Annotated in this window: 43 protein-coding genes, 3 tRNA genes and 1 pseudogene; 20 read left to right on the top strand and 27 right to left on the bottom strand. The window is 70.4% G+C overall.

Annotated elements, in window-relative coordinates:
* Positions 1–538 precede the first annotated feature (538 nt).
* The 9 genes and pseudogenes from G447_RS12730 to glf form a co-directional block, all read right to left on the bottom strand.
* The gene (locus G447_RS12730; RefSeq protein ID WP_243442376.1) at positions 539–685 is read right to left on the bottom strand and encodes a hypothetical protein; all 147 of its coding nucleotides are present in this window, start codon (positions 683–685) and stop codon (positions 539–541) included.
* Between the two features lie 27 nt (positions 686–712).
* Positions 713–1,207: pseudogene (locus G447_RS12800) on the bottom strand (DUF4853 domain-containing protein); the annotation flags it as partial.
* A 35-nt stretch (positions 1,208–1,242) separates the two neighbouring features.
* On the bottom strand, positions 1,243–2,976 hold the full coding sequence (locus G447_RS0110650; protein WP_026431036.1) for an alpha/beta hydrolase: 1,734 nt from the start codon (positions 2,974–2,976) through the stop codon (positions 1,243–1,245).
* Positions 2,976–3,287, bottom strand: a complete 312-nt coding sequence (locus tag G447_RS0110645) for a hypothetical protein (protein ID WP_026431035.1) — start codon at positions 3,285–3,287, stop codon at positions 2,976–2,978. Before G447_RS0110645 ends, G447_RS0110650 begins: the two co-directional genes overlap by 1 nt.
* A gap of 190 nt (positions 3,288–3,477) precedes the next feature.
* Positions 3,478–4,230: an HAD-IIB family hydrolase gene (locus tag G447_RS0110640; protein WP_005870181.1), complete on the bottom strand. Its 753-nt coding sequence runs from the start codon at positions 4,228–4,230 to the stop codon at positions 3,478–3,480.
* A gap of 31 nt (positions 4,231–4,261) precedes the next feature.
* Positions 4,262–4,426 carry a methionine/alanine import family NSS transporter small subunit gene (locus G447_RS12170; protein ID WP_005870167.1) on the bottom strand — a complete coding sequence of 55 codons (165 nt, stop codon included), beginning with the start codon at positions 4,424–4,426 and terminating at the stop codon, positions 4,262–4,264.
* The gene (locus G447_RS0110630) at positions 4,423–6,132 is read right to left on the bottom strand and encodes a sodium-dependent transporter (RefSeq protein WP_026431034.1); all 1,710 of its coding nucleotides are present in this window, start codon (positions 6,130–6,132) and stop codon (positions 4,423–4,425) included. Before G447_RS0110630 ends, G447_RS12170 begins: the two co-directional genes overlap by 4 nt.
* Before the next feature lie 223 nt (positions 6,133–6,355).
* Complete coding sequence (locus tag G447_RS0110625) at positions 6,356–7,285, bottom strand: AEC family transporter (protein WP_026431033.1); 930 nt, start codon at positions 7,283–7,285, stop codon at positions 6,356–6,358.
* A gap of 40 nt (positions 7,286–7,325) precedes the next feature.
* Positions 7,326–8,465, bottom strand: coding sequence for a UDP-galactopyranose mutase (gene glf / locus G447_RS0110620; RefSeq protein WP_026431032.1), 1,140 nt, complete (start codon positions 8,463–8,465; stop codon positions 7,326–7,328).
* A gap of 153 nt (positions 8,466–8,618) precedes the next feature.
* Between glf and G447_RS0110615 the strand changes: the two genes are divergently transcribed.
* Positions 8,619–9,332, top strand: a complete 714-nt coding sequence (locus G447_RS0110615; protein ID WP_005870184.1) for a LytR/AlgR family response regulator transcription factor — start codon at positions 8,619–8,621, stop codon at positions 9,330–9,332.
* Between the two features lies 1 nt (position 9,333).
* Positions 9,334–10,689, top strand: a complete 1,356-nt coding sequence (locus G447_RS0110610) for an ATP-binding protein (protein WP_026431031.1) — start codon at positions 9,334–9,336, stop codon at positions 10,687–10,689.
* Between the two features lie 197 nt (positions 10,690–10,886).
* Here G447_RS0110610 and G447_RS0110605 read toward each other — a convergent pair whose 3' ends face one another.
* The 3 genes from G447_RS0110605 to G447_RS0110595 form a co-directional block, all read right to left on the bottom strand.
* Positions 10,887–11,897 carry a glycosyltransferase family 2 protein gene (locus G447_RS0110605; RefSeq protein ID WP_026431030.1) on the bottom strand — a complete coding sequence of 337 codons (1,011 nt, stop codon included), beginning with the start codon at positions 11,895–11,897 and terminating at the stop codon, positions 10,887–10,889.
* Positions 11,898–11,933: 36 nt separating this feature from the next.
* Complete coding sequence (locus G447_RS0110600) at positions 11,934–12,557, bottom strand: hypothetical protein (protein ID WP_026431029.1); 624 nt, start codon at positions 12,555–12,557, stop codon at positions 11,934–11,936.
* Between the two features lie 215 nt (positions 12,558–12,772).
* Complete coding sequence (locus tag G447_RS0110595; RefSeq protein ID WP_026431028.1) at positions 12,773–15,202, bottom strand: glycoside hydrolase family 3 C-terminal domain-containing protein; 2,430 nt, start codon at positions 15,200–15,202, stop codon at positions 12,773–12,775.
* A 215-nt stretch (positions 15,203–15,417) separates the two neighbouring features.
* Between G447_RS0110595 and G447_RS0110590 the strand changes: the two genes are divergently transcribed.
* Positions 15,418–15,648 (top strand): PTS sugar transporter subunit IIB, encoded by a 231-nt coding sequence (locus G447_RS0110590; RefSeq protein WP_005872160.1) that lies wholly within the window; start codon positions 15,418–15,420, stop codon positions 15,646–15,648.
* Positions 15,645–16,103: a PTS sugar transporter subunit IIA gene (locus G447_RS0110585; protein WP_005872148.1), complete on the top strand. Its 459-nt coding sequence runs from the start codon at positions 15,645–15,647 to the stop codon at positions 16,101–16,103. The genes G447_RS0110590 and G447_RS0110585 overlap by 4 nt, the downstream gene beginning before the upstream one ends.
* 182 nt (positions 16,104–16,285) lie before the next feature.
* On the opposite strand, the gene malQ is transcribed toward G447_RS0110585, so the two are convergent.
* The 3 genes from malQ to ettA form a co-directional block, all read right to left on the bottom strand.
* Entirely contained in the window at positions 16,286–18,436 is a 2,151-nt protein-coding gene (malQ, locus tag G447_RS0110580; protein ID WP_026431027.1) for a 4-alpha-glucanotransferase, read from the bottom strand.
* 44 nt (positions 18,437–18,480) lie between these two features.
* Positions 18,481–18,765, bottom strand: a complete 285-nt coding sequence (locus G447_RS0110575) for a PTS sugar transporter subunit IIB (RefSeq protein WP_005872156.1) — start codon at positions 18,763–18,765, stop codon at positions 18,481–18,483.
* Positions 18,766–19,099: 334 nt separating this feature from the next.
* A complete protein-coding gene (gene ettA / locus G447_RS0110570) occupies positions 19,100–20,782 on the bottom strand; it encodes an energy-dependent translational throttle protein EttA (RefSeq protein WP_005869005.1) in 1,683 nt (560 codons plus the stop codon).
* Between the two features lie 326 nt (positions 20,783–21,108).
* Here ettA and G447_RS0110565 point away from each other — a divergent pair, with 326 nt between their 5' ends.
* From G447_RS0110565 to G447_RS0110545, 5 genes are read left to right on the top strand one after another with little or no spacing between them, the layout of a single operon-like run.
* Positions 21,109–21,969, top strand: a complete 861-nt coding sequence (locus G447_RS0110565; protein ID WP_026431026.1) for a biotin--[acetyl-CoA-carboxylase] ligase — start codon at positions 21,109–21,111, stop codon at positions 21,967–21,969.
* 27 nt (positions 21,970–21,996) lie between these two features.
* Positions 21,997–23,787 (top strand): acetyl/propionyl/methylcrotonyl-CoA carboxylase subunit alpha, encoded by a 1,791-nt coding sequence (locus G447_RS0110560; protein ID WP_026431025.1) that lies wholly within the window; start codon positions 21,997–21,999, stop codon positions 23,785–23,787.
* Positions 23,784–25,340, top strand: a complete 1,557-nt coding sequence (locus G447_RS0110555; protein WP_005869008.1) for an acyl-CoA carboxylase subunit beta — start codon at positions 23,784–23,786, stop codon at positions 25,338–25,340. Before G447_RS0110560 ends, G447_RS0110555 begins: the two co-directional genes overlap by 4 nt.
* Positions 25,341–25,386: 46 nt before the next feature.
* Positions 25,387–34,656 carry a type I polyketide synthase gene (locus G447_RS0110550; protein ID WP_207382548.1) on the top strand — a complete coding sequence of 3,090 codons (9,270 nt, stop codon included), beginning with the start codon at positions 25,387–25,389 and terminating at the stop codon, positions 34,654–34,656.
* A gap of 7 nt (positions 34,657–34,663) precedes the next feature.
* Positions 34,664–35,101 carry a holo-ACP synthase gene (locus tag G447_RS0110545; protein ID WP_005869033.1) on the top strand — a complete coding sequence of 146 codons (438 nt, stop codon included), beginning with the start codon at positions 34,664–34,666 and terminating at the stop codon, positions 35,099–35,101.
* A gap of 203 nt (positions 35,102–35,304) precedes the next feature.
* On the opposite strand, the gene G447_RS11815 is transcribed toward G447_RS0110545, so the two are convergent.
* Positions 35,305–36,204, bottom strand: a complete 900-nt coding sequence (locus tag G447_RS11815) for a single-stranded DNA-binding protein (RefSeq protein ID WP_051226324.1) — start codon at positions 36,202–36,204, stop codon at positions 35,305–35,307.
* 751 nt (positions 36,205–36,955) lie between these two features.
* Positions 36,956–37,579 carry an oligoribonuclease gene (gene orn, locus G447_RS0110535; protein ID WP_081697902.1) on the bottom strand — a complete coding sequence of 208 codons (624 nt, stop codon included), beginning with the start codon at positions 37,577–37,579 and terminating at the stop codon, positions 36,956–36,958.
* 97 nt (positions 37,580–37,676) lie between these two features.
* Between orn and ilvA the strand changes: the two genes are divergently transcribed.
* Positions 37,677–38,966 carry a threonine ammonia-lyase IlvA gene (ilvA, locus tag G447_RS0110530; RefSeq protein ID WP_026431022.1) on the top strand — a complete coding sequence of 430 codons (1,290 nt, stop codon included), beginning with the start codon at positions 37,677–37,679 and terminating at the stop codon, positions 38,964–38,966.
* 167 nt (positions 38,967–39,133) lie between these two features.
* Here ilvA and G447_RS0110525 read toward each other — a convergent pair whose 3' ends face one another.
* The 3 genes from G447_RS0110525 to G447_RS0110515 all read right to left on the bottom strand — a co-directional run bounded on the left by G447_RS0110525 (position 39,134) and on the right by G447_RS0110515 (position 40,587).
* Positions 39,134–39,568, bottom strand: coding sequence for a winged helix-turn-helix domain-containing protein (locus G447_RS0110525; protein WP_026431021.1), 435 nt, complete (start codon positions 39,566–39,568; stop codon positions 39,134–39,136).
* A gap of 472 nt (positions 39,569–40,040) precedes the next feature.
* Positions 40,041–40,379 (bottom strand): hypothetical protein, encoded by a 339-nt coding sequence (locus tag G447_RS0110520; RefSeq protein WP_026431020.1) that lies wholly within the window; start codon positions 40,377–40,379, stop codon positions 40,041–40,043.
* Between the two features lie 135 nt (positions 40,380–40,514).
* A tRNA-Arg gene (locus G447_RS0110515) sits at positions 40,515–40,587 on the bottom strand.
* A gap of 194 nt (positions 40,588–40,781) precedes the next feature.
* Here G447_RS0110515 and G447_RS11605 point away from each other — a divergent pair.
* The gene (locus G447_RS11605) at positions 40,782–41,144 is read left to right on the top strand and encodes a hypothetical protein (RefSeq protein WP_051226323.1); all 363 of its coding nucleotides are present in this window, start codon (positions 40,782–40,784) and stop codon (positions 41,142–41,144) included.
* The gene (locus G447_RS11810; RefSeq protein ID WP_051226322.1) at positions 41,108–41,659 is read left to right on the top strand and encodes a hypothetical protein; all 552 of its coding nucleotides are present in this window, start codon (positions 41,108–41,110) and stop codon (positions 41,657–41,659) included. Before G447_RS11605 ends, G447_RS11810 begins: the two co-directional genes overlap by 37 nt.
* Positions 41,660–41,819: 160 nt before the next feature.
* Here the strand turns inward: G447_RS11810 and rpmF are convergent, their stop codons facing one another.
* The gene (gene rpmF, locus G447_RS0110500) at positions 41,820–41,990 is read right to left on the bottom strand and encodes a 50S ribosomal protein L32 (RefSeq protein ID WP_026431019.1); all 171 of its coding nucleotides are present in this window, start codon (positions 41,988–41,990) and stop codon (positions 41,820–41,822) included.
* A 232-nt stretch (positions 41,991–42,222) separates the two neighbouring features.
* Between rpmF and G447_RS0110495 the strand changes: the two genes are divergently transcribed.
* The 4 genes from G447_RS0110495 to G447_RS0110480 all read left to right on the top strand — a co-directional run bounded on the left by G447_RS0110495 (position 42,223) and on the right by G447_RS0110480 (position 45,153).
* Complete coding sequence (locus G447_RS0110495) at positions 42,223–42,876, top strand: IMPACT family protein (protein WP_026431018.1); 654 nt, start codon at positions 42,223–42,225, stop codon at positions 42,874–42,876.
* Between the two features lie 43 nt (positions 42,877–42,919).
* Positions 42,920–43,852 carry a cysteine synthase A gene (cysK, locus tag G447_RS0110490; RefSeq protein WP_026431017.1) on the top strand — a complete coding sequence of 311 codons (933 nt, stop codon included), beginning with the start codon at positions 42,920–42,922 and terminating at the stop codon, positions 43,850–43,852.
* Positions 43,853–43,934: 82 nt separating this feature from the next.
* Positions 43,935–44,576, top strand: coding sequence for a serine O-acetyltransferase (cysE, locus tag G447_RS0110485; RefSeq protein ID WP_026431016.1), 642 nt, complete (start codon positions 43,935–43,937; stop codon positions 44,574–44,576).
* A gap of 85 nt (positions 44,577–44,661) precedes the next feature.
* Positions 44,662–45,153: a GNAT family N-acetyltransferase gene (locus G447_RS0110480; RefSeq protein WP_026431015.1), complete on the top strand. Its 492-nt coding sequence runs from the start codon at positions 44,662–44,664 to the stop codon at positions 45,151–45,153.
* Between the two features lie 356 nt (positions 45,154–45,509).
* Here G447_RS0110480 and G447_RS0110475 read toward each other — a convergent pair whose 3' ends face one another.
* The 3 genes from G447_RS0110475 to G447_RS0110465 all read right to left on the bottom strand — a co-directional run bounded on the left by G447_RS0110475 (position 45,510) and on the right by G447_RS0110465 (position 50,117).
* Positions 45,510–45,956: an SRPBCC family protein gene (locus G447_RS0110475; RefSeq protein WP_243442370.1), complete on the bottom strand. Its 447-nt coding sequence runs from the start codon at positions 45,954–45,956 to the stop codon at positions 45,510–45,512.
* Positions 45,957–46,139: 183 nt separating this feature from the next.
* The gene (locus G447_RS0110470; RefSeq protein WP_026431013.1) at positions 46,140–47,177 is read right to left on the bottom strand and encodes an Fpg/Nei family DNA glycosylase; all 1,038 of its coding nucleotides are present in this window, start codon (positions 47,175–47,177) and stop codon (positions 46,140–46,142) included.
* A gap of 6 nt (positions 47,178–47,183) precedes the next feature.
* Positions 47,184–50,117 carry a leucine--tRNA ligase gene (locus tag G447_RS0110465; RefSeq protein WP_026431012.1) on the bottom strand — a complete coding sequence of 978 codons (2,934 nt, stop codon included), beginning with the start codon at positions 50,115–50,117 and terminating at the stop codon, positions 47,184–47,186.
* A gap of 123 nt (positions 50,118–50,240) precedes the next feature.
* Between G447_RS0110465 and G447_RS0110460 the strand changes: the two genes are divergently transcribed.
* On the top strand, positions 50,241–50,687 hold the full coding sequence (locus G447_RS0110460) for an HIT family protein (protein ID WP_026431011.1): 447 nt from the start codon (positions 50,241–50,243) through the stop codon (positions 50,685–50,687).
* 18 nt (positions 50,688–50,705) lie between these two features.
* On the opposite strand, the gene G447_RS0110455 is transcribed toward G447_RS0110460, so the two are convergent.
* Positions 50,706–51,386 carry a metal-dependent transcriptional regulator gene (locus G447_RS0110455; protein ID WP_026431010.1) on the bottom strand — a complete coding sequence of 227 codons (681 nt, stop codon included), beginning with the start codon at positions 51,384–51,386 and terminating at the stop codon, positions 50,706–50,708.
* A 130-nt stretch (positions 51,387–51,516) separates the two neighbouring features.
* Between G447_RS0110455 and G447_RS0110450 the strand changes: the two genes are divergently transcribed.
* The 3 genes from G447_RS0110450 to G447_RS0110440 all read left to right on the top strand — a co-directional run bounded on the left by G447_RS0110450 (position 51,517) and on the right by G447_RS0110440 (position 52,513).
* Positions 51,517–51,592, top strand: a tRNA-Lys gene (locus G447_RS0110450).
* Between the two features lie 28 nt (positions 51,593–51,620).
* A tRNA-Lys gene (locus G447_RS0110445) sits at positions 51,621–51,693 on the top strand.
* A 190-nt stretch (positions 51,694–51,883) separates the two neighbouring features.
* The gene (locus G447_RS0110440) at positions 51,884–52,513 is read left to right on the top strand and encodes a hypothetical protein (RefSeq protein WP_243442369.1); all 630 of its coding nucleotides are present in this window, start codon (positions 51,884–51,886) and stop codon (positions 52,511–52,513) included.
* Between the two features lie 142 nt (positions 52,514–52,655).
* Here the strand turns inward: G447_RS0110440 and G447_RS0110435 are convergent, their stop codons facing one another.
* Both G447_RS0110435 and G447_RS0110430 read right to left on the bottom strand, forming a co-directional pair.
* Positions 52,656–54,347: a hypothetical protein gene (locus G447_RS0110435; RefSeq protein WP_026431008.1), complete on the bottom strand. Its 1,692-nt coding sequence runs from the start codon at positions 54,345–54,347 to the stop codon at positions 52,656–52,658.
* Positions 54,332–55,156, bottom strand: coding sequence for an ABC transporter ATP-binding protein (locus G447_RS0110430; protein ID WP_051226321.1), 825 nt, complete (start codon positions 55,154–55,156; stop codon positions 54,332–54,334). The genes G447_RS0110435 and G447_RS0110430 overlap by 16 nt, the downstream gene beginning before the upstream one ends.
* Positions 55,157–55,504: the final 348 nt, after the last annotated feature.

Below are 55,504 nucleotides of genomic sequence, written 5' to 3'. Positions count from 1 at the left end.
GTCCCCTTGTACGGCAGACCGGACAACTCCTGCGACGCTATCTCATCAATATCCGCATCAGTCACCGACACCACATACAGGATCTCACTGCGGAACGACCACCCCCGCTCCTCACCAGGACCCCAATCCCAACAATAACGGACGAGCCGAGGCGGTTGGAAACCGATGCTCCCACCCCCCTCCCCGCCAGAGCACGGACAAAACCCGCCAACACCGGCTCCTCCGACCGCAAATACTCCTCAATCGACACACGCTCGGCAAAAGACGTCTCCGCCTGCGGCAAACCCAACGCCTCCTGCGGGCTCTGCGACCGAGGAACCAACCCACACCCCGACACCAAAAACACCGCACACACAAGAACACCAGCGGCCCTGGCGAACACACGACTGGTCGTCATCTCAGACTTCCCCTTGCTGGAGCACCACGACGCGGGCGAAAACACAGCGGCTGGAGCGCGCGGCGCGGGCGGAAGCACGGCGGCCGGAAGTCGGCGCGGCGGCTAGCAACAGCCCACCGCACCCTCGTATCCAGCGCGCACTCACTGCTCATCCCCCGACTCATCGCCGGACCCGCCCGACTGACCCGAGTCGCCCCGGGACGGCGGGGGCGGATTCGGCTGCTTGGTGTCCTTGTCGAAGGCCGGGTAGACCACCAAATCGGAGAACACCTCCTCAGTCGTAGGCAACGTGTACTGACTAAGATCCCCCATCGACCCGTCCGAGGGACGACACCCCGACTCATACTGAACCGGAGACCTCTGATCGGGGAAATAGGTCACCTGGAGTTGCCCACCATTATCGGCATCTCCACTACTCAGAACGAAAGACCCGTCCTCCCGTGTCTTTCCCCGTGTCCCCTTGTACGGCAGACCGGACAACTCCTGCGACGCTATCTCATCAATATCCACATCCGTAACCGACACCACATACAGAGTCTCACTGCGGAACCGCCACCCGTACTCCTCCCCACGCCCCCGATCAGAACAAATCTGAAGCTGCCGCGCCGGTTGGAAACCAATCGTCCCACCGCCCCTCTCCGCCAGAGCACGGACGAAACCCGCCAGCACAGGCTCCTCCGACCGCAAATATTCCTCAATCGACTCACGCTGGGCGAAGGGCGTCTCCGCCTGCGGCAAACCCAACGCCTCCTGCGGAGTCTGCGACCGAGGAACCAACCCACACCCCGACGCCAACAGAACCCCACACACGAGAACACCAGCGGCCCTGGCGAACACACGGCCACTCACTTCGCGCCTCCCACGACCCGGCAGATGTCGTTGAACGCCTCGTTCTCCTCCCCCGGCTTGGGCGGGGCGAAGTAGGAGGAGTGATTCGCGATGCCCGACGGGTTGACGGACACGTACCCCTGCGCTCCTGTGGCGTCCCCCGACAGGTGCTGGATTCCCTCCAACTCCTGGGGATCCCTGGCGAAATCCGACCAATCCGGGCCCCTGCCCTGCACGGTGGAGTCCCCTTCAGGAACAGCGGAGACCCACACGTGGGAGGGATCAACCCCCAGCGCCCCCACCGAGTGCGCCCCACTGCCCGGGGAAGCCAGGTAGACGTGGTCGTCCACAACCCCCTCGCCCATCTGCCGCATCGCCAGCCCAGCAGTGGTGGACCCGTAGGAGTGGGACACACTGGTCAAATGCAACGAACCTCCCTGTTCATCGCGCCACGAGCGCACACCCGTGAGGAACCCCGCCAAACGGTCGGCCCCCGCATGCGCCTTGTCCGTACTGGCCACACTCGGATCGAAGGTCTTCGTGACGTCCGTCGGGGCGTCGTAGTTCAACCACGCCACCACAGCGACATCAGACTTTCCTATGCCGACCTTATCGACTGTGTTGTCGCGCATGCGATCGGCGACATCCACGTAGTTGTCCAACGAGTCGCGCACATTGGTGCCCATGCCCGGAGTGAAGTTCGCGACGTGCTGGGCGTGGTCCACATCCCCCACAGCCACAGCCGCCTTCACCTGCTCCCCCGACGTGTCCAAGGCGAGCAAGGACAAGGGCGTCCCATCCGACGCCTGCTTCGTGCGCAACTGCTCGTCGATCTTCTGCAAATCCTTCAGATCCCGCTCAGCGCGGTCCAGGGCAGCCCTTAAACCATACGCAGCCGTCCTCTGCCGGTCATTAGCCGCGCTGTTCATGGCTTCGTCATAGCGAGCTTTCGCCTCGTCGAACTTGGCCTGGGCCTGGTCGAGCAGGCCAGTACCCGGAACGTGGTTGCCGTCGGCGTCCTCGCGCCCGTACAGGGCGAGCCGGTTCGCCTTGTCCCGCGACGCCATGTCGATCCCGTCCAAGTTGCCGTACTTCAAAGGATCGCGCTCGATGCACGCCTGGCGCTCCTCATCGGTCAGGGCGGCCCACCACGCGCTCACCTCCGATGGGGACCACGACTCGTCCGCGTCGTTCGGCAAGCCCGGAGAGATCGATGCCCTGCCCTCAGCTCTGAAAAACGTGCCCATTGCCAGTCGTCGTAACCGCCTAGCGAACTCCGCGTCCACCTCGTCGGCGATGCGCAGAGCATCAGCAACGCATTCTTTCAGCTCCGCGTGCTTCGCCTCGGCGACCGCGTTGCCCTCGGTTTGAACGGAGAACGTCCAGGCACCTTCGTACTCGCGGGAAAAACTGTCAACGCTGCCATCGTCGTGAATGGGGTAGCCGATCTCCTCGGAGATCTCCAAAGCACTTTCCACTTTCGCCGTCACCCGGCGCACGCCATCCACGGCCTCGGCGCACGCCAGCATGTACTCGGCGAGGCAGTTCACCCCGTGATCCAAACAATTCTGCTGGCTCCCCAGCGCACCACGCATCGCGCTGACGGAATCGCCCTGGGACTGGATGTGGCGCTGGTGGTCCTCCAGCTCCGCGACCTGGGCGCGCGCTGTCCGCAACGCGTCCTCCGCCTCTTGCCTGGCGGCCTCGATATAGTCGGCGCGCCAGTTCAAGACTTCACTCCACGCGACCATCAGTCCACCCCCGCTGAGTGAGCGATGTTCTGGAACACCACAGTGTTGGCGTCCTCCGTGGCGGCCAACTGCGCGATCATATCCGCGAGGTTCACGCAGAAATCCGACAAACCGGAAACAACGCCGCCAACTCTTTTGTCAATGGCGTCCGCGGCCTGAACGCCCAGATCCGCGCTCTGCCCTCCGGGCATTCCCCCGTGGATATACGACCCGGCCTCCTCGACCACCACCGGTCCCAGGTCCTCGACCACATACCCCACGCGCTCATGGAGCGTCTCCAGATCGCCCGCAACAATATGGATGTCCGTCACCGCATTCTCCCTCCCCGCCGTCGGATGTTCCTCGCACCGCAGCGCCGCGTCGGAAGCCAGGACCCGGCATACTCCGGACCCGTCCCCGCGACGCCGTCAGGCACATGCCCACCGTATGCGGTCCACCGCGGATGGCGAACCCCGGTCCGCCCACCGGACACGGGCGACGGACACCCCGGCTTCCCCGGGCCTACCGGGCGGCGAGCTCTCCCACGATCTGGGCGATCGCCTCGGCGCACTCGTGCCAGTCCGCGACGGCGCGCGTCGGGTACCCGGCGGCTTCGACGGGGTAGTCGTTGCCCTCGGCGTCCAGCCGGTCCCCGATGAAGAGCATGTCCTGCGGGGCGATGCCCGTGGCCTCCACCAGTTTGCCCATGCCGTAGGCCTTGTCGATGCCCCGGGTCGTGATGTCGATCGAGGTCGAGCCGCCGCCCCGCACGTCCAGCTCGGGCACGTCGGGGGCCACGGCGTCGCGCAGCATCGCCTTCTTCGCGCCGTCGGGGTCCCACGCGCGCTTGGCGTCCAGGGGAGCCTCCTGCCCCAGGGCGGAGTAGGTGATCTGGGAGCCCCGGTCCTCGATGATGGGGCCCCACGTGTCCTCCTCCCACAGGCCCAGCTCTTTGGCGCGCCTCTCCAGGGAGGCGATCGCGCGGTCGCGCACCTGCGGGTCGAGGTCGTGGGCGTACTTCATGACCCACTGGCCGTCCTCGTAGCGGTAGTAGCGGGTGCCGCACGTGGGCATGAGGTGCAGGCGGGAGAGCTGGCGGTCCGTGGCGTGCAGTTGGGACAGGACCTGGGCGCGGAACTGCCCGATCTGCCCGCCGGAGATGATGCACACGGGCACGTGGTCGAGCAGGGACTGCAACCGCTGGTCCATGAGGGGGGGCAGCGGCGACTTCGAGGGCGCCAGCGTGTCGTCGAGGTCGAAGGCGACGAGTTTCATCGGGACTCCTTTGGGAAGCGGGCGCTCCGCCCTAGTCGGTTGCCGGATCGCCGGGGGCGCCGTCGTGGTGGCCGCTGGACTCCGCCGGATCCTCGGGCGGGACCGGAAGGACCTGGAGGAGCACGACGGAGGCGACCAGGCCGCCCCACACCAGCAGGATCGTCAGTACCATAATAAGGACAGCGATGGCGCTCATGCCCGGGCTCCTTCCCCGTCGGTCTCCCCGTCGCCGGGGCCGTCACAGCCGCCCGGTGCAGCACTGCCATCACAATCGCCCGGCGCCGCGTTCCCGTCTGCTTTCCCGCCTCCGGATTCCCCCGGAGCACGCGGCTCCCCCGACCCGTCCTGGACGGCGGCCCCCGCCTCGTCGGCGTCGATGATCGCGCGGATCGACCGCGCGGCGCGGCGGTGGCGCCACGGCAGTAGCGTGAAGGCCCCCGCGCCCACCACGGCGAGGGCGACGGACCCCCAGCCGAAGACCGCGACGAGGCCCGGGGCGTAGGAGCCGTAGCCCTCCTGGACCAGGGTCACGGCGGTGATCCCCATCATGACGAGGAGGACCAGGGGGACGACGACGCCCACCAGGGGCTCCCACGGGCGCGGCACCTTCACCGAGGACACGGAGTTGAGGTGGCGGCGCAGGCCCCGCAGACGCGGCGGTGCCACGGCGGCCAGGACGGCCACTAGGATCGCACTGGACACCACACCGATGTTGTTGATGAAGTTATCGACGATGTCGAGTGTGTTCAGGCCGGACCGGGTGCCGAAGAGCGCCACGGAGACGACGGTGGCGGGGACGCCGAAGACGAGGGCGGCGCGGGCCGGCGAGAGCCCGAACTTGTCCTGCAGGCCCCCCGAGACCACTTGCAGCAGGGACAGCAGCGAGGTCACCCCGGCCAGGGTCAGCGAAGCGAAGAAGAGGACGCCGAAGATCGCTCCCCCCGGCATCATCGAGATGATCTTCGGGAAGGTCACGAAGGACAGGATGGGGCCGGAGACGCCCTCCACGTCGCCCACGCCGACGCCCTGCTGGTGCGCCATGAAGCCGATGGCGGAGAACACCCCGATGCCCGCCAGGATCTCGAAGGACGAGTTGGCGAATCCCGCGACCAGGGCCGTGCCCGTCAGGTTGGACCTGCGCTTGAGGTACGAGGCGTAGGTCATCATGATGCCGAAGCCCACCGACAGCGAGAAGAAGATCTGCGCGAAGGCCGCCAACCACACCCGCGGGTTGGAAAGCGACTCCCAGTCCGGTGAGAAGAAGGCGTTCAGGCCCTCGACCGCGCCCGGCAGGAACAGGGCGCGCACGACCATGATGAGGAAGAGGACAACCAGCAGGGGCAGGAACACCTTGTTCGCCGCCTCGACGCCCCGGGCGATGCCGCGCCCGATGATCGCCAGGACCAGCACCCAGATGAGCACCAGGGGAACGGCGACCGCCGCGACGGGCTCCCAGGAGAACTGGTCGCCGGGCACCACCCTCAAGAACGTGTCCGTGAAGAAGGACGTGGGGTCCTCGCCCCAGCTCTGGTCCACGGAGTACACCATGTACTGGGCGCTCCAGGCGATGACGGCGCCGTAGTACACCAGGATGACGAAGCAGACGAAGGTCTGGAACCAGCCCAGCACCTCGCCCCCGGCCGCGAGCCTGCGCAGCGCCCACGACGGCGACCCCCGGAGCTTGTGCCCCATCGCGTAGTCGAGCCACAGCATGGGGATGCCGACGAGGACGAGGGCCACCAGGTAGGGCACCAGGAACGCTCCCCCGCCGTTGGCGTAGGCGGTGCCGGGGAAGCGCCAGATGTTGCCCAGTCCGATGGCGGAGCCGATCGCCGCCATCAGGAAGCCCGTCTGTCCGCTCCAGGACTCGCGTTTGGTGGTTCTGCGCGCAGTGGCCTCCATGGGGTTCCTGACTGTCGGTGTGTGAGGGATATGGGCCAGCGTAGGAGAGTCCCGCGCCGCAAGGGGAACGGGGTCCATATACCAGACGAATCAGCTGGTCGCGGGGCCGCCCGCGCCGTCGACAGGGCGTTGATGGGCGGTCCGCCCACGGTCAGCGCAGCAGGGCTGCCCGCACTGCCGAAAGGGCCGTGGATGGGCGCCACAGTCGGCGCGGCGGGGCCGCTCACACCGCCGACAGGGCGTGGAAGAGCGCGGCGACCCCGATGGTCACGGGCAGGGAGGCGAAAGTGGTGATGAGGACCGTCCCCTGCGCGATCTCCACGCCCCCGCCCGCCCGCGTGGCCGCGATGTAGGCGTTCTGGGCGGTGGGCAGCGTCGCCATGACCGTCACCGACATCAGGGCCTGGCCCCTCAGCCCGAGGGCCATGCCCGCTGAGAGGGCGACGAGCGGCTGGACCACCAGTTTCGTCAGCGATGCCAGAACCGCGCCCGCTCCCCCGCGCACCCGCGCGCCCCCGCCGCGCAGGGAGATGCCGAAGGCCAGCAGGATCATGGGCGGCGCCGCCTGGCCGAGCATCGAGGCCGTCACATCCACCAGGACCGGCATTGCCGCGCCCGTCGCGGAGAACACCAGGCCCGCCACTGCGGCGACCACCATCGGGTTGGTGACGACGAGGCGGGCCACGGCGCACGGCGACGGCGTCCGCCCGGCCGCGCTGACCTCGGCGAGCACGAAGAACATGGGGGTGAAGAACCCCAGTTGGAACACGATGACGGGCAGGACCGCGGAGGCGTCCCCCAGGACGTAGACCGCGACGGGGATGCCGATGTACGCCCCGTTGTTCAGCGACGCCGCCATGGCCCCCAGTGCCAGATCCGGCCCCCGCAGTCGCGGCCACGCCCTGGCCACGGCGACGAAGAAGAGGGCGGCGACCACCCCCGAGGCGGCGGCCACCAGCAGCGGGCGCCCGAAGACGGAGGACACGTCCGTGCCCGCCTCCGCGTGGAAGACCATCGCGGGCGACGCCACCCAGTAGGTGACCTGGGCGAGCGCGGTGGCGGCCTCCTGGCCGACGCGGTCGAAGCGCCTGGCCAGCCAGCCTATGCCGATGACCGCGCTGATCGCGCAGATCGACCAGATGATCGAAGCCACCGCTGTTCCCTGGCCTAGTGGGCCGCGCGCGGCACGGGCGTCACCGCCACTGCGCCACGACCTCGTCCGCGCGGTTCAGGGCGGAAGCGATCGCCATGTGCATGTCGAGGTACTTGTACGATCCCAGGCGCCCGCCGAAGAGTACCCGGTCCTCCCCCGCGGCCAGTTCCCGGTAGGCTTCCAGGACCTCCCGGTCCGCCGGGGACGCCACCGGGTAGTAGGGCTCGTCGCCGCGCGTGGCGAAACGCGAGTACTCCCGCATGATGACGGTGTTCGTCGCGCCGGGCCGCGCCCTTTCGGGGTGCAGGTGGGCGAACTCGTGGATCCGGGTGAAGGGGACCGACTCGTCCGAGTAGTTCATGACCGAGCAGCCCTGGTAGTCGGGGACGCCCACGACCTCGGTCTCGAAGTCGAGGGTGCGCCACGACAACTCCCCCGCCTCGTAGTCGAAGTAGCGGTCGATGGGGCCCGTGTACACGACGGGCACTTGGCCCACGGCCGCCTTCGAGCAGGGCTGGGACAGGTCGAAGAAGTCAGTGCCCGTGCGCACCGTGATGCGCGGGTGGTCCGCCATGTTCTCGAACCAGGCTCCGTAGCCGCCCACGGGCAGCCCCTCGTGGGCGTCCGCGAAGTACCGGTTCTCGTAGGTGAAGCGCACCGGCAGGCGCGTGATGATCGAGGGGTCCAGGTCGGTGGGGTCGGTCTGCCACTGCTTGGCCGTGTAACCCTTGATGAACGCCTCGTAAAGGGGACGCCCGATCAGGCTGATGGCCTTCTCCTCCAGGTTCGACGGCTCGCCGCCGGCCTCCCCCGCCTGCGAGGCGATGAGCTGGCGCGCCTCCTGGGGCCCCATGGCGCTGCCGAAGAACTGGTTGATCGTCCCCAGGTTGATGGGCAGCGGGTAGACGACGCCGCGGTGGTTCGCGTAGACGCGGTGCTGGTAGGAGTTGAAGGCCGTGAAGCGGTTGGCGTAGTCCCACACGCGCTCGTTCGAGGTGTGGAAGAGGTGGGTGCCGTAGCGGTGGACCTCGACGCCGGTGGCGGGGTCGATCGACGAGTACGCGTTGCCCCCGATGTGGTCACGGCGTTCGATGACGGTGACGTTCATGCCGAAGCGCTCCGCCGCCTCGCGGGCGACTGTCAGGCCGAAGAAGCCCGATCCAACAACGAGCAGATCCACGCCGCTCCCCTTTCCGGTTGCCTCCCCCAATCCTACTGGCCCCGCCCGCCCGCGCGCTGGCACATCCCATCCGCCCCCGCCAGGCGCGCCGGGCCCGTCCGACGGCGCTCGGATACCCTTGGGGTGGAAGGCAACGCGGAGAGGGGTTCTCCAATGGTACGGATCGCGGTCGTCGAGGACGAGGCCGCCTCGCGCGCCCTCCTGTCCGATTACATCAGGCGCTACGGCGACGAGCACGGCCTCCGCTTCGACGTGACCCACTTCGAGGACGGCGCAGCGCTCATCGGCGACTACAAGCCCGTGTACGACATCATCCTGATGGACATCCAGATGGAGCACGTGGACGGGATGAGCGCCGCCCGGGCGATCCGCGAGGTCGACCAGGAGGCCATCCTCGTTTTCATCACCTCCGCCCCGCAGTTCGCCATCAGCGGGTACCAGGTCGGCGCGCTGTCCTACCTCCTCAAGCCCCTCCCCTGGTTCGCCTTCTCCCAGGAACTCGACCGATGCCTCGAAGCGCTCGCGAAACGGCAGGGGGCCTCCGTGCTGCTCCAGTCCGGCGCGGCCACCCACCGCGTGCCCGTGGCGGACATCGTCTACGTCGAGTCCATCAAGCACCGCCTCACCGTCCACACCGCAGGCGGCGCCGCCATCTCCATGGTCTCCACCCTCAAGGCGATGGAGGCCCGGCTGGAGGGCATGGACTTCTTCCGCTCGAACTCGTGCTACCTGGTGTCCCTCAGGCATGTGCGCGGCGTCGCCGACCAGGAGTGCCTCATGACGAACGGGGACCGGTTGCGCGTCTCCCGCCCCCGCAAGAAGGCGTTCATGAGCGCGCTGGCCGCTTACGCCGGCGGGATCCGCTGAGATGTTCGAGTCGCTTCCCGACATCCCCCGCCTCTTCACAGCGCTGGCCGAGTGGGGCGCGTCCCTCGTCTACGTGAGTGCCGTCGCACGCGCCTGCTCCCACGCGCTCTCCCCCGCGCGCCCGGTCCCGCGCTGGCGCCTCGCGCTCGCCGGGGCGGGCGGACTGCCCGCCTTCGCCTTCACCCAGGAGCTCCTGGGCCGCGCCCCCCTGTCCCTGTGGGTGCCCGGCATGGTCCTCGCCTTCGCGCTGGTGTGGGGCACGATCAGGGTAGGCACCGCGATGGACTGGCGGTGGGTGACGCACACGAGCGCGCGCGCCTTCGTCGTCGCCGAGCTGGCCGCCTCCCTCGCGTGGCAGGTCGTCGTCTACTTCCACGCCGCCGCGCCGATATGGCGGCCCGAGACCCTCGGCGGCTTCACCGCCATCGCCGCGGCGTGCCTGGGCAGCGTCTACTACTGCGAGCGGCGCGTCCTGCGGCAGGGGGCGCTGCCCGCTCTCGGGCGCGGCGACCTCGCCGCCGCACTCGTGATCGGCGTGGCGGTCTTCGCCCTGTCGAACCTCAGCTTCGTCTCCACGCAGACCCCCTTCTCGGGGCGGGCAGGACTCGAGGTCTTCTACATCCGCACGCTCGTCGACCTGGGCGGCTACGCGATCCTCTTCGCCCAGTTCGAGCGCATCCAGCACAGCGCCACGGAACGCGAGCTGGCCTCGATCCAGTCCTCCTTGGAGGCCCAGCACCACCAGTACCTGTCGGCCAGGGCCGACATGGAGCAAGTGGCCCGCGCCCACCACGACCTCAAACACCAAGTGGCCGCGATCCGCGCCGAACTGGATCCGGGGCGGGCGGCCGCCTCCTTCGAGGAGCTCGAGTCCCAGATCGCGCAGATCGGCCAGCAGTACCACAGTGGGAACGCGGTCCTGGATGTGGTCCTGACGACGAAGGGGCGGGTGTGCGGCGCCGAGGGCATCAATTTCACGGCGGTCGCGGACGGGGCCCTCCTGGAGGGCGTGTCGTCGATGGACATCGCCACCCTCTTCGGCAACGCCCTGGACAACGCGATCGAGGCCTCCCGCAGGGTGCCGGACCCGGCCAAGCGCCTCATTGAACTCGCCCTCTTCCGCCGGGGGGAGATGGTCGTCATACGCGTCGACAACTGGTTCGACGGGCGCCTGAGCACCGACGCGGGCGGGCGCCTCACGACGATCAAAGCCGACGGGGTGCGCCACGGCTGGGGCGTGAAGTCGATACAGTGGACGGCCCGCAAGTACGGCGGCCAGGCCGCCACCAGGGCGGAGGACCACTGGTTCACCCTGACGGTCCTGCTGCCCTCGACCTCCCCCATACAGGAACGGTGACGGCCGTGGGCGCGCAGTGGCTCCGATTGCGGTCCTGGAGCGGCGCGGACGCTCCCCCGGGCGGGCCGGCGGAGGGACCCCCGCATCGGCGCGCCGCAGGGTCGGAGGCCCCGCTCGTGCAGCGCGCCGCGCGGTCGGGTTGCGCGTGGCGGACTCGGGTGCTTGCAGCGCCGCGCCCCGGCCAGGGGCGGCCGCGCTCAGTTGAATCCGAGGACCGCCCGCACGACCGCGTAGCCCGCGCGGATCACGCGCGGCGAGCCGTGGCGCACCAGGGCGGCCAGCGGATCCCGGACGATCGCGGCCGTGGCCTGCGGGTTCACCATCTCCATGTCCAGCCAGATCGAGTCCTTGAGGGCCAAGTGCTTGGATGTGCCCGACAGCTGCGCCATCACCGAGCACACCACGGCGTTGATGCGCAGGTAGTGCACCATGTACCGCCACAGGCGCTCGTCCACCGAGCCCCGCGGGGGGATGGCCTGGGCCATCAGCCTGTTGACACGGGCCAACTGGTCCAGGCGCGAGATCATGACCTTCTCGTTGACGGACTGGTCGTCGCGCCCGATGAAGTAGCGGTACAGGTCCACGTCCAGGTAGCGGATGGTGCGCACGTGGGGCAGTGGCACGTGCGAGTACAGGTAGTCCACGTAGAACGTGTGCTCGGGCAGGGACAGGCCCGAGGCGCGCACCACCTCGGTGCGCAGCGTCAGCGCGTGCATCATGAGGTACTGGTCGTAGCGGCAGCGCCGCACCTGCTCCCACCCGAAGACGCGGCCGCGCGGCAGCACGTTGCGGTAACGGATGACCGCCTTGTGCGCCTTCCCCTGTTTCTCGTACACGTAGTTGGTGACCAGCAGGTCCAGGTCGCGCCCGGCCCCGCGCTCCTCGCGCAGCACGTCGAGCACCGCCGCCAGGGCCTTGCGGTCCAACCAGTCGTCGGAGTCGACGACCCGCACGTGCGTGCCCGTGGCCGCAGCGATGCCGGCGTTGACGGCGCCGCCGTGGCCCTTGTTCTCCTGGTGGATGACGCGGACGGAGTCGTAGCGCGAGGCCCAGTCGTCGGCGATCCCGCCCGTCGCGTCCTTCGACCCGTCGTCGACGACGATGACCTCGACCTCGTCGCCGTAGCCGACCAGGCTGGTCATCGCCCGGTCCAGGTAGTCCTGGGAGTTGTAAGAGGGGACGATGACTGTGAGCAGCGGTGCTGGCATATGGGGGTCTCCTTGATGGGGCGGTGCCCTCACATCCTACTGTGCGCCGGCCCCCTCATCCGCCGTTCCGCCCTGGTCGGGGGCCGGATCGTCGCGGAAGATCACCTTGAATATCGGGAAGAACACCCAGAAGGAGATCGCGGCGTTGATGATCATAGTGACGACATCGGCGAAGGTCTCGCCCCCGGGGCCCATCGAGGCGATGCTCCACGCGTAGATCGGGTCCTTGTACAGGACCTGAAGGGCGGCGGCCACGACCGTGATGACCACGTAGGCCACGGCGTACCACAGCGCCGCCCTGAGGACCGACGAGTTCGACTTGAAAGTGATGGAGCGCTGGGCGAAGAAGTTGATCACCTGGGCGATCAGCAATGTGATCTCCACCGCCAGGAAGTACGCCAGGCCGCCCCCGCCGCCGGATTGGATGGCGCCGGCGGGGTAGTCGAAGAGGTAGATGGTCTGCCCGTTGGAGACCCCCACGGGCAGGAACTGGAAGGCGGTACCCACCAGGGACGTGCCCGCGAGCACCGCTTTGAAGGCGGGCATCAGCACCAGTTGCAGCACTGTGATGCCGTTGGACAGGATGAAGAAGACAATGAACTGCGCGAGGGTCTGGTGCTTGTCCTCGAAGTCCTTCCACCATTTTCTCAAGGCGTTCATGAAGGGGGTTCCTCCGGTCGTGCGTGGGTGTGCATGGGATTCGGTTGGGAGCGCCCGCTGGGCGGTCCATGTCCTGCGGGCGGTTCCACTCCGCGTTGGGGTCCTCGGCGGGGCGGGTGCTTCAGCGCGGCGGTCCGGGCCCGGGGGGCGCCCCAGTGTTGTGGTCCGGGCCCGGGGGGCGCCTCAGTGTTGTGGTCCGGGCCCTGGGGGGCGCCTCAGCGGGGAGCGTCCAGTTCACGTTGCGTGCGCTTGTCCGCCCTGCGGTTGGCGAAGTAGCCCCTGGCCAGGCGCGCCACCCCGCGCAGGACGTGCCCGTTGACGGCGAGGACGACCGCGTCGACCATGTCGGCGCTGACCGCGCCGCGCGTCATCTTCGCCAGCGCCCTGAAGGGCATGTTGAGGACGAAGAGGATGTTGAGGTCGGGTGCCCCCTTCGCGTCGGCGCGTTTGCGCGCCGCCTCCAACCTGCGCGCCGCGAAACGGGCCAGAGGCGATCGCGCCCGGGACATGGCCGACAGCGGGTCGCCCGACTCGAGGAGCTCCGCCTCGCGGGCGACGGGCACGGGCCGGCCCAGCAGCGCCGCGAACTCCTCGTCCGTCACCGCCTTGACCTCGGCGTCCAGGTAGTGCCCCAGCGCCGGGTCGATCGACGAGGGCACCCCGCCCTCCACGTCCAATTCGGCGCGCAGCGCCACGGACTGGCTGTGGGGGCCGACCTCGATGGTCCACCTGCCCGCCTCCTCCTCCCAGCGGCCCCGACCCGTCTCCCAGTGGCGGAAGGTGTAGTCGTCGAAGGGAATGACGACCTCGCGGCTCGCCCCCGCGGGGACCAGCACCTTCGCGAAGCCCCGGAGCTGGCGGGCCGGGCCGAAGACACCGCCGGGGGCGCGCGCGTACAGCTGGGCCACCTCGGCGCCGTCCACGTCAGAGGTGTTCGTGATCGTGAAGCGGGCGCCCCGCCGGTCCGCGCTGAGGCCCGAGTACTCGAAGTCCGAGTAGCTCAGCCCGAAGCCGAAGGGGAAGGCGACGGGGACACAGGCCGCCTCGAAGTAGCGGTAGCCCACGTAGGGGCCCTCGCGGTAGTGGGACAGCGGCCCCGTCGCCGGGTACCACTGCGAGGTGGGGTGGTCCTCGTAGGAGCGCGCGTAGGTCTCGGCCAGGCGGCCCGACGGGTTCGCCCGCCCGGTCAGGACGTTGACGGCCGCCCGCGCGCCACCCTGTCCGCCCAGGTAGGTGTGGACGATGGCGTCGACCCCGTCCACCCACGGCATCTCCACGGAGGCGCCGCCCGAGAGGACCACGACGACACGTGCTCCCGTCGCCGCCAGGGCGCTGATGAGCGCGTTCTGGGCGCCGGGCAGGCGCATGTGCTGGCGGTCGAGGCCCTCCGACTCGGCCAGCTCGTCGAGCCCGGCGTACACGAGAACGGTCCCGCAGCGCGAGGCGAGTTCCACTGCCTCGGCGATGAGCCGGCCGTCGGTGTCCCCCTGGCGCTCGTAGCCTTGGGCGAAACCCTCCACGACCAGTCCCGCGGCCCCGTCGGAGAGGACGTCGAGCGCGGACTCGAGGCGCGTGGGGTTGACCTGGGAGGATCCCGCACCCTGGTAGCGCGGCGTTCGCGCCATGTCGCCGACCACGCCGACGACGGCGCCCTCCGCCAACGGCAGGGTCCGGCCCTCGTTGCGCAGCAGGACGACGCTGTCCTGGGCGATGCGGACCGCGAGCTCGTGGTGGGCCTCCAGGTCCACCGGATCCGCCTCGCCCAGTGCGGTGGCCGAGGCCGCCATGTCGAGCACCTCCTGGGCGCGGGCGCGCACCGCCGCCTCGTCCAGCTCCCCCGCCCGGGCGGCGGCCACGATCTGGCGCGCCCCGTACAGGCCGGGGCCGGGCATCTCCAGCGAGCCTCCCGCCCGTGCCGCGTCGACAGCGCTGTTCGAGCCGCCCCAGTCGGACACGACCATGCCGTCGAAACCCCATTCGGAGCGCAGGATCTCAGTGAGCAGGTGCGCGTTCTCGTGGGCGTAGGTGCCGTTGACGCGGTTGTAGGAGCTCATGAGCGCGCGCGGGGACGCCTCGCGCACCACGATCTCGAAGGCCGTCAAGTAGATCTCCCGCATGGTCCTCTCATCGACGACCGAGTCCGAGGCCATGCGCCGCAGCTCCTGGGAGTTGACGGCGAAGTGCTTGGGGCACGCCGCGACCCCCTGCGACTGGATGCCCCGCACCACGCCCGCGGCCATCCGCCCGGCCAGCAGGGGGTCCTCCGAGTAGTACTCGAAGTTGCGCCCGCACAGCGGGGAGCGCTTGATGTTCAGGCCCGGGCCCAGCAGCACGTCCACGCCGAGCGCCCGCGCCTCCCGGCCCAGTGCCTCGCCCATCCGTTCGGCCAGTGCGGGGTCCCACGAGTTCGCGACCGTGGCCGCCGTGGGGAAGCACGTCGCCTTCTCCGAGGCGGCGATGCCCAGGTGGTCGCCGTCCCCGAGTTGGCGGCGCACCCCGTGGGGGCCGTCGCTCATCACGAAGGAGGGGACGGAGGCGGCGGGGACCGGGCGGGAATCCCACTCGCTGGATCCGGATAGAAGCGCCGCGGCTTGGATGAGGCTGAGGTCTGCCGCCGCCCTTGCGCGCCCGGGGTTCGTGGTCATCGTCGCTCCCTATGCTCCATTGCTGCGCCCGCGTCCGCGGGCCCACGACCATTGTGGGCGCCGCGCCCCACGGTGGGGAGCGCCGGAGCACGATCTGTCGGAACTCGTTCCTGTTCTGTCACCGAGCCACCGCCTCCCGCCCGGCGCGACGGGTTATCATGAAGGGAGTATCACGCGCATGCGTGGCAGGTTTTTCGACGCGGCTGGGAGGAACCATGAGCGACGCGCAATCAATCATCGACGCCCTGGGCGGCTGGGACAATATCAAGGACCTCGACGCGTGCATCACACGGATCCGCCTTGACGTCGTCGACGCCGACATCATCGACGAGCGGGCCCTGCGCGACGCCGGGGCCTTCGACGTCATCATCGTGGGCGATGCCGTGCAGGTGGTGGTGGGCCCCGACTCCGAGGAGATCGTCGACGCGATGAACGCGCTGCGATGAGCCCGGCCGTGCGCTCGCCGCTGCCGGGCGAGGCCGCGGCGCTGGACTCAGTGGATGACCCTGTCTTCGCCGGGGGTGTCGTCGGCCCGGGGTTGGCCCTGCGCCCGCCGACCGGACGGCGCCTCGACGTCCTGGCGCCGGTCACGGGCACCATCGTGAAGACGACGCCCCACGCCTTCGTCGTGCGCGCCGACGACGGCGCCGCCGTGCTCGTCCATCTGGGGATCGACACAGTGGCACTGCGGGGCCAGGGCTTCGAGGCGGTCGCCCGTCAAGGGGAACGCGTGGACGCGGGGCAGGTGGTGTGCCGCTGGGACCCCTCCGGGGCGCTCGACTCCGGCCTCGACGTGGTCTCCCCCGTCGTCGTCCTCGAACCCGTCGGAGCGGCCATCGAGCCCGCGATCCCCGTCCCGTCAGCCGTCGGGGCGGGGGACGCCCTTTTCACCATCATCTGACCGGTGCGCCCTGCTGGGGCTGGTGGGGTGCGCCGACTGCGGCCACCGACGCGCGTTGTCGACACCGACGCGCGTTATAACCCCCTCGCGGTGTCGACAACCCCCTCGCGGTGTTGACACGCGCGCCTGCACGCACGGGGCCCGCGCCCCTTCTTCAGGCGCACCCGGGGGGCGCAGAGGGGTCAGTCGATGGAACCGCGCAGGAGCGAGAAGAGCGCAGTGAGGCGCTCGTTGGCCGGGAGCTCCTCGATGGCGACCTCGTCCCCCTCCGAGTTGCACAGGGGGACGCACCAGTTCGGGTAGAGGTCGGCGTCCGTGCCCGGCATGTTCTGCGGGCGCAGGTCCCCCACGGCGTCGACCAGGGAGGCGACGACGAGCTTCGAGGGCGTTTGCGCGACGTAGGCGTACAGTGCCTCGACCAGTTCGCGCTCGGTGGGCTGGGCGGAGTCGATGAGCCCGTACTCGCGCAGCCGTGCCTCCACCTGCTCCAACTCGAGGCGGTCCTGGGCGCGCACGGTCTCCACGTCGTCCACCAGCAGTCCCAGTTCGGAGCGCAGCGTGGTCTGGATGCCCCGGATGTACCCCTGCGTGGGCGGCAGGTCGTGGATGTTGACGGCAGCCAGGGCGCGCTCGCGGTAGTCGCAGGGGCGCAGCGGCCAGCCCCCGCCGTCCTTCTCGAACCAGACGACGCTGGTGCCCAGCACCCCGCGCTCGCGCAGGTAGTCGCGCACCCACGGCTCCACGACGCCCAGGTCCTCGCCGATGACGACGGCCCCGGCGCGCTGCGCCTCCAGCAGGACGATGCCGACCATCGCCTCGTGGTCGTAGTACACGTAGGTCCCCTCCGAGGCGCTGCGGCCCTCGGGGATCCACCACAGCCGGAAGAGCCCCAGGATGTGGTCGATGCGGATGGCACCCGCGTTCGCCAGGGCGGCGCGCAGCATGTCGCGCAGCGGCGCGTACCCGGACTCGGCGAGGGCCTTGGGCGACCACGGGGGCTGCGACCAGTTCTGGCCCTGCTGGGAGTACATGTCCGGCGGGGAGCCCACAAAGATGTCGTCGGCGAAGAGCGTGGGATGGCTCCACCGCTCCGAGCCGTGGGAGTGCACGCCGACGGCCAGGTCAGCCATGATCCCCATGCTCATCCCGACGCGGCGCGCGCACGCCTGCGCCTCGCTGAGCTGCTGGGAGACGATCCACTGGCACCACTGCCAGAACTCGACGCGGTCGGCGACCTCTAGGCGCTCCATCTCGACGGCGGGGGCGCTGGAGCGCGACAGGGCCTCGGGCAGCTCGATCGTCTCCTCCCTCTCCACCAGGGCGCACCACAGGGCGTAGTTGGCCAGGTCCGCCCCGCCCCGCTCGATGAAGTGGTCGAAGTCGGACTGGCGGCGGTAGGGGCGCGCCGCGGCGAAGATGATCTCGAGGGCCTTGCGCTTCGCCTCCCAGACGCGGTCACGGTCGATGAGATCCTCGTCGACGGCGAAGTCCACGGTCTGAGCGCGCAACTGCTCGATGGCGTCACGGGACTCCTGGGGGAGCGCCGCGTACTCGGCGATAGCCTCGGGGCGGATGTAGATGGGGTTGAGCCAGCGGCGCGAAACGGGCAGGTAGGGAGAGTTCTCCTGCGGGGAGATGGGCTGGGGGGCGTGGACCGGGTTGATGAGCAGGAAGTCCGCGCCTTTGTCGGCCGTGATCGCTGCCAGGTCGGCCAGGTCCACGGCGTCGCCGATGCCCCACGAGGCGTGCGAGCGCGTGGAGTACATCTGCGCTCCGACGCCCCACGCGCGCTTGCCGCCGCGCAGCGCGGGCGCATCCAAGGAGGACGGCACGATAATGAGGGCGGAGGAGGCGACGAGGCCGCCCTCGACCGTGGCCACCAGGCGATGCCAGCCCAGGGGCAGCCAGTGGGGGACGTCGAAGGTGGCGCGCCCGACGGCCCGGTCGTCGATGATCCGGGGGGGGATATAGCGGTCGAGCTGCTCGCAGTGGCCGCTGCGCCCGTCCTCGAGGATCCACTGGACCGACACCCACGCGCCGTCGGGCACATGGACGGGGAACTCGTAGCCCCCTCCTTGGCGGGCGACGATCGTGGGGGGCAGGGTCTGGCGCCACTCGCGCTCGTCCACGAGCCGCGCGGCTTCGTGCAAGTCGCCGATCGTCGATTCCGGGGACACTGGGACGCCGAGCGCGTGGAGGACCTCAAGGAGGGATTCGGCACTGACATCGACCCAGTTCCCGTACCAGTCCCAGTAGCCTGTGGCCACTCCATTGCGGTCCGCGACGTGTCGCAGGAGGCCGGGATCTGATGATGCTGGTGCGTTGGTGTCCACTGCGAACCTCAGCCTTCGGGGTCGTGATGTGATCAGTATTAATTCTACGCGGAGACCGACTCCCCCACGGGGCCCGTGCGTGTGCCATGGGGCACATTGGCGACGCGGCTCTTCATGTCGGCCGCGATCTCCTCCGTCTTCAAACCCGCGACCAGCTGCACGTAGGCCCCCGAGCGCACGACTGCGAGGATCTCCGGCAGGCGCAGGCCGTTCTCCGCGACTGCGCGCTGGGTCCTCACCTCGACGCGGATGCGCATGAGGCACGGCTCGATGTCAACGATATTCTCCCTGCCTCCGAGCGCCTCGATGAGCTCTTGTGCTGTCTCCATGATTCCCCTTCCGTCGCACTGCTCTCGACTGCGACACGAGTCACACTCTACGTGTGGACTGCGAGAAAGGCAACACTATGGGGAAACCGGCGCGCCCCAATACCCTCCGGGCGCGGCGGCGCGGTGCTGGGGTCGGTGGTGGGTTCGGGGCCTCCGCCCAATACCCTCCGGGCGCGACGGCACGACGGCACAGCGGCGCGGGCGCGGGGACGACTGCCGCCGTCGACGCCGAAGGGGCCCGGCGCACCAGCCCCATCGACGCCGAGGGAAGCGGGCGGGACAGCCCCGTCGACGCCGAGGGGGCCGGGCCCCGCGGCCCGCCCCCCTCCCGCACTCAGTCGCGGGTGAGCCTGCGGTGGGTGACGCGGTGCGGCTTGGCCGCCGCCTCGCCGAGGCGGGCCACCTTGTTCTTCTCGTAGGCCTCGAAGTTGCCCTCGAACCAGTACCACTTGTCGGGCTCCTCGTCGGTGCCCTCCCACGCGAGGATGTGCGTGGCGACGCGGTCGAGGAACCACCGGTCGTGGGTGACCACGACCGCGCAGCCGGGGAAGGCCAGCAGGGCGTTCTCCAGGGACCCCAGGGTCTCGACGTCCAGGTCGTTCGTCGGCTCGTCCAGCAGCAGCAAGTTGCCGCCCTGCTTGAGGGTGAGCGCCAGGTTCAGGCGGTTGCGCTCGCCGCCGGACAGGACGCCCGCGGGCTTCTGCTGGTCCGGGCCCTTGAAGCCGAAAGCGGACACGTAGGCGCGCGAGGGCATCTCGACGTTGCCCACCTGGATGAAGTCGAGCCCGTCGGAGACGACCTGCCACAGGGTCTTGTCGGGGTCGATGCCCGCGCGGCTCTGGTCGACGTAGCTGATCTTCACAGTCTCGCCGATGGTGAGCTCGCCGCCGTCCAGGGGCTCCATGCCGACGATCGTCTTGAACAGCGTGGTCTTGCCGACGCCGTTGGGGCCGATGACGCCGACGATGCCGTTACGCGGCAGCGAGAAGGACAGGCCCGAGATGAGCGAGCGGTCGCCGAAGCCCTTGCTCAGATCCTTCGCCTCGATGACGACGCTGCCCAGGCGCGGGCCCGGCGGGATCTGGATCTCCTCGAAGTCGAGTTTGCGGGTGCGCTCGGCCTCGGCGGCCATTTCCTCGTAGCGGGCCAGACGGGCCTTGGACTTGGCCTGACGGCCTTTGGCGTTGGAGCGGACCCACTCCAGCTCCTCCTTGAGGCGCTTGGCCAGTTTGGCGTCCTTCTGCCCCTGGACCGCAAGGCGCTTCTCCTTGGTCTCCAGGTAGGTGGAGTAGTTGCCCTCGTAGGGGTAGAGGTGGCCGCGGTCGACCTCGGCGATCCATCCGGCGACGTGGTCCAGGAAGTATCGGTCGTGGGTGACGGCGATGACGGCGCCCGGGTAGGAGGCCAGGTGCTTCTCCAACCACAGGACGGACTCGGCGTCGAGGTGGTTGGTGGGCTCGTCGAGCAGGAGCAGGTCGGGCGCCTCGATGAGCAGCTTGCACAGCGCCACGCGGCGGCGCTCGCCGCCCGACAGGACGGAGACGGGCTGGTCCGGGGGCGGGCAGCGCAGCGCGTCCATCGCCTGGTCCAGCTGGGAGTCGATGTCCCACGCGCCTGCGGCGTCGATCTCCGTCTGCAGCTTGCCCATCTCCTCCATAAGGGCGTCGAAGTCCGCGTCCGGGTCCGCCATCTCCTCGGAGATCTCGTTGAAGCGGGCGAGCTTGCCGAAGATCCCGGAGGCGCCCAGGCGCACGTTCTCGATGACGGTCTTGTCCTCGTCCAGGACGGGCTCCTGCATGAGGATGCCGACGCTGTAGCCGGGGGTCAGGCGGGCCTCGCCGTTGCTCGGCTCGTCCAGTCCGGCCATGATCTTGAGGATCGAGGACTTGCCGGCGCCGTTGGGGCCGACCATGCCGATCTTGGCTCCGGGGTAGAAGGCCATGGTGACGTCGTCGAGGATGACTTTGTCTCCGATGGCCTTGCGGGCCTTGATCATCTGATAGATAAACTCCGCCACGTCTCTCCGTTCGGGGTTGGCTGCTGTGCGCCGGCCTGGGCGGGCGCGCTTTCGCTGTCAATGGTACCGACGAGGCGCCGGATGCCGTTGGGAGTCATCCCACACCCGCCCCGGTGATCCTGATCTCACACCCCACCGGGGGCGGCTCGCGCATTCGGCTCCCGCACTGGCATCGCCACTGGTTACGGCACCGTAATGGTTTGGCGCGAACTGTTCAACTATTGAACCTCCGGAAGCGTAGGTCCACTCTTTCCGACAAACTTTGAACCAATTCCGTGGCCAGCAGTGTGCCCACGGCCAGAAGACCCCCAACGAGAGGAGCGCACATGGACGGACTCCAACGCATCCCCCTCGACCCCCGCGTCAACGCGCCGGTCTACCACATCGCCTCGACCCCCTCGACGAACTCCCTGGCCGTCGAACTCATCACCGACCCGGCCACCCCCACGCCGCACATGACGACCGTCGTCGCCGCCGAGCAGACGGCCGGGCGCGGGCGCCTGACGCGCACATGGACCTCGGCGCCCGGCAAGGGGCTCACCGCCTCCACCATCCTCTCACTGCCCACCTCCCTGGCGCTGGCCTCCTCCGGCTGGCTCATCCACGCCTGCGCCCTGGCGGTCCGCGACGCCGTGGACGCGCGCCTGGCGCCCCTGGGCCGCGCCACCCACACCAAGTGGCCCAACGACGTGTGCGTCGACGGCAAGCGCAAAATCTGCGGGATCCTGGGCGAAGTCGCCCCCGCCTCGTCCCCCTTCGTCAACACCTTCGTCATCGGCTACGGCGTCAACATCTCCATGACCGACGGCGAGCGGCCCACCCCAGAAGCCACCGCCCTCAGCCTCGAGGGCGACCAGGAGGCCGCCGCCTCGCCACGGGGCACCGCCCTGGCGCTGCTCGCCGACATCCTCGTCGGCCTCGACCGGCGCATCACCGGGCTCATCAACGCCGACGGCGACCCCATCGCCAGCGGGCTCGCCCACGAGGCCACGACCCGCTGCGCCACCATCGGCTCGCGCATCGGCGTCGCCGACCCCACCGACCCCACGGGCGCGCCGCAGCTGGAGGGCACCGCGACGGCGCTGAGCCCCATCGGCACCCTCGTGGTGCTCCTCGACGACGGCACCACCACCGATGTGTCCGCCGGGGACGTGACCCCCATCGCCAACGGCAAGCACCGCGCGTAGCGCCCACCCACAAGGAACGAAAGTACCGTGCGAACGATCAACAGAATCCTCGTCGCCAACCGCGGCGAAATCGCCCTGCGCGTCATCCGCACCGCGAAGGACATGGGCATCTCCACCGTCGCCGTCTACGCCGACCAGGACATGACGGCGCCCCACACCCGCGAGGCGGACCTCGCCCTCGCCCTCGACGGGGACGACGCGGCGAGCACCTACCTCAGCGCCGACAAGCTCCTCCAGATCGCAGTGGAGTCCGGTGCCGACGCCATCCACCCCGGGTACGGCTTCCTCTCCGAGAACCCCGAGTTCGCGCGCGCCATCGAGAACACCGGGATCGCGTGGATCGGCCCCGCCCCCGGGGTCATCGAGGCCCTCGGCGACAAGATCAGCGCCCGCAGGGTCGCCCAGGCGTGCGGGGTCGCCCCCGTCCCCGGCCTCTCCGAGCCCGTCACCGCCCGCGCCGAAGTCGAGGGCTTCATCGCCGAGCACGGATACCCCGTGGTCCTCAAGCGCGCCGACGGCGGCGGCGGGCGCGGCATCACCGTCGTGCGCTCGAACGCCGACCTCGACCTGTTCTTCGCCCGCCACACCGACCCCGCCGACCTCGGCGCCCACTTCGTCGAGCGCTTCGTCGAGGTCGCCCGCCACGTCGAGACCCAGAGCGCCCGCGACTCCCACGGCAACTTCCACGTCATCTCCACGCGCGACTGCTCCGTGCAGCGCCGCAACCAGAAGCTCGTGGAGGAGGCGCCCGCGCCCTTCCTGCCCGAAGGCGCCCACGAGCGCCTCGTCGAATGGTCCCGCGCCCTGTTCGAGCACGTCGGCTACGTCGGCGTGGGCACCTGCGAGTTCCTCCTCGAGCCCGACGGCTCCATCTGGTTCCTCGAGGTCAACCCCCGCCTCCAAGTCGAGCACCCCGTCTCCGAGGAGGTCACCGGAATCGACCTGGTGCGCGAGCAGATCCGCGTCGCCCAGGGCCTCACCCTCACCCCTCCCCCGCCCCCGCGCGGCCACTCCTTCGAGTTCCGCGTCACCTCCGAGGACCCCGCCGCGGACCTCACCCCCAGCGCCGGGCGCCTCGACGAGGTGCACTGGCCCCTCGGGCCCGGGATCCGCCTCGAACTCGGCATCGAGGCCGGCGACGCCGTCCAAACGGCCTTCGACTCCATGATCGCCAAGATCATCGTCACCGGCTCCGACCGCGAGCACGCCCTGGCGCGGGCCCGCCGCGCCCTCGCCGAGTTCTCCGTCCACGGCGTCCCCACGCCCGTGCCCGTCTACCGCGACATCATCACCGACCCCGACTTCTGCGGGGTCGGGGGGTTCACCGTGTCCACCCGGTGGTTCGAGACCGTCTTCGCGCCCCAGCACGACTACTCCCACCTGTCGGGCCCGGCGGAGGCAGAGGGCACGCGGGACCTGCCGCGCCAGACCTACGTCATCGAGCTAGACGGTCGCCGCATGACCCTCACCCTGCCCGAGGGCATGTTCTCGGCCCCCTCGCCGGCGCCCCGCCCGTCCCAGCCCCTGCGCTCCCACCGGCGCGCACCCGCCCAGTCCGCGCCCGCCGCCCCCGCCCAGGGGAACCCCGGCGACATCGTCTCGCCCATGCAGGCCATCGTCGTCTCCTTGGCCGCCTCCAACGGCGACCGCGTCGAGGAGGGCCAGCTGGTGGCCGTCCTGGAGGCGATGAAGATGGAGAAACCGCTCCTGGCCACGCGCTCCGGCGTCGTCACGGGCCTGGGCGTCCGCCAGGGCGACACCGTCGGAGCGGGAGCCCTCATCTGCCACATCGAGGCCGCCGGCCAGGAGGACCAATGAGCACGCAGAACGCGCAAGGGCGCGACGCCTTCATCGCCGCCCAGGACAAGGTCGTCGCCGACGCCGAGGCGAACGCCGTCTCCCGCCAGCACGCGAAGAACAAGATGACCGCGCGCGAGCGCCTCGCCATGTTCTTCGACGACGGCGTATGGCACGAGATCGGCCAGTTCATCGGCGGCTCGGTGCGCTCGGGGAAGATCGGCTCGGCCGTGGCCGCCGGATACGGGCGCGTCCAGGGCCGCATGGTGGCCGCATACGCGCAGGACTTCTCCGTGCGCGGCGGCACACTGGGCAAGGTCGAGGGCGACAAGATCATCGACCTCATCGAACTCGGCATCCGCATGCGCATCCCGATCGTCGGCATCCAGGACTCGGGCGGCGCCCGCATCCAGGAGGGCGTCGTCGCCCTGGCCCAGTACGGCCGGATCTTCAAGAAGACGTGCGAAGCCTCGGGCCTGGTCCCCCAGATCTCCATCATCCTGGGGCCCTGCGCGGGCGGCGCCGTCTACCAGCCGGCCCTCACCGACTTCATCATTATGACGCGCGAGAACTCCCACATGTTCGTCACCGGCCCGGACGTGGTCGCGGCGACCACGGGTGAGAAGGTCACGCTCGAGCAGCTCGGCGGCGCCGCCATCCACAACTTCCAGTCGGGCGTCGCCCACCACATGGCCGACACCGAGCAGGAGGCCATCGACTACGTGCGCTCCCTGCTCGACTACCTGCCCAGCTCCTGCGGGGCCGAGCCGCCGCGCTACGACTACGCGCCCAACGCCGAGGACGAGGCGGCCGCAGCCTCCGTGGCCGACCTGGTCCCCGCCTCGGGCCGCGTCCCCTACGACGTGCGCGACGTGGTCCGCGCCCTGGTCGACCACGGCGAGTACGTGGAGATCCAGGAGCTCTTCGCCCCGAACGTGACGATCGGCTTCGCCTGCATGGACGGGTGCTCCATCGGCGTCGTCGCCAACCAGCCCATGAACGACGCCGGGACGCTGGACGTGGACGCCTCCGAGAAGGCCGCGCGCTTCGTCCGCTTCTGCGACGCCTTCGGACTGCCCGTGGTCACCCTGGTCGATGTCCCCGGCTACCGGCCCGGCACCGAGCAGGAGCAGGCGGGCATCATCCGCCGCGGGGCCAAGGTCATCGTCGCCTACGCCAACGCCACTGTGCCCATGGTGACCGTGATCCTGCGCAAGGCCTACGGCGGCGCCTACATCGTCATGGGCTCGAAGTCCATCGGCGCGGACCTGGCCTACGCCTGGCCCGACGCCCAGATCGCCGTCATGGGCGCCGAGGGCGCCGCGTCCATCATGTACCGCCGCGAGCTCGCCGCCGCGAAGGAGGCGGGCGACTTCGACGAGGTCAAGGCCCGCCTGGTCGCCGCCTACGAGGCCGAAACGGTCAACCCCGACGTCTCCGTGCGCTCGGGCCAGCTCGACGCGATCATCCGCCCGTCCGACACGCGCCAGGTGATCATCGACTCCCTGCACCTGCTGGCGTCGAAGGACCAGAGCGCCCCCCACGTCAAGCGCCACGACAACGGGCCCCTGTGAGGCCCGCGCGCCACCCGTCTTCCCGTCCCCGATTGAAAGAATGAACATGCCGTCCTTCCTCTCATCCCTGTCTTCCACCCCTTACGCGATGGTCTTCGCCGGACAGGCCACCCCGTGGCGCGAGGGCCTTGACGAGGTCGCCCACGACCCGGAGATCGCCGCCCTCCTCGGGCGCGTCCTCGCAGCCTCCGACGACCTGCTCTCGCCCGTGCGCCGCGAGCTGGCGACCCAGTCCGTGGCCTCCCTGCCCTTCTCGCTGCCCGCCGCCGCGGGCGAGCCGGCGGTGGCGCGCCGCGGCGGCGGGCCCGACGAGGCGGCCCTGTCCGTCCCGGGCATCGTCCTGTCCCAGCTGGGGGCGCTCATGGACCTGTCGCGCGCAGGCGTGGACTTCGCCTCGCACCCGCCCGTCGCCTTCGAGGGCCACTCGCAGGGCGTGCTCGGCGTGGAGGCCGCGCGCGCGTGGATCGACGGCGACGAGGCGCGGGCCGCCACGGTCTTCGCCCTCGCGCGCCTCATCGGCGCGGCCGCCGCGCGCCAGACCCGCCGGCTGCGGGCCGCCCACGCCGACGGCGCCACTTATATGGTGTCGGTGCGGGGCGTGTCGGACGCGCTCCTGGCCTCCCTGATCTCCCAGTTGACCACGACGCAGTACCCCCTGTCCGTCGCCCTGCGCAACGACACGGACGCCCACGTGGTCTCCGGCGCACCTGCGGACCTCGCCGCCCTGGTCGCCGCCGCCGAGCGCGCGGGAGCCGCAGACAAGGCGGCCCACGACGCCCACCAGGTCGGCGGCCGCCCGCTGGAGCCCGTGTGCGAGTTCCTGCCCGTGCACGTCCCCTTCCACTCCCCCCTGCTCTCCTCCGCCCTCGACCAGGTCCGCCAGTGGGCCTCCCAGTGCGGCATCGACGCCGCGCTCGCCGAGTCCCTGGCCTCCGCCGTGCTCGTGGGCACCGTGGACTGGCCCGCCCAGGTCGGCGAGGGCGTCGAGGCCGGGGCCAAGTGGCTCCTCGACCTGGGCCCCGGCGCCACGACCGTGCGTATGACCCGCAACCTGGTGGACGGCACCGGCGTGGGCGTGCTCGCCCTGGGCACCCAGGCCGACCGCGACCGGGCCGCCACCCCCGGGTGGGAGCCCGCCGCCCCCGCCGACTGGTCGGCACTGCGCCCCGGCCTGATCACCCTGCCCGACGGGCGCACCGTCGTCGACACGCGCTTCTCGCGCCTGACCGGCCGCTCCCCCGTCCTCCTCGCGGGAATGACCCCCACCACCGTCGCCCCGGGGATCGTCGCGGCCGCGGCGAACGCCGGGTTCTGGGCGGAGATGGCCGGCGGCGGCCAGGTCACCGAGGAGGTCTACAACGAGAACCTCGCCGGGCTGCGCGCCCAGCTGCGCCCCGGCCACACCGCCGAGTTCAACTCGATGTTCCTGGACCGCTACCTGTGGAACCTCCAATTCGGGCAGGCGCGCATCGTGTCGCGCTCGCGGGCCTCCGGCGCCCCCATCGACGGGGTCGTCATCTCCGCGGGCATCCCCGAGCACGACGAGGCCCTCGCCCTCATCGAGCAGTTGCGCGCCGACGGCTTCCCCTACGTCGTCTTCAAGCCGGGCACCGTGGACCAGATCCGCAAGGTCATCGCCATCGCCCGCGACGCCGCCCCGACGAAGATCATCGTGCAGGTCGAGGACGGCCACTCCGGCGGCCACCACTCGTGGGAGGACCTGTCCGACCTGCTGCTGGCCACCTACGCCCAACTGCGCGCCCAGGACAACATCGTCCTGGCCGTGGGGGGCGGCATCGGCACGCCCGAGCGGGCAGCCGACTTCCTCACCGGTGACTGGTCGAAGCGCCACGGGCGCCCGCCCATGCCCGTCGATGGCGTCCTGGTGGGCACCGCCGCCATGACGACCAAGGAGGCCCAGACGACCCGCGCCGTCAAGGAGCTGCTCGTCGCGACCCCGGGCGTGGGCGCCGACGACGACTCGCGCGGCTGGGTCGGCGAGGGCGCCAGCCGCGGCGGCATGACCTCGGGCCTGTCCCACCTGCGCGCCGACATGCACGAGGTGGCGAACGCGGCCGCGGCCGCCGCCCGCATCATCGCCGAGATCGGCTCCGACGGCGCCCAGGTGCGCGCCCGCAAGGACGAGATCGTCGAGATCCTCTCCCACACCGCCAAGCCCTACTTCGGCGACCTGGAGGAGATGACCTACGCGCAGTGGGTCCGCCGTTTCGCCGACCTGTCGTTCCCGTGGGTGGACCCCACGTGGCAGATCCGCTTCCACGACCTCCTCCAGCGGGTCGAGGCGCGCCTGGCGCCCGTCGACCACGGCGAGGTCCCCACCCTCTTCCCCACCGCGGACGACGCCGCGAACGCCCACGAGGCCGTCGACCGCCTCCTGGCGGCGTACCCGAACGCCGAGACGACCTTCGTCACGCCCATCGACTCCGCGTGGTTCCCGGCCCTGTGCCGCTCCTACCCCAAGCCGATGCCCTTCGTGCCGGTCCTCGATGACGACCTGATCCGCTGGTGGGGGCAGGACTGCCTGTGGCAGGCCCAGGACGAGCGCTACGACGCCGACCAGGTCCGTATCATCCCCGGCCCCGTGTCGGTCGCGGGCATCGACCGCGTCGACGAGCCCGTCGCCGAGCTGCTGGGGCGCTTCGAGGGGGCCGCCGCCTCGCGACTGGCCTCGCGGGGCGCCGAACCGGCCGCCGCCGCCTCGCGACTGGCCTCGCGGGGCGCCGAACCGGCCGCCGCCGCCTCGCGCCTGGGCAACGGGCGCGCGGCCGCCAGTGAGGACGAGTGGCTGCGCCACGTGCCCTTCATCTCGTGGACCGGGCACCTCATGACCAACCCCGCCGCGGTCCTCGACGAGGAAACGGTCGAGATCCGCCGGAGCGAGGCGGGCGTGGACTTCGTCATCCACCTCGACACCGCGTGGGACTCCGATCCGCGCGGCGCTGAGAAGCACGCGGTGCGGGAGCTGGTCTTCCCCCTGACCCTGACCGGGGAGGACGGCGCCGTGCCCGTCATCGACGAGGCGCGCCTGCCCGAGCACATGTACGCGATGCTGGCCGCCACCGCGGGCGTGGGCTCCACGTCGGTGGCCGGCGACCGCGTCGAGGCGCTGCCCGTCATGGCCCCCTCCGAGCGCTCCGAGTTCGGCGAGGCCCACTACTCCTTCACGCTCGCGCCCGCGCTCGGTTTCGACCACGCCGAGGCGACGGGCGCCGCACTGCCCGCGTCCTACGAGTTGGCGGCGTGGGCGCCCGACGCCCTGCTCGGGCCCGCGTGGCCGGCGATCTACGCGGCTCTGGGCAGCGCCATCCACGACGACTACCCGGTCATCGAGGGCCTGCTCAACGCCGTCCACCTGGACCACTCGATGACCCTGGTGGCCCCGCCGGAGCGCCTCGTGGCCGACGGCGTGCGCTCGATCGATGTGGTCAGCCACGTGGCCGCCGTCGACGAGTCCTCCTCCGGGCGCATCGTCACTGTCGCTCTGGAACTCACCAGCGGCGGCGAGCCCATCGGCACCACGCAGGAGCGCTTCGCGATCCGCGGGCGCGCCACCGGCAACCGCGCCCCGGCCGAGGCCGCCCCCTTCGGCGGAGCTTCCATCGAGGTCGTGGACACGCCGCGGTCGGTGCTGCGCCGCGTGAGCGTCCAGGCCCCCGATGACATGACGCCCTTCGCGATCGTGTCGGGCGACTACAACCCGATCCACACCTCCTACGCGGCCGCGAGGGTCGCGGGCATGGACGCGCCCCTGGTGCACGGCATGTGGCTGTCGGCCACGGCCCAGCACGCCGCCCAGGCCGCCGTGGCCGGGGACGCGGGCGCGCACCTGGCGGGGTGGACGTACTCCATGTACGGCACGGTCGACCTGAACGACCAGGTGGAGATCACCGTGGAGCGGGTGGGCCGCGTCGTGGGGGGCGGCCTGTCCCTGGAGGTGACGTGCCGCATCGACAAGCAGGTCGTGTCGCGCGCGTCCGCCTGCACCTTCGCCCCGAAGGTCGCCTACGTCTATCCCGGCCAGGGCATCCAGTCGCCCGGGATGGGCCTGGACGAGCGCGCGAAGTCGAAGGCCGTGGACGAGGTGTGGCGCCGGGCCGACGCGCACACCCGCTCGGCGATGGGCTTCTCCATCCTGGCGATCGTGCGCGACAACCCCACTGAGATCGTGGCGCGGGGCGTGACCTACCGCCACCCCGAGGGGGTCCTCAACCTCACGCAGTTCACCCAGGTCGCCCTGGCGACCCTGGCGATCGGGCAGACCGCCCGTTTGCGCGAGGAGGGCGTCCTGGTCCCGGGGTCGGCCTTCGCCGGCCACTCGTTGGGCGAGTACGACGCCCTGGCCGCCTACGCCGAGGTCTTCCCCTTGGAGACGGTCCTCGACCTGGTCTTCCAGCGCGGCTCCACCATGCACTCCCTGGTCCCCCGCGACGAGCGGGGGCGCTCGAACTACCGGATGGGGGCCCTGCGGCCCAACCAGTTCGGCGTGGACGACGCGCACGTCGTCGAGTACGTCGCGTCGGTCGCCGAGGCCTCGGGGGAGTTCCTGCAGATCGTCAACTTCAACCTGGCCGGCCAGCAGTACGCCGTGGCGGGCACGGTCGCGGGCCTGAAGGCCCTGGAGGAGGACTCAAGCCGCCGGGCCCGCGAGGCGGGCGGGAAGCGGCCGTTCATGTACGTGCCCGGCATCGACGTGCCCTTCCACTCGACCGTGCTGCGCAACGGCGTGGCGGACTTCCGCCAGAAGGTCGATGAGCGCATCCCCGACGAGGTCGATCCGGGCAGGCTCGTGGGCCGTTACATCCCGAACCTGGTGGCCCGCCCCTTCGAGCTGACGCGCGAGTTCGCCCAGTCGATCCTGGACGTGGTCCCCTCCGAGGAGGTGCGCCGCCTGCTGGAGGAGCCCGGCGCGTGGGAGGCTGCCGTGGCCGAGCCCGGGCGCCTGGCCCGCACGCTCCTCATCGAGCTGCTGTGCTGGCAGTTCGCCTCCCCGGTCCGTTGGATCGAGACGCAGCGGGTGCTGCTGTCCTCGGGCGAAGCGGCACCCGGCGTCGAGGGCATGGCCGTGGACGAGGTCGTCGAGGTCGGCCTCGGCGCCGCCCCGACGCTGGCGAACCTGGCGGCCCGCACGCTGGGGCAGCCCGAGTTCTCCGCCTCGCGGACCGAGGTCTTCAACGTCCAGCGCGACGAGGCCCGGGTGCTGCGCACGGATGTCGCGGTCATTGAGGACGAGGAGGAAGAGGAGGTGGAGGCGCCCCCGGCTGCCCCCGCCGCCCCGGCCCAGCCCGCTCCGGCCCCCGCCGCGGCTCCGGCCGCCGAGGCCGCCGCTCCCGCGCCCGCCCCGGGCGGCGCCAGCGGCGCGGACGTCGCCGACGAGCCCTTCACGGCGTCGAGCGCGATCCGCGCGCTGCTGGCCCTGTCGGCGAAGATCCGCCTTGACGAGGTCGGCGACTCGGACACCACCGAGTCCCTCACCAACGGCGTGTCCTCGCGGCGCAACCAGCTGCTCATGGACATGAGCGCCGAACTGGGCCTGAACTCCATCGACGGCGCCGGCGAGGCCGACGTGCGGACCCTGTGCGCCACGGTCGACAAGGCCGCGAAGGGCTACAAGCCCTTCGGCGCGGTCCTGTCCGAGGCCGTCAAGGAGCGCACCCGCAAGCTCTTCGGCGCCGCGGGCGCCAAGGCGTCGCGCATCGGCGAGCGCGTCACGGGCACGTGGCAGCTCGGCGGCGGCTGGGCCTCGCACGTGACCATCGAGATCGTCCTGGGCACCCGCGAGGGCGCCTCGACCCGCGACGGCGACCTGGCGACCCTGCCGGTGGAGGCCCCGTCGAACGCGGCCGGCGTGGACGCCCTGATCGACGCCGCCGTCCAGTCCGTCGCCGCGCGCCTCGGCGTGTCCGTGTCCCTGCCGTCGTCGGGCGGGGCCTCCGGCGGGGGAGTCGTGGACTCCGCGGCGCTCGACGCCTTCGCTGAGACCGTGACCGGCGACGCCGGCGTCCTGGCGAAGGTCGCGCGCACCATCCTGTCCGACCTCGGTCTGGACGCCCCCGCTCAGGTGGAAGACGAGGACGAGGACGCCTCCCGGGTCCTCGACGCCGTCGCCGCGGAACTGGGCTCGGGCTGGGCGGACCTGGTCGAGCCCCGCTTCGAGGCCCAGCGCGCCGTGCTCCTCGACGACCGGTGGGCGTCGGCCCGCGAGGACGTCGCGCGCTTCGGCGCCGAGGGGGTCCTGACCGAGACGGCGTCCTTCGTGGGCGCGGGCCGCGCGGTCGCCGAGCAGGCGGCCTGGTGGGCCTCGCGCTTCGAAGAGGAGGGCGACGCGCGCGCCGCCAGGATGCGCGGGATCGCCGAAGAGGCCCTCTCCGACGCGTCAGCGCTGCCCCACGCCTCGGACGTCGCCGTCGTCACCGGTATGACGCCCGCCTCCATCGGGGGCGCCGTCGTGGCGGGGCTGCTGGCCGGGGGCGCCACCGTGGTGGCCACCTCCTCGTCGGTGTCCCCGGCGCGCCTCGACTTCGCCAAGCGGCTCTACCGCGAGCACGCGGCTGCCGGGGCCAGGCTGTGGCTGGTGCCCGCCAACCTGGCGTCCTACCGGGACGTGGACGCCCTGGCGGAGTGGATCGGCACCGAGCAGACCAAGTCCGTGGGCGCCGACGTGGTGGTCACCAAGGAGGCGCTCGTCCCCACGCTCTTCTACCCCTTCGCAGCTCCCCGCGTCTCCGGCACCCTCGCCGACGCGGGCCCCGCCTCGGAGAACCAGTTCCGCCTGCTGCTGTGGAGCGTCGAGCGCTCCATCGCCGCCCTGGCGCGCATCGGCTCCGACACGCACGCCGACCACCGGTTGCACGTCGTGCTGCCCGGCTCGCCCAACCGCGGCATCTTCGGCGGGGACGGGGCCTACGCCGAGGCGAAGGCGTCCTTCGACGCCATTGCGACGCGGTGGGCGTCGGAGCCGGTGTGGGGCCAGCGCGTCTCGATCGCGCACCCGCGCATCGGCTGGGTGCGCGGCACCGGCCTGATGGGCGGCAACGACCCGATGGTCGCCGCCGTCGAGGCCGCGGGAGTGCGCACCTGGTCCACCCAGGAGATGGCCGAGCAGCTGCTCGCCCTTTCCTCGGCGGACGTGCGCGCCCGGGCCGCTGAGGCGCCCGTGGACGCGGACCTGACCGGCGGCCTCGACTCCTCCATCGACCTGCGCGCCCTGCGCGCCCAGGCCGCGGCGCAGGCCACGCCCGCCGACGACGCGGAGCCCGTGGCGACCGTGTCCGCACTGCCCTCCCCCGCCCAGACCTCCGTCACGCACGTGGACCCCGCCCAGTGGGGCGCCACGACTGCCTCCCTGGACGACACGATCGTCATCGTCGGGCACGGCGAGGTCGGCCCGTGGGGCAGCGCCCGCACCCGCGTGCAGGCCGAGCTCGGGATCCACACGGACGGCACCGTCGAGCTCACCCCGGCCGGGGTGCTCGAGCTGGCGTGGATGACCGGCCTGCTCACCTGGTCCGACACGCCCGTGGGCGGCTGGTACGACAAGGACGACCAGCTGGTCCCCGAGTCGGAGATCTTCGAGCGCTACCGCAATGAGGTCGTCGCCCGATCCGGCGTGCGCTTCTTCCACGACGACGGTCCCCTGCACGACGGGCACACCCCCGAGGCGGCGGTGGTCTTCCTGGACCGCGACATCACTTTCACAGTCGATGACGAGGCCGAGGCCCGCTCCTACGCGGATGAGGACCCGCAGTTCTCCATCGCCTCGCAGACCGCCTTCGGCGAGTGGCAGGTGACCCGCAAGGCGGGCGCCCAGGTGCGGGTGCCGCGCCGGGCGACCCTCAACCGGCGCATCGGCGGGCTCTTCCCCACCGACTTCGACCCTGCGCGCTGGGGCATCCCCGCCTCGATGCTGGACTCGATCGACCCGATCGCCGTGTGGAACCTGGTGTCCGCCGTGGACGCCTTCGTCTCCGCCGGCTTCAGCCCCGCCGAACTGCTGCGCTTCGTCCACCCCGCCGACCTCGCCTGCACGCAGGGCACCGGCTTCGGCGGGATGCGCTCGATGCACAAGCTGTTCGTCGACCGCTTCCTGGGCGAGGAGTACCCGCAGGACATCCTGCAGGAGACCCTGCCCAACGTGGTGGCCGCGCACACGATGCAGTCCTACATCGGCGGCTACGGCTCAATGATCAACCCCGTGGGCGCGTGCGCCACCGCGGCGGTGTCCATCGAGGAGGGCGTCGATAAGATCGCCGCCCACAAGGCGGACTTCGTCGTGGCGGGCGCGATCGACGACATCCAGGTCGAGTCGATCGTCGGCTTCGGTTCGATGAACGCCACCGCGAACTCGCAGGAGCTGCTCGACCGCGGCATCTCGCCGCGCTTCGTGTCCCGCGCGAACGACCGGCGCAGGGGCGGCTTCGTGGAGGCCCAGGGCGGCGGCACGGTTCTGCTGACCCGCGCCTCCGTGGCCGTGGAGATGGGCCTGCCGGTCCTGGCGGTGGTCGCCCACGCGCAGACCTTCGCCGACGGCGCCCACACGTCCATCCCCGCCCCCGGCCTCGGCGCGCTCGCGGTGGCGCGCGGCGGAGCCTCCTCGCCGCTCGCCCGCTCCCTGGCTGCCCTGGGCGTGGGCGTCGACGACGTGGCCTTCGTGTCCAAGCACGACACGTCGACGAATGCGAACGACCCGAACGAGTCGGACCTGCACACGCGGGTTGGGCGCGCTCTGGGGCGCAGCGCGGGCAACCCGCTGCTGGTCGTGTCCCAGAAGACGCTGACGGGCCACGCCAAGGGCGGCGCCTGCGTCTTCCAGGTGGGCGGTATCATCGATGCCTTCCGCTGCGGCGTGATCCCGGCGAACATCGCGCTGGACTGCGTTGACGACAAGATGGAGCAGTACGCCCCGCTCGTGTGGCTGCGCAGTCCGCTCGACTTGTCGGCCCGCGGGCCGGTGCGCGCTGCTTTCGCGACCTCACTGGGCTTCGGGCACGTGTCGGGCTTCCTCGCCCTGGTGCACCCGGGTGCCTTCGAGGCCGTCGTCGAGCGCGAGACGGGATCGGAGGCGCTGGCGCGGTGGCGCTCGGCCTCCGACGCGCGCCTGCGGGCGGGCTCACGCCACTTCGAGATGGGCATGCTCGGGCACGCGCCGCTCTTCGAGCCCGTTGATGCCCGGCGCCTGCCCGATGACCCGGCCCTGGGCGCGGCGGGCGACCCGCACGAGGTGGAGGCGCAGATGCTCCTCGACCCGCGCGCGCGCCTGGGCGCCGACGGCTACTACCACCTGCCCGACCAGCAGTAGGGCGCCCGTGGCGCGCGGACTCGGCGTCGACCTGGTCCACCTGCCCGCTTTCGCGGAGCAGGTGGACCAGCCGGGCTCCCGTTTCCTCCAGGGGGTGCTCACCCCCAGGGAGGCCCGCCGTGTCCGCGCGCGCGCCGCTGCCACGTGCCCGGCGGACCCGTCGTCCGCACTCGCCCGTCATACGGGGGGCCTGTGGGCGGCCAAGGAGGCGTTCGTGAAGGCGTGGTCGGCCGCGTTGTACGCCTCGCCTCCGCCAGTGGATCCGCAGGATGTGGACTGGCGCGAGATCGAGGTCGTTTTCGATGCCTGGGACCGGCCCGCCCTGCGCTTGCACGGGCGGATCGACCGGGAGTACGCGGCCTCCTTCGACGGGCCCTGCCCCGGGCTCCTCGTGTCGATCAGCCACGACGGGGACTACGCGATCGCGGAAGTCCTCATCAGCTGATCCCAGCGTGAAGGGGTGGCGGGGCTGCGCTGCGCGAGTGCCGATCGGAAGGCGAACGGGACGTTCGGGCACCCGCAAGGCTCCAGCCGCACGCGCCCGGGCATACCGTGGCCGCCGCTCCAGATCCCACCGCCGCCTCCGCGCGCGCCGGACCGGCTCCGGTCCGCCGTCATGCGGGGCGGCGCCCGCGTTCCGGCCGGCTCTCATTGCGCGCCGACGGCCACCGCCTTGGCTTCGGGATCCGCTGTGACGGCGCGGCCGTCCTCGGCTGGACCGCCGGGGTCCGCGGGGTTCCGCGCGTGCTCCGGGCCGCCGCCCGGAGCACCACGACCCGTAGCGGACGAGCCAGTGACGGCATTCTCCGGACCGGGGTAGACCAGCCGCGCGCCCGCCGCCCCCGGGCGCCGGTCTTCGCCGGAAGCGGCCTGCCCCGCACCGTTTCGCGCCTTCGACGCACCGTCCCGTGTCTGCTGGTCGGGCACGCCCTCACTCCTGCGCGGGTCCGTCCTGTCGGCGCCACCGGGCCCTACGGGCCGGGATGCACCGCCCCGGACGGGCGCAGCGCCCCGCTCTGCCGATGCGCCCGGACGGTCCGATGCGCCGGGGGCCGCTGCACCGGAGGCGACTCCGCTGGGGGCGACTGCCGCCTCCCGTTGTCCTGCGCCGTTCGAGGCCGGCGGCCGGCCCTGCCGCTCCGCTCCGACCTGTGGCGGCACCGCTGGCGGGCGCTGGGGCGATCTGAAGAACGAGGCACAGCCCTTCGACAAGTCGTGGCCCAGGGCACTCGCCGCCACAACGAGTTCGCTGTGCAGCTCGCCGTCCTTGCCCACCCAGGCGTTCGCGAGGGGGCGGCCCATGACGATGACCGGTTGCCCCTTCTGTATGGAGTAGCCGACGTTGTGGGCGAAGGAATCCCACACCTGGACAGTGCACCACGTGGGCTCGTCTTCCACGTAGCTGCCCGGCCCCTCGGCCTGCGAGCGCTCGTAGCGCCACCTGGGGACCGCCAACCTGAACTTCGCTATGAGTTTGCCGCCACTGGTCGAGTGCATGCGGATGTCGGAGCCCACGCGCCCCCTAATGCACATCATCTGGTCCTGCATGATCGTCTCCTTGTCTGCGTCTGCTCCGGCGCCTCCGGTCGCTCCGGCGGTCCCGGTTACTCCAGGGAAACCCATAGGCGGAGCCGAGGGGAAACGGGGGACGCGCCCCTGTGGATACGGCGGCTCTCCAGCGCGCGCCTGTGCACACCGGCGGCCGTTCACAGCGCTTCGCGGTCGGAGGCACAGTGTGCCCCGATCCATCCGCGCTCCTTCGCATCGCGGCGGTCGCCTGCGCGCGGGTGCGCGGCGGGTTCGGGGTTTTATCGGAGCGGGGTCCGGCATATTGGGGCAGGCAACGGGTCATTGGGCAGGCCGCAGGGACTTGGGATAGGCCGCAGGGAATTGGGGCAGGCCACAGCCCAACAGCCCATTGGGGTAGGCAACGGGTCATTGGGGCAGGTTAATAACCTGCCCCAATGCGCGCTAAACTGCCCCAATGTGGCCCGTCGTGCGCGAGATCGCGCATCCGCCGCGCTCCGAGTCCCACTTCGTTTGCAAAACTACCCGCACAGCCCCGATCGGCCCACCTCCCAAGACGAACCTCGCCGAGGCAGACCCTAGCGACCGCGCGCGACCCCGGCACCGCAACACCTCCCTGCGCAGGCTCTTGGCGGCCGCCAGTGCCGACTGCGAGCCCATTCCGTAGTGTTCGCCCCCGTGGAAGCGCAACCCCTCCCGGCGGGAGATCACTCGGCGCTGGCTCGCCCGGGCGGTAGCGACGCCACGGTCCGCAACCCCTCCCGGCGGGAGATCACCCGGTGCTCTTGGCGATCCCCAGCGCCACCACGTCGCGCGCGATCTGGCGCGCATCGGCCCTGCTGACCGGTGCGGACGGGAAGAGCACGCGCCGGTAGTACTCGAGTTCCTGGATGGATTCGAGGATGTCCGCCAGCGCGCGGTGCCCGCCGTGCTTCTCGGGCGCCTCGGCGAACGCGGATCGGTACCACCTTTTCGCCAGTTCCTTGATGGAGGACACGTCGATGAGGCGGTAGTGGAGGTGGTCGATGACCGCGGGCATGTTCGCCTCGAGGAACGCCTTGTCCGTGCCCACGGAGTTGCCCGCCAGCAGTGCCTTGCCCGCGTCGGGGACGAAGCGCTTGATATAGGAGAGCACCCGCTCGGTGGCCTCCTCCATGGTCACGCCGTCCTTGAGGTCGTCCAGGAGGCCGGATTTGGTGTGCATGTCGCGCACGAAGTCGCTCATGCCCTCCAAGGCGGCGGCCGACGGGGAAATGAGCACATCGATTCCAGGATCGACGACCGTCAGGTCGGCGTCGGTGATGACGACCGCGACTTCAATGAGCGCATCGGCGCCCACGTCGAGTCCGGTCATCTCGCAGTCGATCCACACCAGGGGGTCTTTCACAGTAGTCACGCCAGTAGTGTAATGCGCCTTCCCGGCGGTGGCTCCGCGCGATCGGGCGCCACCGGCCGTTACACTCTTCAGTGCGTTCCCACCCCGAGGAGTCCCCATGGCACCCACTGATCCGCGCTCGACCACGCCCAGTGACATCCGTTCGGCGGCCGACGCCCTGCGCGGCGTCGCGACGGTCACGAAGTTGGAGCGCTCCGAGCGCCTCTCGGACCAGACGGGCACCGATGTCCTGCTCAAACGGGAGGACCAGCAGAAGTGCCGGTCCTTCAAGGTCCGCGGAGCCTTCGCGCGCATGTCGTTGCTCACAGCCGAGGAACGGGAGCGCGGCGTCGTCTGCGCCAGCGCGGGCAACCACGCCCAGGGCGTCGCCTACTCGTGCGCGCACCTCGAAGTTCCGGGCACTATCTACTTGCCGTCGAACACACCATTGCAGAAGCGCCGCCGCATTGCGACGATCGGCGGGGACTGGGTCGAGCAGGTCATCGTGGAAGGGACCTTCGACGCGGCCAATGCCCTGGCCCAGGAGGCCGCGGCCCAGACCGGGCGGGTCTACGTCCACCCCTACGACGACCCGATGACCATCGCGGGCCAAGGGACCATTGGCGTGGAACTGGTCGAGCAGATGCCCAGCGACACCGCCGCGGTCCTGGTGCCCGTCGGAGGCGGTGGCCTGATCGCGGGCATCGCGACGTGGCTGCGCGCCGTGCGGCCCGAGGTGGCCGTCATCGGCGTCGAGCCCGCGGGGGCCGCTTCAATGCACGCGGCATTGGCGGCGGGAGAGCCCATGACCCTGGCGAAGGTGGATGCCTTCGTCGATGGCACTGCCGTGGGCCGCACGGGGGACGTGCCCTTCGAAGCGGCCAAGCGCTTCGTCGACCGTGTGCTGGTGGTCCCCGAGGGCGCCGTGTGCACGGAGATGCTGGAGCTGTACCAGTCCGACGGGGTGATCGCCGAGCCAGCCGGGGCACTGGCGTCGACGGCGGCGCGCGTCTGCCTGTCCGACCCGTCGGACCGCAAGGCGATCGTGGGGCGCAGCGACGGCGCCATTGTCTGCGTCGTGTCGGGGGGGAACAACGACCTGACGCGGTACGCGGAGGTGATGGAGCGCTCACTGCGCCACGAGGGCCTGCGCCACTACTTCCTCGTGACATTCCCACAGCAGCCGGGGATGCTGCGCATGTTCTTGGAGGACGTGCTCGGCAGCGGGGACGACATCGTCCACTTCGAGTACACGAAGAAGAACAACCGGGAGCTCGGACCCGCCCTGGTGGGCATCGACTTGGCCGATCCGGCGGATATCACGGGTCTGAGGCGCCGCATGGAGGCATCTCCCCTGCACGTCGAGGAACTGCCCCTGGACTCCGAGATCACGCGTCTCGTGATCTGACGCCCCGGGGCGGTCCTGGGCGCGAGGCGGGCGCCGATCGCCCGGGCCAGCTGCTCCCCCCGGGAACCGACCAGCCGCGCGAGGCGGGCGCCGGGAGCGCACGGCATGCGGTTCGAGCCGGACTTCCCCATGCGCACGGGGCGGACTGTCCGCGCGCAGTCCGGGCCTCAGGCGGCCAGCGTGTGGGCGCGAGTGAGGCGCACCCGCACGGCGGGGGCGGAGTTGAAGCGGTAGCCCGCGCCTCTGACGGTGGAGATCAGGTCGGGGGCGGCGGCGAGCTTCTTGCGGAGCCTGCGCACGTGCGCGTCAACGGTGCGGGACTGCAGGTCGAGGCCCGCGCCGTTCCACACAGTGGCGAAGAGCTCCTCGCGCGATACCGGGCGGTCGGCCCGCGCGGCCAAGTAGGCGAGGAGCTCGTACTCCTTGGAGGACAGACCGGCATCGCGCCCATCGATGGTGACCGAGGCGCGGTCGATGTTGATGTCGATGCGCCCGGAGGAGAGGTGAAGGCCGTTGAGTACGGCGAGGAAGTCCTCGAAGGAGGTGGGACGGTCGGCGTCGGCGTTGCGGACGGAGGGGGCAGGGGTGTTGACGAGTGCCATGGGTGTATCCGATTCTTCGGGGCCGCACTCCCACTACTGGCGTGGGCATATCACTGCGGCGGTGATTGACAGGGGTTCGGAGTGTCAATCACATACACATTCGCGACAGGGAGCCGCCCGTGGAGCAGCGCATCTGGTTCGCGAAGGTCGTCATGGCTTCAGTCTGGCGGAGGGCGTCCGCAGCAGCCCAACGGAGTCCACTATGCGAGACACTGTGACAGTGCGCTGGCCGTGGGCTCCTCCTCCCCCACTGCTGTGGGACGGGATGGCACGTCTTCGTGGCGTTCTGACGACTGTTGGCTCCCCCACTGCTGCGGGAGGGGAGCCCACAGCCGTTACCGCTGTTGCCGCCGAGCACCGGGACGGCACCAGAAGCGCTCCCCACCGGATTGCGCACACAAGGACCCTGATTCACAGAACGCGCGCCGCACACAAGGGCTTGATTCCGCCCTTGTGTGCGGCGCAGTGTTGCCTAATTCCGTCCCTTGTGTGCGACGCCGAGAGAGACGGTGCCGATCCCGCGGGCCAGGGTGACGACCTCTTCGACTTTCTGGTCGGCGAAGGCGAGCCAGGAGTGCAGGTCGGTGTTGAGGCGCTCGTCGTCCCACTGCTCCAGGGCGGTGTCGTGGGGGACGTGCTGCAGGGAGTTCGTGGTGGTCACCGTGACGGCCCTGGCGCCCAGGGCGCGGGCGCGCTCGAGCGTGTCGCGGGCGGCGGCCAGGTCGGCGCGCCGGATGTTGCGCCCGTTGATGGCGTCGACCACCAGCACCACGTCCGACAGGTCGGCGCCGACGGGCAGGGAGCCCGGCATACGGGCTACTGTGATAACCGGCCACCGGGCTTCTGCGACAACTGGCCGCCGACGCGAGCAGACCCGGGCTCTCGCCCGGCGGACCCGGATGCGCGGAGGGCCCCGGTCGGCGCGGGCACGGCGGGCCCGGATGGGCGCCCCCGACAGGACTCGAACCTGCAACCTCGGGATTAGAAGGCCCTTGCTCTATCCATTGAGCTACGGAGGCGTGGCGCCCCAAGGGGCACCGGGTCAAGCGTAGCGGGAACTGCCCCGCTTCACCTAAGCGGGACGGCGGAGCGGGCCCGGCCAGGACCCGGCCAGGGCGCGCAGCTACGGGCAGCGGCGCCCGGGCGTCTTCCGGCGAGCCGGATATGGAGAACGGTAGAATCAGGAAGCGAGCGCCCCAGGAAGGAGGGAACGATGAGCGCTGGTAACCGCGTGCTGTACCGGGATGTGAAGCCGTTCGACATGCCGACCGCTCTTGACGACCTCGTCGGTCCTTCTTCGGGGAAGGTCGTGCTCCCCAACCACTTGTGCTGGGCGCCTGGGGACGGCGTTTACGACCTGGACGAGATCGGCGGTGCGATGGTGGTCTACCAGAGTGTCATCACCGAGGGCAGCGCCGACGAACAACGGGACCTGCTCAACAAGGGGCTCCTCGAGGCACTATGGCCGGCTCTTCGGCTGGATGTGGGCATCATTGCGGCCTGGGAGGAACGCTTCGACCCGCTGAGGGGAAGGAACCAGTGGGGCAGGATCCACGGGCTGAGCAGCGCCTCCTAATTACCCAGGCCCTTGAGGTGGTCGCCTGCGACCACTTCGCGCTGGCCGGGTCGGGAGCGATCCGCGAGCACGGTCTCACTGATCGCCCGACTAACGACATCGACCTCGGTGTGGACTGGCGTGCCCACACTCCCACCCGTCTCGCAATCGGTCCTGTTCTCGATCGCGAGGACGCGGTTGCGAACAAACTCGCGGCCCTGTATTCGCGTGGTCTGCCCCGCGACTACCTCGATGTCGATTCCATCCGGCTGTCGGGTGCCTACACCGATGAGAACCTCATTGAACTTCTCGCGTCACGCGACAGCGGCTACAACTGCGAGTACTTCACCGAATGCTTACGGATGGCGTCGCGGATCACCCTGCCGGAGGTTCGCGCCTACGGCATCGACGCTACCCGCCTGAAGGCGGTTCAAGCACGGTTCACTCAATGGGCGCACCATCTTGAGCACGCTGCCGCCCCAGGGAGCGCACACGAGATTCTGCCCGCCATACCACAATCGGAACACGATCAGTGAGTACTCGCGCGGAGCGGAAAGCGCGCATCGCGTGCGGTTGCTATTCCGCCCCCGTCTCCCTCGCCGTGAGGCCGCAAGCGCCCCGCTGTCCGTGCCCGGGCGCGTCCGGGTACGCGAGGGCCCCGGCACGCGCGCCGTGCCGGGGCCCTGGGCGCGGACCTCAGTCCTCGGCGTGCAGGAGGCCGCTCTTGTAGGCCTTCGCCAGACGGCGGGGGACGCGGACCTCACGGCCGGAGACCCTGATGGTGTTCAGCTCGGTAAGATCGGCCTTCCACGCGGACCGGCGGGTACGGGTGTTTGCGCGGGACATCTTGCGCTTGGGAACTGCCATGTCTTACCGCTCCTCTTCATTCTCGACGACTATTCCATGCCGCTGCGCCACGCGGGCGCACGGCGACAACCCCGCAAGGCTATCACGAACCCCAAAGATCACGAAGCCGCGAGCACCGCCCTAGCTGCGATCCTGCTTACAGCCGCCCCGCCCGCCCCCTGCACTGGGCACATGCTCCACAGCCCGCCCAGGCGTGGGTGCTGGTATCCCGCCCGCCCCCTACACTGGGCGCATGCCCTCCCCCATCGCCACCGTCCCCGTCGGCACACTGGCCACCAGCGAGATCGAAGTCAAGCGCTCGCGCTTCATCACGACGCTGGCGCGCACTGACAGCGCCCGCAGCGCCCGGGAGGCCATCGACGCCGTCAAAGCGCAGCACCCGCAGGCGCGCCACAATTGCAGCGCCTACCTGATCTCCCCCGAGGGCGCCGCACCCCTGCAGCACTCCTCCGACGACGGCGAGCCCGCGGGGACGGCGGGCACGCCCATGCTGGAGGCCATCCGCGCCTCGGGCACGTGGAACGTGACGGCCGTGGTGACCCGGTACTTCGGCGGCGTCCTGCTGGGGACGGGCGGCCTGGTCCGCGCCTACTCCTCGTCGGTGTCCGAGGCGCTCGCCGCCCTGCCGCGCGTCCTCCTGGCGCCCCGCGACATCCTGGAGGTCGAGTTGGATCCCGCGGACGCGGGCCGCATCGAAGCGGAGCTGCGCAGGGCCGGGGCATCCGTCGTGGACGCGCAGTGGGCGGACCGGCTCTGCCTGCGCGTCGGCGTGGATCCCGCGCTCAGGGAGTCCTTCGACGCGGTCCTGGCCCGCGCCTCGAAAGGTGTTGCAAAGTTCCGCCACGTGGATACCCGCAGGGCCGAAGTGGACGCGGCGGACGGCTGAGCGCAGAATCGGAACGTTCCACATCTCCAAGCGAAGGACAACCATGGCCCATATTGCTGACAACGTCGCGGAGCTCATCGGCAGCACCCCCCTGGTGCGCATCCACCGGGTGGCGGGCGAAGGCGCCGACGTCGTCGCCAAGGTCGAGGCGTTCAACCCCGCCTCCTCGGTCAAGGACCGGATCGCCCGGGCGATCATCGACGCCGCCGAGTCCTCCGGGGCGCTCAAACCGGGTGGCACGATCATCGAGGCGACCTCCGGCAACACGGGCATCGCCCTGTCGATGGTGGGCGCGGCCCGCGGCTACGAGGTCGTCATCGTCATGCCCTCGTCCATGAGCGTGGAGCGCCGCGCCATCGTGCGGGCTTTCGGGGCGGAGCTGGTGCTCACGGACCCGAAGGGCGGTGTGTCGGCGGCCGTCGCCGAGGCGGAGCGCATCCGCGACGAGCGCCCCGGCTCGATCATCGCCTCGCAGTTCACGAACCCCGCGAACCCGGCGGTCCACGAGGCCACGACCGGCCCTGAGATCTGGGAGGCCACCGGCGGTAGGGTGGACGTGTTCGTCGCGGGCGTGGGCACGGGCGGCACCATCTCGGGCGTCGCCAGGTACCTCAAGGGCAAGAACCCCGGTGTGAGGGTCGTCGCCGTCCAGCCCGCCGAGTCCCCCCTGCTGACCGGTGGGGCCCCCGCCCCCCACGGCATCCAGGGCCTTATGCCGAACTTCGTGCCGGGCACCTACGACGCCGGCGCCGTCGACGAGGTGGTCTCCGTCGAGTCCGTCAAGGCGCTGGAGTTCGCGCGCCGCGCCGCCGCCGAGGAGGGCCTGCTGGTCGGCATCTCCTCGGGGGCGGCCCTGGCGGGGACCGCCGCCGTCGCCGCTCGGCCGGAGTACGCGGGCAAGAGGATCGTCACGCTGCTTCCCGACACGGGCGAGCGCTATCTCTCGACCGCGCTGTTCGAGGGGTTCGAGGACTGAAAGACCGGCCGCGGGGCGATAGTGTTGGCCCCGGATGCTCATCCGGGGCCAACCCGCCACCCACGTAGAGGAAGCGACCACCATGCCCTTCGCCGCCCGCGTCGCCCGCGCCATTGCCCGCGCGGTGCCCACCAAGGCCCTCCTGCTCTTCGAGGAGGACCTCATGACCGCCCGCAGGCGGGATCCCGCCGCGACCAGTGCCCTGGAGATCGCCCTCACGTACCCGGGGGTCCACGCACTGTGGACGCACCGCGTGGCCCACGCGCTGTGGAACCGGGGCGCCCGCACGCCGGCGCGCGTCCTTTCCTCCCTTGCCCGTGCCTTCACGGGCGTGGACATCCATCCGGAGGCGCGCGTCGGCAGGCGCGTCTTCATCGACCACGCGACGGGCGTCGTCATCGGGCAGACCGCCGAGGTCGGCAACGACGTCGTGATCTTCCACGGGGTCACCCTGGGCGGGGTGTCCATGACTCCGGGCAAGCGCCACCCCACGGTCGGGGACCATGTGATGATCGGCGCGGGGGCGAAGGTGCTGGGACCCATCACGATCGGCAACGGCGTGAAGGTGGGGGCGAACGCCGTCGTCGTCAAGGACGTGCCCTGCGGGACGGTCGCCATCGGCGTGCCCGCGCGCCTGCTGCCCAAGCCGGAGCGGGACACGAGGGACCGCGACCTCATCGTCGATCCGAACTACTTCTTCGACGAGCCCGCGCTCTACATCTGAGCGGGCACGCATCGGCGTCGCGCCACCTGGGACAACGCCCTGCGAACGACCTGACAACGTGAGCGGTGCCACCTACACTTGGGTTATGGAAGCTCACACTCTACAAGCACCGCTCGATGCCGTGCCGGAGCCGCCGAGGCCGGAGGGCATCGAGATCGCTACGCTCACACCCTACGACGTTCCCACGCTCGCGATCCTCTCACTGGAGGCGTACGGGGAGCCCCTGACCGCCGAGGCGATCATGGAGTCTTCCGAGGAGCTGCGCCTCACCTTCGAGGGCGCTTTCGGCGCCACTACGGAGGACTCCTTCGTGGGCGCGTGGGACGGGGGGACCCTGGTCGGCGCCATCCTGGTCGTCCGGGAGTCCCCGTGGGACGACCCGCCCGACGGCCCCTTCGTGGTCGACCTGATGGTCGCGCCCGAGTACCGCCGCAGGGGGATCGCCACCGCGCTGGTCGCCGAGGCCGCGCGCCGCTGCTCCGAATGGGGCTTCGACTCCCTGTCGCTGCGCATCGACTCGCGGCACACGGGGGCGAAGGAGCTCTACTCGGTGCTCGGCTTCGACCGCGCCGACTGAGGCCCGCAGCCCGACCGGGCGGACTCTAACGGAAGCCTCCGTCGAGCGTGGGGAGCACGCGCGGGCACAGCACGCAGTGTCGGACTGTCGAGCCGAAAGCCCGCCATCAGTGTGGCACGCCCATTGCCAAGGAGGTTGTCGACTGAGGCCTGGGCGGAGCGCTGAAATCGGAGCGCCCTGCCCGCGGAGGAGACAGCACCCAGCCAGCGTCAACAGCCGACAGGGGCAACAAACCTCCGTATGCCCCACAACTAGCGGTTTGAGCGCATCAGAGACTAGTCGCTCATATCTCCGTGACAGTTCCCAAAAGAGAAACCCGGAGCTTTGCTGCTCCGGGTCCTCGAAGTGCGACAGACTCACGCACTGCGCGCCTCAGCGATCAGGGCATTCATCTGATCTGGGAAGTCGGCACTGATCTGCGGACCGATCTCCGGCCCCACCTGATCTGCGCCATCCCCGGAGATCGTCAGCCGATGGGTGATCTTGGTGCCGCCCTCGACCTCCTCGAACCGATGGGCGAACCGCAGAACCAGACCGTTGAACTCGGTCTCATCAGCGTACCGCGAACCCGGAACGAACTCCACGACCGTCGAGACCATGGTGTCCTGACCCGCTGGGGTGAGCTGGATCTTCGTCCCAACACCCAGCGGCCCCTCCGGACGGAAGACATCACCGCCCGGCAACACAATACGACCCGAGTGCACCCCCTCGAACACTGACCACAGACGACCAGCATCGACATCAGTCACCTGGCTGTACTCCGTTTCCCACATCTTTTTCCTCCCTATTTCGAACATCGTCATCAAAAGCAGTGCAACGTTAGCAGGTCCTTCGCGGCCCCATCAAACAGTTGATGGGATTCCAAGTGCGGGAAAGATCATACGCAGTTCCGCAGGATATGAGCAGGTGAAGCTCCCGCAAATCGGTTTGGCCGCAGCCCGCCACCCGCGCAGCCCCCGAGGGCGGTTCTAACGGCGGCTGCTCGCTCACTTCTGGCAGCCGGGGCACCAGAAGAGGCGCCGGTTCTGCATGAGGGCCTCGCGCACGGGGGTGCCGCACCGCAGGCAGGGGCGCCCGGTGCGGTGGTACACGTACCAGCGCGACGCCTCCTCGTCCCCCTCAATGGGAGGATTCGGGGCCTCGTCGGGGTCCATCGTGTCCAGGCGCCCTGCCGCCAGCCCCCGGTTCATGAGGTCGCAGATGAGGACCCACAGGCCGCGCAGCCGCTTGAGGGAGATGTTAGCTCCCTTGCGGTGGGGGGAGATCCCCGCCAGGAACAGGGCGTCCGCTCGGTAGATGTTGCCCACCCCGGCGATGATCGACTGGTCCATGACGATCTCGCCGATCGCGCGCCGCTTCGAGTGCGCCACCCGCGCGAAGCGCTCCGCGGCCTCCGCGTCGGCGCGCGCCCCCGCGTCGAGGGGATCCGGGCCGAGCCTGGCCTCGGCGGCGGCCCGCTCCTGGTCGCTGATCAGCTCGCAGCGGTTGGGCCCGACCAGGTCCGCCACGGCGTGGTCGTTGAAGAGGCGCAGTCGCACGGCCCCTACCGGCTCCGGGGGTTCCCACTCCCCCGCCCTGGCCTCGCCGAAGCCGTCGCCCCACCGGGTCTCCGAGTGGCCGTTCCACTGCCCTTTGGGGACGTTGGGGATGCGGTGGGCCACACCGTGGCCCTCATCGACGACGGTCTCGTCGCCGTTGAAGCGCCACCACCCGTACAGGCCCAGGTGGATGTGCACCCAATGGTCGGGCCAGGGCTCTCCCTCCCCCAGAATAGGTTCCCCGCTGCCGGCCGCGGCGCCCTCCAGCAGGGCGACCCCGGCCTCGTAGGACCGGCCGGGGACGGGCGGGACGAAGCCGATGAACATGTGTTTGCCGTGCACGCGCACCCTCTGCACCACCCACCCGTCCAGGCGGGCGGCGGAGGAGGCGAAGCGCCCCTGGGGGGACGAGGCCGAGACGGTGCCCCCGACGAAGAGCTCGTCGAGGGTGCCGGCGAGTCGGCGGATCGCATCGCCTTCGGGCATGGGGCCTCAGTTCTTCGGAGCGACGACGTTGACCAGTTTAGGGGCGCGGACGATCACCTTGAGGGGGTCGCGTCCCCCGAGGATCCTAGCGATGGGGGCCTCGGCCAGGGCGGCGGCCCGCAGGTCCTCCTCGCTGATCGACGGCGCCACCTGGATACGGGCCTTCACCTTGCCATTGACCTGGACGACCGCGGTGACGGCCTCCTCGACCAGCAGCGACTCGTCGGCGACGACGGGGAAGGGCTCGCGCGCCAGCGACTCGCCGTGCCCCAGTCGGCTCCACAGCTCCTCGCAGATGTGCGGGGCGACGGGGCTGAGCATGAGGACCAGGGGCTCGATGGCCTCGCGGGGGACCGCGTCCAAGGAGGTGAGGTGGTTGTTGAGGACGATGAGCCGCGAGATCGCGGTGTTGACGCGCAGGTTCTCGTACTCGGTGGTGACTTCGGCGATCGTGCGCGCCACCAGGCGCCGGGTGGCCGTGTCGGCGGGGTCATCGGTGACGGTGACGGCGCCCGTCCCCTCGTCGACGGCGTTGCGCCACAGGCGCTGCAAGAAGCGCTGCGAGCCGACCACGGCGCGCGTCTCCCACGGGCGGGACAGGTCCAGGGGCCCCATGCTCATCTCGTAGACGCGGAACACGTCAGCGCCGTAGGCCTCGTACATGTCGTCGGGGGTGACGATGTTCTTCAGGGACTTGCCCATCTTCCCGTACTCGCGGGTGACGGCCTCGCCGCGCCACGTGAAGCCAGTGTCCTCGTCGCCCTCGACCTCGTCCGCGGGCACGTACTGGCCCCGCGCGTCCTTGAAGGCGTAGGCCTGCACGTAGCCCTGGTTGAAGAGCCTGTGGTAGGGCTCGGGGTCGGGCACGTGGCCCAGGTCGAAGAGGACCTTCTGCCAGAACCTGGCGTAAAGCAGGTGCAGGACGGCGTGCTCGACGCCGCCGACGTACATGTCGGTGCCACCCGAGGCCTTGCCCTCGCGCGGGCCCATCCAGTAGTCGAGGTTCCGCTGGTCGGCGAAGCGCTCGGAGTTCGCAGGATCCGTGTAGCGCATCTCGTACCAGCACGACCCCGCCCACTGCGGCATCGTGTTGGTCTCGCGGCGGTAGTGCTTGGGGCCCTCGCCCAGGTCCAGGGTGACGTTGACCCAGTCCTGGGCGCGCCCCAGCGGCGCCTCGGGCTCGGAGGAGGCGTCGTCGGCGTCGAAGGTGCGCGGGCTGTAGTCGGACACCTCGGGCAGCTCCACGGGCAGCATCTCCTCGGGCAGGGCGTGGGCGATGCCGTCCTCGTCCCACACGATGGGGAAGGGCTCGCCCCAGTAGCGCTGGCGGCTGAACAGCCAGTCGCGCAGGCGGTACGTGGTCGTCGCGCGGCCGTGGCCCTTGGCGGCCAGCCATGCGGTCATCGCGGCCTTCGCCTCGTCCTTGCTCATCCCGTTGAGGTCGACGCCGTCGTTGGCGCTGTCGACGGCGACGCCGTCCCCCGTGTACGCGCCCTCGCCCAGGTCGGGGCCGTAGGGGTCGTCGGCGGGGCCGATGGTGCGCACGACGCCGAGGTCGTAGGCGCGGGCGAATGCCCAGTCGCGGTCGTCGTGGGCGGGCACGGCCATGATGGCGCCCGTCCCGTAGCCCCACAGCACGTAGTCGGCGACGAACACGGGGATGGGCTGTCCGTTGACCGGGTTGACGCCGAACAGGCCGGTGAACACGCCGGTCTTCGTGCGTTCCTCGTCGACGCGCTCCGCCTCCGACTTCGCCGAGGCCTGGGCGCGGTAGGCGGCCACTGCCTGACGGGGGGTCGCGGCGCCGCCCGTCCACGCGGCCTTCGTTCCTTCGGGCCACGCCGCGGGCAGGGTGAGGGCGGCCTCGTCGTCCGCGGAGCCGCCGGCCGTGCCGCCCAGGATCGGATGCTCGGGCGCCACGACCATGAAGGTCGCGCCGAAGAGGGTGTCGGGGCGGGTCGTGTAGACCTCCAGGCCGGACAGGGAGGAGCCCGCCTCGCGCGCGCCGGGCACGTCGAAGCGGACCGTGGCGCCCTCGGAGCGGCCGATCCAGTTGCGCTGCATGGCACGGACCTTCTCCGGCCAGTCGATGGTGCCCAGGTCGTCCTCGAGGCGCTTGCCGTAGGCGGTGATGCGCATCATCCACTGGCGCAGGTTGCGCTTGAACACGGGGTAGTTGCCGCGCTCGGAGCGCCCCTCCGCGGTGACCTCCTCGTTCGCCAGGACCGTCCCCAGGCCGGGGCACCAGTTCACGGGCGCCTCGGACACGTAGGCGAGGCGGTGGGAGTCGACCTCGGCGGCGCGCTCCTTCTTCGACAGCTCCGCCCACGAGCGCCCGTCGCGGGTCGCCACGCGATCGTCGGCCAGCGCCTCCTCCAGTTCGGCGATGGGCCTGGCGGCGCCCATCGACCCGTCCGGGGCGGTGGCGCCCGGGTCGAACCACGAGTTGAAGATCTGCAAGAAGATCCACTGCGTCCAGTGCACGTAGTCGATGTCCGTGGTCGCCAGGGAGCGGCGCGGGTCGTGGGAGAGCCCCATGCGGCGCAGCTGGCGGCGCATGTTCGCGATGTTCTGGTCGGTGGTGACCGCCGGGTGCTGGCCCGTCTGCACGGCGTACTGCTCGGCGGGCAGGCCGAAAGCGTCGTAGCCCATGGTGTACAGGACGTTGTCGCCCAACATGCGGCGGAAGCGCGCCAGCGTGTCCGTGGCGATGTAGCCCAAGGGGTGGCCCACGTGCAGGCCCTTGCCCGACGGGTAGGGGAACATGTCGAGGATGAAGTACGGGTCGCGCCCGGCCAGGGGGCCCGCCAGATCGCCCACCGGGTTGTCGGCGTGGAACGTGCCGAGCGCGTCCCAGCGGTCCTGCCACTTCTGTTCGATCTCCCCCGCCAGCGCTGCCGTGTAGCGCTGGGCGGGTTCTGCGGGCGCGGTCTCAGTCATGGGCGGTTCCCTTTGTCATCAGTGCGGTCGTGCGTTAACCGCCTCCAAGGGTAGACCACGACGCGCCGGGCGGACGGGTGGGAGCACTGGGCGGCGCGGGCGCGCGTGGGTGACAATAGCCGCATGGCAACACTATTCGAGTCGATCATCGCCGGCGACGTCCCCGGCCGTTTCGTGTGGGCCGACGATCAGTGCGTCGCCTTCGCCACCATCGAGCCCACCTCCCCCGGGCACGTCCTGGTCGTGCCGCGCAGCCCCTACCCGAAGTGGACGGACGCCCCCGCTCCCGTGGCCGCGCACCTGTCGTCCGTCGCCCAGACGATCGGCGCCGCCCAGGAGGACGCCTTCGGGGTCCCCCGTGCGGGCATGGCCATCGCGGGCTTCGACGTGCCCCACCTGCACTTGCACGTCATCCCCCTGCGCGACCACACGGACATCCTGTTGTCGAAGGCCGCGCCCGCAGCGCCTGCCGAACTCGACGAGGCGATGGCCGCCCTGCGCGCTGCGCTCGTGGCGCGCGGCAACGGGGAGAACGTCCCCGCCGACCCGTCGTCAGCGGCCCTGGGCTGACCGGCGCGGGCCCAGGCGTCAGTCCGCCTCGGCCAGCCGCACCGTGATCGCCCCCGCCTGCTCGGCTCCGAGGCGGACCACGGGGGCTCCCCCCAGGGCGACGACCACGGCGCCGCCCTCCTTCCGCACGACTGTGAGGGAGGCGCCGGGCACCAGTCCTGCCGCGTCGAACTCGCGCAGGGCCTGCGGATCGCGGTCCGACACCCGCGCCACCACGCACCCCGCGCCCTCGGCGACCAGGGGGAGCAGGACGCCCGCCTCGTCGGCCACCGAGCCGTCGGGCCTGGGGATGGGGTCCCCGTGGGGATCGCGCGAGGGGTGGCCCAGGACCCGGTCGAGGCGCTCGAGCAGCCTGTCCGAAACCGCGTGCTCCAGGGCCTCGGCCTCCTCGTGCACCTCAACCCAGTCGAACCCCAGCGCCTCGTGCAAGTAGGTTTCGAGCAGACGGTGGCGGCGGACGATGCCGATCGCGACCCTGCGCCCCTCGGCCGTCAGATGCGCCTTCCTATAGGGCTTGTGGTCGATGAGCCCCTGTTCCGTCAGCCGCGCTACGTTCTCGGAGGCCGTCGAGGGCACGACACCCATGCGGGCCGCCACCTCGTTGACGGCGACGCCGTCCTCGCCGCGCTCCTGCGCGCTCCAGATGATCTTGAGGATATCCTCGACGACGGGCGAATGCCCCGTCCGCGCCTCCCCCATTACCGCTCCCCTCACCGTTGCCTCGCGACGATTCTAGCGCCTTGGTCACATCGGCCGGGCCGGGACGGCCACGGACTTGCGCGGGCACCCGCGGCCCCTGTATAGTGTTTTTCCGGCCGAGAGGTCGCCCGCGTCATTAGCTCAATTGGCAGAGCAGCTGACTCTTAATCAGCGGGTTGAGGGTTCAAGTCCCCCATGACGCACCACTGTCCCGACTGCTGTCGGCGCAGTCCCGCGTCATTAGCTCAATTGGCAGAGCAGCTGACTCTTAATCAGCGGGTTGAGGGTTCAAGTCCCCCATGACGCACCCAGTGACCGGCGCCCGACGGGCCGCCGGTTCTCTTCATCCAACGGCTTTCCAACGGCCGATGGGAGCGCCCGTTCCGCAGCGCGGCCACGGCCCCCTCACGTGCGCACCGGTTCCGACCAATACAATTGGGCGCACAACGCCCTGAGCGCCCATGGAAGGAAGGCGACGCACAATGGACGAACCGTTCATGCCTGAAACCGAAGCACTGTACGGCCCCGAAGGCGGAGTGGAGCACGACCCCGCCCTGTCGGACGGGGCCGCGAACACCGGGGGACGCGTGCGCGCGTACGACCCCCAGGCCATCGCCGACCCCGCGGCGAGGCGCCGGGCGTGGGAGCGCCTCTACGACTTCGTCGAGTACTTGAACTCCACGTGGGGGGCGCTGCGCAACAGCAGGGGCGTCGGCGACTACTACATCCGCGCGGGATGGTGGACGAATCCGATCATCGTCGCCCACCTGGCCGCCCTGCAGGGCGAGTACGCCGAAGCGTGGCTGCTGGACGCCGACCAGGGCGCGGGCGCCACCCTGATGCTGCGCGCCGTGGAGCACACGGAGTCGGTGCTGGTGCGCGTCACCGGCAAGAAGGGCACGGGCTTCGGCTGGTCGCAGGACGCGACAGCGACGAAGGGCATGCGGTGGGACCGTTCCACGCCCCCCGCCGCCTACGGCTCGAACGTCGAGCCCAGCGCCGAGGCCCGCCGTGCCGAGTACTTCCGCCGTTTCCTCGATGAGACGAACGCGGGCGAGGCGCCGACCGCGCTGGCCTTCTTCAAGGGCCTGTGCGAGGTGGAGGACGACGCCCGGGCGGACTCGTAGGCCGCGCGTTCCGGCTGTCGACGGCCGGAACGCCCGGGACCAGCTGCTCCGGGCGCCCAGCACCGGGCCGGGGCAGGGCCACCCGATAGGGCCATGGGGCCCGGGGCGGGCGACCGCCCCGGGCCCCAGTTCGGGCCTCCGCTCAGTGCCCGGGCCAGGAACGGATGGTCGTCAGGGCGTCCACCGCGTGCCTGTCCCACACCTTCCCGCCGATGACGACCCCCGCCGTGAGGACCACGACGGACCACACCAGTGAGAACGCCATGGAGACGGCGACCGGCACGGTCCCCAGTTCGCCCAGCACGATGAGGACGAAGGAAGGCGCCTGGACGACCGCTGTGCCCAGGAAGGACCCCAGCTGTATGAGCATCGTCGTCAGGAAGGACCCGGTCCCTTTGGTGGACAACGGCGAGGCGCCCGGCGGCTGGACCGGGTAGACCCACCACGCGCCGAAGGACAGGGTCGTCGCCGCCGCGCCCGAGAAGAGCACGAATCCCATCACCTGGTGGAAGACGAAGGAGTAGGCGTCGGAGCGGGCGACCGCGTCGTAGACCAGGTAGGACGCGATCTGGATGATGAGGACGGGCAGGGATCCGGCCAGGCGCCCGAGGCGCTCCTCCCGCCCCTTCATCCCACTGGAGATCACGATCCACGCCCCGGTCGAGTCGTACTGCATGAGCGCTCCCACGACCAGGCCCGTGGTGATGGGGACCAGGTAGAGGAACAGGGTCGCGTTGAGTGCCCCCGCCTCGGGCGGCAGCTGTGTTTTGAACAGGTACGCCATCAGCGGGAAGATCAGCATCAGGGGCAGGTTCATCATAATGCGCGGATCGCGGAACCAGTAGTGCAGGGTCCGCGCCGCCAGGGTCGCCGACCGCGGCCCCATGCCGAGGGCCAGGTAGGGCCCGGTCCCGGGCAGCCCCGCTCCCCTGGCCTCGTTGACGCGCTGGTCCCTCTCGGCAACGGCCTTCGACTCGTCGACCAGGTGGCGGCCCTCCTCGATCGCCCCTTGGGCCTCGGGGGCGATGGGCTGGGCGGAGCCGCTCATGACGGGCTGGAGGACCCTCATCCACAGCGCCCAGCCCGCGACGGCCGTGGCGATGACGATCACCAGTCGGGCACCGGCCTCGGCGTAGCGCGCCGCGGCGAGCGACTCGACGAAGCCGAAGGGGGCTCCGAAGGGGCTCCACAGCGCGACATCGGTGCTCCAGTTCATGGTGGCCTCGCTGAAGTTGCGCGCCAGGTAGTTGATCCACACGCCCATCGGCGTGACGATGATGAAGAACGACATCGTGCCGATGATCGCGACCAGGTCGCGCCTGCCCGCGGAATTGATGCGAACGGCGAACCAGGTGGCGACCGCCCTGCCCCAGATGAGGGAGAGGGCGAGCGTGGTGAGCGCGGCCGCCAGGGATCCGAGGGCGTGCAGGGGCACACCCCGCCATGCGTTGAACCACGCGGGCATCAAGAGGACCAGCACGGACAGAGCGCCGCCGAAGCCCACGCCGCCCGCGGCGACCAGGCCGACGCCGAGTCTGCGGGTGGGGCCCACATAGGGCGAGAGCCTGTCCGGGGCGAGGGTGTTGTCCAGGGCGCCGAAGAGGACCGGCAGCAGGACCCACCCGATGAAGACGACGGGGCCGATCAGGGTGAGGTAGAAGGACAAGGAGGGCGCCATCGCGGTCTGCGCGGAGAAAGTGAGCCCGACGTAGGCGAAAACCCCCATGCCGCCGAAGTAGAGGATGCCGATGATGGACAGGACGAGCACCACGGTCTGCCTGACCAGGGTGTTCCACACCATCTTGGCTTTGAGGCGTATCAGTTGCCCAACCACGTCAGCCCCTCTTCGTTGTGGACTCCGCCGACCAGTTGCGCGAAGCGGGCGTCCAGGTCGCCGCCCTGCGCGACCTCCGCAGTGGTTCCGGCGGCCAGGACTCGGCCGTGGTTGATGACGGCGACGTGGGTGCACAATTGCTGGACGGTGGCCATCACGTGGCTGGAGAGGATGACGGTGCCGCCGCGCTTCGTGTAGTCCTTGAGGATCTGGCGGATGTTCGCGGCGGAGACAGGGTCCACGGCCTCGAAGGGCTCGTCGAGGACGAGGAGCTTGGGCGAGTGGATCATGGCGGCGGCCAGGGCGATCTTCTTCGTCATGCCCGCCGAGTAGTCGGCGATGAGCTTTTTGCCGGCCTCGGTCAGATCCAGCGCCTGGAGCAACTGGTTGGACCTGTCGGAGGCGGTGGCGCGGTCCACGCCGTGGAGCATCCCGATGTGGACGAGGAAGTCAGGCCCTGAGAGTTTGTCGAGCAGGCGCATCCCGTCGGGCATGACACCCATCAGGGAACGGGCTTTGGCGGTCTCCCTCCACACATCCACCCCGTAGACGAACGCGGTGCCGCGGTCGGGCCGCAGCAGGCCGGTGGCCATGGTGAGGGTCGTGGTCTTGCCCGCTCCGTTGGGCCCCACGATCCCGTAGAAACTGCCGACAGGGATGTCGAGGGACAGGTCCGCGACGGCGATGAGGTTGCCGTAGACCTTGACGAGGCCGCGGATGGCGAGCGCGGGTTCTGCGGGCGCCGCGCCATTCGGATTCACTGGCTGGGACACGATGGGCCTTTCTGCCGGGGACACACTTCGCCGCATTCTAGCCCCGGTCTCCTTTCAGCCGACAGTGCGCGCGCAACCATTGCGCCGCGCGCACCAGGGCCGGCCGGGCGGCCTGATCTGGGAGGCGGGGCAGTCAGGAGCAGAATCGGGAGTAGTACACACTCCGGTGCCCACCCCTGATGCCGCACACAAGGGAGGGAATTAAGCAACACGACGCCGCACACAAGGGCGTTATTCCGCCCTTGTGTGCGGCGAGTGTTTCGTAAATCGGGGTCCTTGTGTGCGCAACCCGGACGGGGACCTCGAAGGCCGCACTGGAACCGCTGTGGTGCGAACACGGACGCGGTCGTCGACGCCACGAGAGGAATATAGTGCGCGCCGGCG

The organism is Schaalia georgiae DSM 6843 (assembly GCF_000429245.1).
Taxonomy (GTDB): domain Bacteria; phylum Actinomycetota; class Actinomycetes; order Actinomycetales; family Actinomycetaceae; genus Pauljensenia; species Pauljensenia georgiae.
Note: the sequence above shows the minus strand (reverse complement) of the source record. Positions and strands in the feature narration are given on the sequence as shown.

Excerpts from the sequence above, each read along its gene's own strand:
- G447_RS0110650 (WP_026431036.1), bottom strand. The coding sequence starts at position 2,976 with ATGGTCGCGTGGAGTGAAGTCTTGAACTGGCGCGCCGACTATATCGAG.
- G447_RS0110640 (WP_005870181.1), bottom strand. The coding sequence starts at position 4,230 with ATGAAACTCGTCGCCTTCGACCTCGACGACACGCTGGCGCCCTCGAAG.
- G447_RS12170 (WP_005870167.1), bottom strand. The coding sequence starts at position 4,426 with ATGAGCGCCATCGCTGTCCTTATTATGGTACTGACGATCCTGCTGGTG.
- G447_RS0110630 (WP_026431034.1), bottom strand. The coding sequence starts at position 6,132 with ATGGAGGCCACTGCGCGCAGAACCACCAAACGCGAGTCCTGGAGCGGA.
- G447_RS0110615 (WP_005870184.1), top strand. The coding sequence starts at position 8,619 with ATGGTACGGATCGCGGTCGTCGAGGACGAGGCCGCCTCGCGCGCCCTC.
- G447_RS0110610 (WP_026431031.1), top strand. The coding sequence starts at position 9,334 with ATGTTCGAGTCGCTTCCCGACATCCCCCGCCTCTTCACAGCGCTGGCC.
- G447_RS0110605 (WP_026431030.1), bottom strand. The coding sequence starts at position 11,897 with ATGCCAGCACCGCTGCTCACAGTCATCGTCCCCTCTTACAACTCCCAG.
- G447_RS0110600 (WP_026431029.1), bottom strand. The coding sequence starts at position 12,557 with ATGAACGCCTTGAGAAAATGGTGGAAGGACTTCGAGGACAAGCACCAG.
- G447_RS0110595 (WP_026431028.1), bottom strand. The coding sequence starts at position 15,202 with ATGACCACGAACCCCGGGCGCGCAAGGGCGGCGGCAGACCTCAGCCTC.
- G447_RS0110590 (WP_005872160.1), top strand. The coding sequence starts at position 15,418 with ATGAGCGACGCGCAATCAATCATCGACGCCCTGGGCGGCTGGGACAAT.
- G447_RS0110585 (WP_005872148.1), top strand. The coding sequence starts at position 15,645 with ATGAGCCCGGCCGTGCGCTCGCCGCTGCCGGGCGAGGCCGCGGCGCTG.
- G447_RS0110575 (WP_005872156.1), bottom strand. The coding sequence starts at position 18,765 with ATGGAGACAGCACAAGAGCTCATCGAGGCGCTCGGAGGCAGGGAGAAT.
- G447_RS0110565 (WP_026431026.1), top strand. The coding sequence starts at position 21,109 with ATGGACGGACTCCAACGCATCCCCCTCGACCCCCGCGTCAACGCGCCG.
- G447_RS0110555 (WP_005869008.1), top strand. The coding sequence starts at position 23,784 with ATGAGCACGCAGAACGCGCAAGGGCGCGACGCCTTCATCGCCGCCCAG.
- G447_RS0110550 (WP_207382548.1), top strand. The coding sequence starts at position 25,387 with ATGCCGTCCTTCCTCTCATCCCTGTCTTCCACCCCTTACGCGATGGTC.
- G447_RS11815 (WP_051226324.1), bottom strand. The coding sequence starts at position 36,204 with ATGCAGGACCAGATGATGTGCATTAGGGGGCGCGTGGGCTCCGACATC.
- ilvA (WP_026431022.1), top strand. The coding sequence starts at position 37,677 with ATGGCACCCACTGATCCGCGCTCGACCACGCCCAGTGACATCCGTTCG.
- G447_RS0110525 (WP_026431021.1), bottom strand. The coding sequence starts at position 39,568 with ATGGCACTCGTCAACACCCCTGCCCCCTCCGTCCGCAACGCCGACGCC.
- G447_RS0110520 (WP_026431020.1), bottom strand. The coding sequence starts at position 40,379 with ATGCCGGGCTCCCTGCCCGTCGGCGCCGACCTGTCGGACGTGGTGCTG.
- G447_RS11605 (WP_051226323.1), top strand. The coding sequence starts at position 40,782 with ATGAGCGCTGGTAACCGCGTGCTGTACCGGGATGTGAAGCCGTTCGAC.
- rpmF (WP_026431019.1), bottom strand. The coding sequence starts at position 41,990 with ATGGCAGTTCCCAAGCGCAAGATGTCCCGCGCAAACACCCGTACCCGC.
- G447_RS0110495 (WP_026431018.1), top strand. The coding sequence starts at position 42,223 with ATGCCCTCCCCCATCGCCACCGTCCCCGTCGGCACACTGGCCACCAGC.
- cysK (WP_026431017.1), top strand. The coding sequence starts at position 42,920 with ATGGCCCATATTGCTGACAACGTCGCGGAGCTCATCGGCAGCACCCCC.
- cysE (WP_026431016.1), top strand. The coding sequence starts at position 43,935 with ATGCCCTTCGCCGCCCGCGTCGCCCGCGCCATTGCCCGCGCGGTGCCC.
- G447_RS0110480 (WP_026431015.1), top strand. The coding sequence starts at position 44,662 with ATGGAAGCTCACACTCTACAAGCACCGCTCGATGCCGTGCCGGAGCCG.
- G447_RS0110475 (WP_243442370.1), bottom strand. The coding sequence starts at position 45,956 with ATGACGATGTTCGAAATAGGGAGGAAAAAGATGTGGGAAACGGAGTAC.
- G447_RS0110470 (WP_026431013.1), bottom strand. The coding sequence starts at position 47,177 with ATGCCCGAAGGCGATGCGATCCGCCGACTCGCCGGCACCCTCGACGAG.
- G447_RS0110465 (WP_026431012.1), bottom strand. The coding sequence starts at position 50,117 with ATGACTGAGACCGCGCCCGCAGAACCCGCCCAGCGCTACACGGCAGCG.
- G447_RS0110460 (WP_026431011.1), top strand. The coding sequence starts at position 50,241 with ATGGCAACACTATTCGAGTCGATCATCGCCGGCGACGTCCCCGGCCGT.
- G447_RS0110455 (WP_026431010.1), bottom strand. The coding sequence starts at position 51,386 with ATGGGGGAGGCGCGGACGGGGCATTCGCCCGTCGTCGAGGATATCCTC.
- G447_RS0110440 (WP_243442369.1), top strand. The coding sequence starts at position 51,884 with ATGCCTGAAACCGAAGCACTGTACGGCCCCGAAGGCGGAGTGGAGCAC.
- G447_RS0110430 (WP_051226321.1), bottom strand. The coding sequence starts at position 55,156 with ATGCGGCGAAGTGTGTCCCCGGCAGAAAGGCCCATCGTGTCCCAGCCA.